We start from the raw sequence: 50,745 nt of genomic DNA, 5'->3' as shown, positions 1-50,745 counted from the left end.
CTCAATTTATACCGTGACCAGATGTTTGAAAACATGGCACAAGCTCAACGGCTCTGTTCTTTTGGGTTATACACACTTAAGCAACTTTTTAGAATGAAATAGCCCTGCTTGACATACTCTAGTTTTTCAAATCTTCTACAACTCTAGAGATCATTATTTTTAACTGGGGAACATCTTCCTCAACTGCTTTCCAAATAATTTGCACATTCGTATTGAAATAATCGTGAATTAGTTTATCTCGCATTCCTGCAATATCTCTCCAGGGAATATCTGGATATTGGCTTCTTATAGAATCAGGTATGCGCTTCACAGCTTCGCCAATAATTTCAATGGCTCTGGAAACAGCGAAAATTTTCTCTAAATTTTGTGAGAATGCTTCAAACTCAATTCCTGATGTAAATTGCTCAATGGCCCTAACTGCATCTAAAATATCCTGCAAATAGTCTTCAAGTTGTCGTTTGTTCACAAATAGACAACCTCTTTCAAGATCCGCTCTCCAATACGAGGCTTTAAACCACCCTTATGCACTAAATCAACTTTTACGCCTAAGTTGTCACTGAGATAATTCTCTAAATTGACAAACTTCAACAAACTCGGTATTTCAGAAAACTCTACTAGCAAATCAATATCACTGATTTCTGTCTGTTCTTTCCTGACGTAGGAGCCAAAAATTCCTAACTCTTTTACTTTGTAACGTTCTTGTAAAACCGATTTGTGTTGTACAAGCCATTGACTAATTTCTTCAATAGTCTTCATATGATAATACATTATTGATTTGCGTAAACTTTGTTGTAACAGAGTACATCTTTAAAGATTGTATCGGAATTGCACCATTGTAAGTACGAACTTTTTAGAAGTATTTTTGATAAGTACAATTCTTTCATATAAAAGGCATAATACAGTTTTAATTAGTTTGCTACAAGTATTAAATTTAACTTTTGCTAGCAAAAGTTAAATAATCTGTCCTTGCTCTAGAGTCAACGTTATATTCTTAACCACTTTATTGTTGGCTTTTTCTAAGATAAAGCGTTTATAAGTAAGATCCCTGATGTTTAAAGTTGAATAGATATTTGAAATGATCTTGCTCAAAAACGGGAAAACTATGGTTAATCCCTAATGGGGAAATTTCCATATAAATCCTGAATAGAAAAATGTTCAAGAAATCTCTGCTTAAAGTTTTAATTTTGCCTTTTTCTCTAGTACCTTGGCTGTGTGCGGGAACGCTTTTTGATGCCAAAGTTAATGCTTTACCAGGACAAAGTACAGAAGAGGTAGGTACTTGGATTAAAGCACATCCCACACTCCGTCCCAGGAATGGGGAGCAATTGTTTGTGCAAAAAACTGACACAGCTGCTCAAAGATTCACTTTTCAAGCGTCGGTATTGCCCCCTGGTAGAGTGGAGTTTTCCAAAGACCGTGGCACAATTCGCAGTGAGCGCATTGCTATGTATGATGCCATTAACGGCATGACATTCGATCGCCTCCAAGAATCCTTGCGGGTGATTTATGGCTTGGAGATTTATCAAGACTACGATCGCGCCGAAGTTGTATATCAATATCCCAGCCAAAAGACTGTTAACTCAGCGCGTCTTGCCAAAACTCCCATTCGAGAGGCTTTAAAAGGAGAATTACGAGTAGGCTCACGCTATGTGTATTGGGTGGAAATTGCCCAACCCAAAACAGGTAAAGCTTTTACCGGCCAAATGACGATTTTGCTCAAAACAGACCTAGATAAGTTAGAAAAGGAATTGCAAATTCGGTAATGAGTATGGGGCATGGGGCATGGGGCACTTGTACTGAGCCAAGTCAAAGTATTGGGCATTGATTATTCTCCGCGTCCCCGCGTCTCCCTCATCCTCCTCATCTCCCTATTCTCTTGTTCACAGTTTCTCCAAACCCACGGAAGCTAAGGTTTGCCATGTGCCCGAAAAGATACTTTCAGCTCCTAGGGAAATTCGTAACAAATCTTCCTTGAGTAGTGGCGGCCAATCAATACCAGCTCTACGCCCTGCGGCAAATACCTGTTGCGTCTTGATGCTTAACTGATAAAGCGTCAAAGCCAGTTCTCGGTCTAGGGTGGGGGCGTCTTTGAGGGCTTCAAACACCACTTTCAATGCCAACAAAATTGAGGTGATTTGACCAGGTACTGGGGGTTTCCCATGTTTCATACGCTCTAACAGCGCATCTGGGTAATCCTTAGTTGGGATTGTCTGATCTATCAAGAGTTTCCGAGCTGTTTCGTAATTCATGTAACAAGCTTACCCTACATTTTGATTGGGCAGTAATACTTAATTAAAATGTTATAAAACTAGCTGATAGTTATTTATAGCTATCTCATTTGGTTTGTGAAAAGATGGAGGTAGGAAAAATGATAACGAATTTGCGATGCTCTGGATTAACCAGATAGACTGAGTATAATAGCTTTGAAAAATACACCTTTTTGGAAATCACAAGCAAAATGATATCACCGAATTTACTAGAAATTGAGCGCTCTATCCGTGCCTTGTCTGTGGAAGAACAACTGTGGTTACTGGAAAGTATTGCTCGCGAAATTAGAGAAAGGGAGTATACAAAAGATAAATTTGCTAATGCCAAGCCTCCGCAAGAAGAATTGATTGAAATAGCGAGTGAGCCAGTTATTCAAACAAAATTCTCTCTAATTAATGATGAATTTGCCAGTTCGGAAATACTCTAAAATATCTGGGAGTAAAAGTTATAAATCTGCCAGAATTAAAAATCTAAATATAGAAATTCTTGGTGAGCGATCGCTGATAAATTTTCAGGGCGATCGCTGTTTTTTCTGTTAGTTATGTGAGTCGGTCGCATAATTTTTTCAAAATATAGCTCATTATTGAGGATATACAGCAGATTTCGACAAACGTGAACTACGCTCTCTAGCTCTAAAAGCCATGTGTGGAGCTGATTCTAAATCTGACTTCGCCAATTCTGCTGTATTAGAGCTTCATCGTTTTATTCTCAACAAAGATGCTGTTCTCAATCGAAACTTGGCGTCGCCTAGTCTAAACGGGTAGGCGATCGTCAAACCACATCATCAATACACTTAATTAGAAAATTTTGCTCAATATTTAATATTTTGTTATGAATTCGCTTTATTTGAGATTAGTATAGTATGCAATGAATAGGTAGTATAGATAACTTTCTGATTTCATCTTTTAAATTGATTTTTTTGTAGATGACTTTACTGTCAAACCATATTATGGTATTTGAGTGGGGTAAATACGTCCTGATAATGTTGCTAATTTAGAGGTCAATAGGGGCGATCTCGCAAAAACAAATTTTCTAACGTGCTTATTAAATTGTTTGAAGTTATGTAGCCTTTTGATTACAGCCTATCAACCACTGCGGTAAACTATGCGTTGATTATGATTCTTTCGCAGAGAAGAACACTCGAAAGGAGCCGTTTTTTCAATGTCTCATACCGTAAAAATCTACGATACCTGCATTGGTTGCACTCAATGTGTCCGCGCTTGCCCCACTGACGTACTGGAGATGGTTCCTTGGGATGGCTGCAAAGCTGCTCAAATTGCCTCTTCACCCCGTACAGAAGACTGTGTAGGCTGTAAGCGTTGCGAAACTGCTTGCCCCACCGACTTTTTGAGCATTCGGGTTTACCTGGGTGCTGAAACAACTCGCAGTATGGGTCTAGCTTACTAAAAAGCTCCTACCGAGTCATCCAACTTCCGATCGCCCGTTAGCCTTTGGCGTTCCCAAAGGGTAGCTGGCGCTCGGAGTTCTGGCACAGTAGCTAGTGCTGAGAAACAAACAAGTAAATTACCAAAATAATTTCTTGATTGTTTCCTCAGGACTCTGAACTCAGCACTCAAGACCTTTTTCGTACTGAATTCTGACTCCTGAATTCTCAATTCTGAATTCTTTTTTGTTAAATCCTATAAGCCACCTTTGTAGCTTCGAGTCAAAAGCCCAGAATCCATAAAAATACATACCTAGTGGCAGAGGGAGCAAATAGCCCCCTTTTTTCTTTGCAAAACACCCAGTTTGTGGTAACAACTATACTGGATTTAATCATCCTCAAAAAAAGTGGTGTGAGCAATGTGCGGAATTGTTGGATATATAGGCACTCAAGCTGCAACAGACATTTTGCTGGCTGGGCTGGAAAAACTGGAGTACAGGGGCTATGATTCTGCTGGAATCGCCACTGTTTGGGAAGGCGAAGTTCATTGTGTGCGGGCAAAGGGCAAGCTGCATAACCTACGTTCTAAACTCGAACAAATGGAAACCCCTGCCCAAATTGGTATTGGTCACACTCGCTGGGCGACTCATGGTAAACCAGAAGAGTACAACGCCCATCCCCATCTAGATTCCACAATGCGAGTGGCGGTGGTGCAAAATGGCATTATTGAAAATTACCGCGAGTTACGGGAAGAACTCAAAGCAAAAGGACACGTTTTTCGTTCCGAAACCGATACGGAAGTTATCCCACACCTCATCGCCGAAATTTTAAAGAATTTTTCCCCCTTATCTTCTTCATCTTCTTTCCTAGAAGCAGTTCGCCAAGCTGTTACCCGCCTAGAAGGGGCATTTGCACTCGCGGTGGTTTGTGCTGACTATCCTGATGAATTGATAGTTGTTCGCCAACAAGCGCCCTTGGTGATTGGTTTTGGTCAAGGGGAGTTCTTTTGTGCTTCCGACACGCCAGCGATCGTTGCCTACACCCGTGCGGTGCTACCTTTGGAAAATGGCGAAATTGCCCGCCTGACACCATTGGGCGTTGAGATTTACAATTTTGCTGGCGATAGGCTCAAAAAACAACCCCGACTACTTAATTTGAATCCCACGATGGTGGAAAAACAGGGATTCAAACACTTCATGCTCAAGGAAATTCATGAGCAACCGGGGGTAGTGAGAGCTAGTTTAGAAGCTTATTTTAATAATGTAGAAGAAAATGTGCGATCGCCAATCAATCTAGGGTTACCTGAAGATTTATATACAGATTTAGAACAAATTCACATCGTCGCTTGTGGTACAAGTTGGCACGCAGCATTAATCGGCAAATATTTAATCGAACAATTAGCAGGAATTTCAACGCAAGTACATTACGCTTCTGAGTATCGCTATGCACCATCACCATTGACATCCAATACTTTGATTATTGGCGTTACTCAATCAGGTGAAACCGCTGATACTCTCGCAGCTTTGGCGATGGAAAAAGAACGCCGCCAGGGTAAAGAAGCTAAATATGAACCACGACTTTTAGGTATTACTAATCGCCCAGAAAGTAGCCTCGGTCATTTAGTACCAAATATTATTAGCACCTTAGCAGGAATTGAAATTGGGGTAGCAGCGACAAAAACTTTTACCGCCCAACTGATGGCGTTTTATGCATTGGCATTAGATTTAGCAGCTCATCGTCAGACAGTTTCCAAAGAAACTTTAGAGATCATTATTAATGGCTTGCGACAAATTCCTAAAGATATTGAGTCAACATTAGAAAACCAGGAACGTTTAAGCGAACAGCTAGCACACGAATTTGCCGAAACCCAAGATTTCATTTTTGTTGGTAGAGGAATTAACTTTCCAATTGCTTTAGAAGGTGCGTTGAAATTAAAAGAAATCAGCTACATTCACGCGGAAGGATATCCAGCTGGCGAGATGAAACACGGCCCCATCGCTTTGTTAGATGCGAAAGTTCCAGTTGTGGCGATCGCTGTTCCTGGTAGTGTGTATGAAAAGGTTATTTCTAACGCTCAAGAAGCCAAAGCCCGTGATTCTCGCTTAATTGGCGTCACTCCTATTAAAGATGGCGAAGCAGGGGAAATTTTTAACGATTTACTCCCTGTACCTTATGTAGATGAATTACTTTCTCCCCTGCTTACAGTTGTACCTTTGCAACTATTGGCTTATCATATTGCTGCCCGTCGCGGTTTAGATGTTGACCAGCCTCGTAACCTTGCTAAAAGCGTTACAGTTGAATAGTATAAACTGATACTTAAATATTGTTGTAGAGGAATAATTCGGTTCAACAAGTCATAAAACGATTTAACAATAACCTCGCTTGGAAGTACGATTGTACCAAGTAAAAGTGCGATCGCTTCCAGAGGTTATTTTTATGGTTAAGGGCAGAAAGTAATAGACCTCAGCTAAATTTATGCCTAAACTAGGCTATAAAAACCATATTTCATAAAGCAGCAAAATCAGATGAATGATAATTCACGTACAGGAATAACAGTAAAAGATGCAGGAGAGTACGCTTTCAAATATAGCAAAGATAGTGCTGAATACGAAATTTTAGGTGGTATTCGGTATAGCGATCGCATTAGCGAAATGAGAGCAACTCGCTTAAAGAAAGTTGCAGAAAAAGCATCAAAAATTAATGATAAAACTGCATAAAAGACAATTAATTTTTGGCTTTTAGAGTTTGCATTCAACAATTTAAAATTTTAAAAATTCTCGTACATTTTGCCAAAGCAAGCTATCTAGGAACTGTAATTTACGGTAATTAGTTTAGGTAGGCGATCGCAACTCAAAATTGGTGTGCGGATTTTAGTAAAATATAGATACATAATATAGATTCGCCCAAGGATAGCACAACTGTGCTACCCTATCAACATATTTTGTATCAAAGTTTTAACAATCTAAAATCCAAAATTGGTTCTTCAATGCCGGAAAATAATACAATTGCTGTCGAATTCCGCGATGTTACCTTTAGCCGCAATCATCGCCCTTTGGTGTCACATCTCAATTTCAACATCAGGCAAGGAGAAGCACTAGTATTACTTGGTCGCAGTGGTAGCGGCAAAACTACAACAATGAAATTAATTAATCGCCTATTAACACCTACACAAGGCGAAGTTTTATTTGATGGTATTGCTACAACTCAATGGGATGAAATTAAACTGCGGCGAAAAATTGGTTATGTAATTCAAGAAATTGGTTTATTTCCTCATTTTACTGTAGAAAGGAATGTGGGTTTAGTTCCTTCTTTAGAAGGTTGGCAACCAAAAAAAATTAAAACGCGGGTTTATGAATTATTGCAATTAGTAGGTTTAGAACCTGCACAATTCGCAGGGCGTTATCCACACGAACTTTCGGGAGGGCAACGGCAAAGAGTCGGTGTAGCTAGGGCTTTAGCAGCAGATCCACCAGTGTTGTTGATGGATGAACCTTTTGGCGCACTCGATCCAATTACGCGGCTAGAAATTCAACAAGAGTTTCGGCATTTGCAGCAAGAATTAGGCAAAACAGTTGTTTTTGTCACCCACGATATTCAAGAAGCTTTTATTTTGGCATCTAGAATTGGTTTAATGTATGGCGGAGAATTGGTAGTATTAGGAACAATAGATGAATTTATGCAATCCCAACATCCAGAAAGTCTCGCTTTTCTTGCTTGTTTACCTTCTTTGAAAAATGGGTAAAAGGGACTGGGAACTGGGGAATGGGGACTGAGTAGAAAATTGAAAAGTTTGTGGACGAAAAAATTTAAAATTTGTTTTTTATTAAGAGAATTCTGAATTCTGACTCCTTTATTCTGATTCCTATTTATGAAAGATTTTTTCCTCGTTAAGTATGCACCAGAAATTCTTCAACATACTGTAGAACACTTTTTTTTAGTAGGCATTGCTATTGGAATTGCCATATTGGTAGGGATTCCATTAGGCATTTTAATTACACGTAAAACTTCTCTGCGTCAACCAATTCTCGGTATAGCAAATATCTTTCAAACTATTCCTAGCTTGGCACTGTTTGGTTTACTCATTCCCATTGCTGGAATAGGTATATTACCTGCGATTGTGGCATTAACTTTATATTCTTTTTTACCAATAATTCGCAACACTTACACAGGTATCACTGGCGTAGATTCAGCAATTCGGGAAGCTGGCATAGGTATGGGAATGACAGATAGACAATTATTATTACAAGTTGAAATTCCCTTAGCAATGGGAGTAATTCTGGCGGGAATACGAATAGCAACTGTGATTGCTGTTGGTATTGCTACCATCGCAGCCGCAATTGGGGCTGGTGGGTTGGGAGTATTTATTTTTCGTGGGATATCACTAGTTAATAGTGAGTTAATTTTAGCTGGGGCTGTTCCCGCAGCGGTAATTGCATTGCTGGCTGATTTTGCAATTGGGTGGATGGAGAATAAATTAAAAATAGGGAGTGGGGAATAGGGCATTGGGCATTGGGAAAAAAGAAGGCAGGAGGCAGGAGGCAGAAGGCAGAAGGCAGAAGTTCTTGAATTTTGAATTGGTATTACTCCCTATTCTCCACTCTGTTTTACAAGAATAGCGATCGCTTCGCAACTAAACAAGTAGTGTATAAAATGCACGGTTAGGCGGTAGCCTAATAGATATTGAACAAAATGGCATAAAAATGCTTACTTTTGCCAAACCCAAGCGAGTTGCAATCGCCATCTTTTCTTTTAGTGTCCTACTTTACAGTCAAGTAGCATCGGCGGCCTTTACACCCTTACGCAGCAAAAAGGGAATGGTGGTTTCAGCACATCCTCTGGCTAGTGAAGCGGGAATTTCTATGTTACGCAAGGGTGGTAATGCGGTGGATGCAGCCGTAGCTACAACCTTTGCAATTTCTGTAGTTGAGCCTTTTTCGGCAGGAATTGGTGGCGGCGGATTTTTGCTTATGCATTCTGAGAAAACTGGCGAGATGAAAGCGTTAGATTTCCGCGAACGCGCACCGCTGAAGGCTACAAGAAATATGTATTTAGACGCGCAAGGTAAGGTGCGTCCATTTGCAAGTATTGATGGTTATTTAGCGGTGGCGACACCAGGAACCGTGGCCGGACTTTATGAAGTGCATCGGCGCTATGGTAAGCTTTCTTGGCAAGAAGTAGTGAAACCTGCGATCGCACTTGCTAAAGATGGCTTTACTATTGGCGATGCGGCAACTTGGGGTTCTCTGCAAACTAACCAACTTTATCAGCAACGAATTCTCAAAAATCCAGCGCTGCGGCAAATTTTCACACACAACGGCGAATTTTACAAATCAGGAGAGAAGCTGGTACAGCGCGATTTAGGTCGCACTTTAACGGCTATTGCCAAAAATCCCCAAGATTTTTACACTGGGAAGATTGCCAAAGCGATCGCTGCTGATATGGCAAAAAATGGTGGTTTAATTACTCTAGAAGACTTAAAAGCTTATAAACCAATTTGGCGCAATCCAGTTTGTGGAAATTTCCGCAAAGCTAAAATTTGCTCAATGCCACCACCATCATCAGGAGGCGTGCACCTATTAGAGATTTTAAATATTATTGGTGACACCGATTTGAAATCTCTAGGATGGCATCATCCAGACGCCATACATTTAATTGTAGAAGCAATGAAGATTGCTTACAGCGATCGCTCACAATATTTAGGCGACCCAGATTTTGTTAAAGTCCCCGTACAACAACTCATCAGTCCAGCTTACGCCAAAAAACGCCGCCAAGAAATCAACATGGACAAGGCTAGACCTTCCACCGAAGTCAAGCCAGGAAACCTCAAATGTCTCCCCATCCCCCCATACCCTTGTCCTCGCAACGAATCTCCCGAAACCAGTCATCTAAACGTAGTCGATGAACAACGCAACGCTGTTAGTCTGACTTTCACAATTAACCTTGGTTTTGGTGCTGGGGTGGTGACGCCAGGAACTGGAATTATCCTCAATAACGAGATGGATGATTTTGCTGCTGCACCAGGAGTGCCTAATGCCTTTGGTTTAGTTGGTAACGACGCCAACAGCATTGCACCACGTAAAACTCCCTTATCTAGCATGACTCCCGCAATTGTCACGGAAAATAATCGTTTCCGTATGGCCGCAGGTGCCCCTGGTGGTAGCACCATCATCACCCAAGTGTTGCAAGTAATTCTGAATGTGCTGGAATACAACATGAATGTTGGTGCGGCTGTTTCCGTTCCACGCATACATCATCAATGGCTTCCCGATGAATTGCGCGTCGAATCTTGGGGTTTAGATGCTTTGACTTTGGAGAATTTACGCCGTCGAGGACACAATATTAAAGAAACTGCACCTTGGGGTAATGGTAACGCGATCGCAGTTACAGCCGATGGAACTCTAGAAGGGGCTGCCGATCCCCGTAGCGAAGGTTCTCCCAGAGGTTGGTGAGGGACTGGGGAGATGGGGAAGTGTGGGGAGTGTGGGGAGTGTGGGGAGTGTGGGGAGTGTGGGGAGAGAGGGGAGAGAGGGGAGTGTGGGGAGTGTGGGGAGTGTGGGGGGAAAGAGAATTAATGCTTCCCCATCCTCCCACACCTCCCACACCTCCCACACCTCCCACACCTCCCACACCTCCCACACCTCCTGCTTGCCCAATGCCCAAATTTAAAAATTCTTTGATTCTACGTAGCTACTGGTGCCAAACTCGTTTGCCCGTGCGCTAGGTACTAGTGTCCAACCTGCTTTGAGAAGTTTTTGATAAGTTGCCCAACCTTTAGAACCACCTGGTATTGGATAATCTGGGACTGCAAAATGGCCAAAAGCTGTGTAAGGACGCCAAGGTTGACCAGGTTCTGTCTGCAAAAACAAGATCTTCTCTCCGTCGCCACCAGACTTAGATAACCAGCACATTTGTCGGTGCATTGCAAACTCCTTTACTTGTAGCTAAAAGGCATAATGGCAAACTTTTGTCAAGTCCTACCTCAACCCTGTGGTATAGTTTTTTGCCTAATACTTTAGACAAAATGTAATTAATTTCTATGCATTTCAGGACAATTACTTAGAAATTCATACCCATGAGGATGGCTGCTTAGAAAATACAAATATAAGCAGCTTTCCGTCATTTTCTTCGTAGGATGAGGTTTTTCTAATGCTATCCGCGTTCTTGATGATTGTATGTAACAAGAACTACTATTCTATTTGGGGTGCGTTGTCATGCATATAAAAAACCAAAAACCTGGTCGAGGTTGACCAGGTTTTATCGCGTTTACAGGTTTCAAATTGCTAAACTAATTAACTAACAGAAGGTTAATAACTAAGGTGGACTCAATAACTAGCAAACTTCGCATTTCTACGTTTTTCCGTTTTAGGATTTGGCATTGTCTTTTACAATTAGACTTTTCGCCACTTGTATATTGATATGCGAAAATTTACTTGGGTTGATGACAGGGGACACTAAGTCATTACCCTTTTTGTTTGGTTTTGTTTTGTTTGGTGTCCTACTATTTAAGTTATCACTAAGTTCCTAAGTTGCAACCCTGAGTTTACTAAAGTTGACGTTTTGTTAGATTTTGCAATCTGGTGCAAAGGCTTGATCCCTAACCCTGTTTTTCAGAGAGTTCAAGGGATCTTCCAGTGTATGACTTGCTAAATCAATGCGTATTGTCAAAAGTCCCACATAACTGGATTGTTATCTAAGCGATCGCTAACAATACGTCCAATAGCATCAATTTCTGCTAATTCGGCAGCAGAAAGTTGAAATTGGGCAGCTAAGGCGTTATCTTGTGCTTGTTCGGGATAACGCGCCCCAACTATGGCATTTGTTTGAGGTTGAGCAATTAACCAAGCCAAAGCTAACTGAGCAAGGCTACAATTATGAAGGAGGGCTATGGGACGCAGTTTTTCCAGCGCTTGTTGGGCACGTTCAAAGTTTTCGCCTTGAAACAGTTTATTCGCAGCCCGGTTATCTGCTGGGTCAAATTTATGACCGGCCGCAAATTTCCCTGTCAGCAATCCCTGTGCTAGAGGCGAATAAGCAAGGATAGAAATATTGTGTTCAATACAATAAGGCTGTGCATCTTTTTCTACCTGTCTCCAAAATAGAGAATAAGGTGGTTGTAAGCTATCAATACGTCCATAATTTGCGGCTTCTGCTAACTGGGCGCGAGAAAAATTAGAAACGCCGATCGCTCGAATTTTACCTTGCTTTTTGAGGAAGTTGAGAGCGCTCATAGTTTCTTCGATAGGTACTATTTCACTATTGAAAGCGCCGGAGGGCCAATGAATTTGGTAAAGGTCAATGTAATCAGTTTTTAGGTTTGTCAGGGAACGTTCACAAGCCTCAATTACTTGTTCATACTTGAGATGGTTAGCAAAAACTTTGGTGGCATACACCACCTGATGGCGGACATCAGATAAAGCCTCAGCTACAATCTTTTCAGAATGTCCTTGACCATAAACTTCAGCAGTATCAATTGTTGTAATACCAGCTTCAAATGCTGCTCGAATTGTTTTAATCGAGTCAGCATCTTCAATTCCCACCCACATTCTTTTACCTGCTTGCCAAGTTCCCATAAGAATGGGTGTGATTTGCACTTGGGAAGTACCTAGCACTCGCTTTTGCATAACTGCTTCCTAACCTAATTCATTTCTCTGGACAGTTTCATACTTTATCGGTCTTAGCTTGAAATTAAATCAGAATTACAGTAGATGTGATGGAATTGACTAGAACTTTTCACGCTCTCAAAGAATGGGCAACCGCTGTAAATGCCTTGGAGGCGGGCAAAACAATTATGTTGCTCCGCAAAGGCGGTATCCACGAACGCAACGGACATTTCCAAGTTGCCCACAAACAGATTTTGCTTTACCCTACTTACGAACATCAACAATCTTTCATGCTCAAAGCTGAGTATGCCAATGATGTTTATCCAGTAACGTCAGGCTGGCATCCAGAAACAATTCGCATCGGTAGTTGGGCTGAAATTACAGATATTTTGCCAGTTAGTGACGAGTCTATTGTCAACGCCTTACTTCCCTTCCACATTTGGAACGAGCATTTTATTAGCGATCGCCTCAAATGGAAACCACGTCAACCCCTATATATTCTGCTCTTACGAACTTATAAATTACACCAAGAGCAACAAATTGCCTATTATGCTAAATACGGCGGTTGTAAATCATGGATTGATTTAGACCAAGCAATTGATTTACAAGGAGCAGAGCCAGTTTTATCTGACTTTGCATACACTCAATTAGTAGAGACAATTCGGGGAATTGTTGGCGATAAATTGTATGCCCCATCGTTGTAATTAACCAAATTGTAGATAATTGAGTATCAATTTTTTCTAGAATGCGATCGAGTGCGATTGATAGCAGCATAAGAATGGATTTAGGAATCAAACCCGATCCATTCGATTATTTTCTAATACGCTGCCTTTGATAAAACCCATATTCCGCACATTGACTGTAACATGGGAAAAGGATGGTAATAAGGCACTTACATCCTATGAACATGTCTCAGAAATTTTGCTTTTGTACCTTGGCTGTGGGTGAGAGATATCGTACTCACGCAAGGATGCTAGCTAAAGATATTCAACAACACACACAAAATACACCTCTATGCGTTCTGACTGATAAGCCAGAGTATTTTAAGGAATTTCCTCACGTTTTGGCATTTAAGCACCGCCTTCAAAGCGTGAAAGGCTATCATGATAAACGCTTCGTCCTTGAAAAGGCTCTCTCACTATTTGAGAGTTGTATGTTTTTAGACTCTGATGTCCGAATTCTTGGCGCTGTAGTCAAAGAAATGAATTGGCCTGCTGGAATCACAGCCAGAACCGGTTGTAATTTGCTGCAACACATGGCAAATATCAAGAACCCGAAAGAAATTCAAGTTATAGAAGAAGTAGCTCAAAAACTAAATATCGACCTTCAGAAAGTGCAGTGGTTCCATGAATTCATGTTTGCTATGCGCGGACAGGATGGATTGGAAAGAAACTTTTTTCAGCTTTGGCAAACAATTTCTTACTTATTTGAAATCCGAGGGATTTATCATGGCGAAGGTTATGCTATGGGGCTAGCTGCCGCTAAAGTAGGAATGGCGATCGCATTCGATCGCGAAGATAAATTTCCGTTTTTTAAGGACAATATAGAGCGAATAAGAATCAAAAAAGGACAATCGAATCCTCAGGAAAAACAAATCTATTTCGAGATTCACGAAAATATTGAATATCGAAATCGTTCAATATTGCGAAAAGTAACTGAGAAATTGATGAAGAAATCTGTGTTTGTTTATAGGTTATTGCGCCTGAGAAAGGTTGCCAAAAATGATTCTCATTTTCACAAGCTGTTTGAGGTAAATATATAGGTTGTGAAATGGCGATATTGTAGAGACGTAGCAGTGCTACGTCTCTACTCGGTAATGCAGAATTAATTTATGGAGATGTCTATTTAACTAGACTTGTAAATTAGTTTAATCAATTAACCAGCAGGAGTTACAAAAATATTGGTTGCACTCAAAGCTAAACCTGAAGAAAGCTGTGCAAATTGGAATTGAGCCATTCCACCAGCTCCATCGTAATCAAAGGAGAGAATTCCTGTACTACTGTTGTAGATAAATCGGTCATCATAATCCATCGCTTCTGAACCGATAACAAAGCGATCGCTACTTAGAGTACCCCAAGCTAATCCAGAACCAAATGGAGAGCTAAAGAATATTGTGTCTTCTAAAACATTGAAATCTTGAATAGTATCAATACCAGCATCCGATCTATAGTAAAACTTAAAATAGTCCTGTCCACTTCCACCATTTAGAGTATCATTGCCACCTTGACCTTCAAGGTAATCATTCCCTGTTCCGCCAAAAAGTTGGTCATTACCAATTTGACCATAAAGATCGCCATAAAGATTATCGTTGCCATCTCCTCCATCGAGATAGTCATTACCTAAATCTCCAGATAAGTTATCGTTGTCTGCTTCAGCGTAAATAACATCGTCTCCATCGCCTCCATTGAGGGAATCATTACCAAAGTATCCCCACAAAACATCGTTACCTGCATCTCCAGAAAGTTGATCGTTGCCATACCAACCATCTAAATTATCGTTACCAGATTCACCGCGAAGCGTGTCATCACCGTAATCTCCAAATAAGATATTATTTGCTTCGTTACCAGTAATTAAGTTATTGAGTTGATTACCAGTTCCTCTGACAGTTAATCCTACCAATTTTAAATTTTCTACATTTGCTCCTAAGGTGTAATCAACATTTGCACGAACAGTATCAATTCCCTCGTTAGCATTTTCTATTACATTGTCGTAACTAGTGCTAGAAACAATATAAGTATCATTTCCCGAACCTCCATACATATAATCGATGCCATCACCTCCATCAAGGTAATCATCGCCAAAACCGCCATAGAGAAAATCGTTGCCTGCTTCACCATAAAGGTTGTCATTATGGTCGCCTCCATTGAGGGTATCGTTTCCGTACCAGCCAAATAAGGTGTCATTACCTAACCCACCAACTAGCGAATCGTTTCCATCACCTCCATCAAGGGAATCATTACCACTACCGCCATTCAAGGTATCATTGCCGCTATAGCCATACATTTGATCGCTATCTGTTGTTCCTTGGAGGTTATCATCACCAAATCTCCAACCTCCAAATATAAACAGCTCAGAACCTTTAATAATTGCCATATTTAGAACTCTTGAACAACTTCACCTGTGAATATAGAAATTAATCGGGTAAAACTAGGGGAAGTCAAATAAAATAAGAGATAATCAATCAATAACGATGGTTTTTGCTGCTAAACCATATCGAATTGTGGTGTTGTATAATTTCAGGATGATTTTAAAATTTCCATCAACCATAATCCCCGCGTTTGGTGTGTCTTTGAGTCCCTGCTTCAGCCTCAATCATCCCTTTATTCAGCAACACTCTAATTGCCATAGCAGATGAGCAACCACACTGGTTGGCTTGTGATAAAGCCAGTTTGAGTTACATTTGTAGTTAATTTTGTCTATGTGGGGCTAAATATTGCCGTAATGCACCGAAAGATATAGTGCTTTCAGACCTGCTAGAACGCACCCTACAATTTAAGACTTACTTTATAAATTATCTTTTAAAAAAAAAGAAAAGGTTTGAAATTACCTTTTCCCCTTTAACCAAATTGTCTTGGGTTTGTTCCCCTCTCGCGGAGTCAGTCCTAACAATCTAGACAATTTTAGTATTATTATCTGATGCTTGTTGTGCAACATTTTTCAAGCGGCTCGATCGCATTTTACGGAGGCGATCGCTATCTCGAATACCACCTGCTGTTTCATATTCAGCACTATCTTTGCCGTACTTAATAGCAATTAGCATTAACATTTTTTGAGAAAGATTACTCAATTTTTTTTCCATGTGTTCAATTTCAGTTAGAGAAGAATCAGCTAAAGACAGAGCGTTATTATGAACATCAATTTTATTACGTAACTGTTCAATTGATTCCAGCAGTGTTTCCAAACTATAATCATCATCAAATTTGATATTTGGATCGATCATTTTTATCCCGGCTGCTCTTGACTCAACTTTTTCTAAAACGCTGGATTTACGTTTTTTGAGAGCCATAATTTTACCCTTTTAAAAGACTTCTAAAACTAGCTTGCCTCAATTAAACTGGATTTTGGTTCAGCAGAAATCGCAAATTGCGATCGTACAATTTTCAGCTAATATCAGTAATATTTCGGTATATAATTACTCATGTCATCTGGCAAGAGCCAAAAACAAGAGGTAGGAAAGATTAGAGAAGCCGCTATTGCTTTGAGGATAGCCGCTATTGCTTTGAGGATAGCCGCTATTGGCTTAAGGATAGCTGCTATTGGTTTTGAGGATAGGCGCTATTGTCTTGAGGATAGTCGCTATTGGCATAAGGGTAGCGGCTATTGGCTTGAGGATAGCTGCTATTGGTTTTGAGGATAGGCGCTATTGTCTTGAGGATAGCCGCTATTGTCTTGAGGATAGCGGCTTGTGTTGTTTGTTGGCGAGTTTGCGATCGCAGGTGAATATCTTACTACCTGGTCATTTCAGAGATAATGTTATGGGAAAAGTTAGTTTAGATATGTTTAATGTAAATGCGATCGCTTAGTGTTTTGTAGAGTGGAAGAGTGATGGCTGCACCAGGTAAAAGGGACTGGCGATCGGGGAGTAACCAAAAATTCATAACCAATGCCCCATGCCCCATACTTCGGCTCAGTACAAGTGCCCAATGCCATAATGGTGTTAAAGTGCAAAAAACACACCTAATAGGAGAAAAATGCCAGCCATTGTTAAACTACAACTCTCCTTAGAAGTTTTAGCAGAAGCAATATCTTCCCTTGATTTAACAGAAAAACGTCAACTTCAAGAGTTAATTGAGCAACAAATTTTTGAAGCTGAAGAAGCATTGTATGAAGACAATGCAGAAACACTCTCAGAAATTCAAGCAGTTCGCGCTGAGTATAGAGATGGTGAGTCAATGACTATTGATGAATATCTTGCTAAGCGATCGCATGAGAGATAATGAGTTATACAGTCGTTATCTCAAAGTCAGTACAAAAGCAAATTGACAACTTACCTAATGATATTATCGAGCGTGTGATTGAGAAAATTCAAAATCTTGCTGTCGAACCGCGTCCCGATGGAATTGTCAAGTTAAAAGGTTTTGATAACGAGTATCGTATCCGGATTGGTGATTATAGAGTTCGTTATGAGATTGATGATGAAAATCAACTCGTACAAATTTTGCAGTGCAAACATCGGAAAGATGTTTATAGAAACAGCTAGTTGAGATATGCTCAAAGGAAATGCGATCGCCTAGCGTTTTTACTAGTTGCTATCTTGAGCAATTATACAGATAAACTAATAAAAGTAGGTTGGATTTCACTTCGTTAAACCCAACCTACATCTACAAATTTTTTTGCAACTAAGACTCCATTTCTGCTAATTCTAACCACCGTTCAGTCGCTACATCGATCGCCTGTTTCAAAGATTCCACTTCTTCATACAATTTCTGCACTTGGCTATAATTTCCCGGTGAAACATTGGCCAGTTTTTTCTCAACTTCTGCCTTTTCACCTTCTAAGTCGGCAATTTTACCTTCTAACTGGTCAAATTCTTTTTTCTCCCAATTGGATAATCTGCGCCGCTTTTGATTTTCGGTATTCTTGGATGAAGATGCACCATTTTGGGGTTCGGCATTTTTTGGTTTTTCTTTAGTACTAGCAGCTTGTTGCTGTGCTGCTTCTTCAGCTTTTTTGTAGTCCAGATAAACAGAGTAATTGCCTGGATATTGCCGCAGGTTCCCGCCTTCTTCAAAGGAAAAAATTGTGTCGATGGTGCGGTCAAGAAAGTAGCGATCGTGAGAAACTACAATTACACACCCGACAAAATCTTCTAAATAATCTTCTAGTACTGCCAATGTCTGGACATCTAAATCATTTGTCGGTTCATCTAATATTAAGACATTGGGCGCACTCATGAGAACGCGCAACAGAAATAAACGACGTTTTTCGCCACCAGAAAGTTTATGAATTGGGGCATATTGTTGATTACCAGGAAACAGAAATCGCTCCAACATTTGGGAAGCAGTAATTTGAGTGCCATCGGTAATTTTGACAAATTCTCCTTCTTCTTTGATGTAATCAATCACGCGCTGATTTTCATTTAATGCTGTGAGCAATTCTTCAGAATGCTGGTCAAAATAACCGATGTGAATTGTACTACCAATTTCTGCAATGCCAGAATCAGGCTGAATTCGTCCAGTAATAATATCCATTAAAGTGGATTTACCCGCACCGTTAGCGCCGATAATACCAATGCGGTCTTCTGGACTAAATTCGTAGCTAAAATTATTAATCAGGGTGCGATCGTTATAAGCTTTGGAAACATTATTTAATTCAATAACTTTTTTGCCAATGCGACGACCAACTGTAGAAATATCAACTTTACCCTGAACTTGTTTAAACTCAGTATCTCGCAGAGCGTGGGCGCGGTCAATTCTCGCTTTTTGTTTTGTACTTCTGGCTTTCGGGCCTTTTTTGAGCCATTCCAACTCGCGCCGCAACAGACCTTGATGTTTGCGTTGAGTGCTAATGGCAGATTCTTCAGCTAAAGCTTTCTTTTCCAGGTAGTATGAATAGTTACCTGTATAAGTGTAAATGTCGCCTCGGTCTATTTCGATGATACGATTGGTAACGCGATCCAAAAAATAGCGATCGTGGGTGATGAGAAAAAGTGCACCGCGATAGCGATTTAAATAACTTTGTAACCATTCTACAGAAAGAGCATCGAGGTGGTTTGTTGGCTCATCCATGAGCAAAACATCTGGTTCTGCTAGCAAAGCTGTTGCTAAGGCAATGCGCTTGCGATAGCCTCCAGACAAAGTGCCGATTTTGGCCTCAAAGTCAGAAATTCCTAATTTAGTGAGGATGATTTTAGCGTTGGTTTCTAATTCCCAAGCATTACTTGTATCCATCCGTTGCATCACCACAGAAAGGCGAGACATCAGTTGATTATCATCTGGATAGTGAGCCAATTTATCAGAAAGTTCTTCATACTCACGCACTAAACTCATGTGTTCGCCGCTATCAGCAAAAATTTGCTCTAAAACTGTGCGATTTTCATCTAAATCTGGCTGTTGAGGTAAGTAGATGATTTTAGAACCAGAGTTGATTAAAATTTGGCCGCTATCGATGGGTTCTAAGCCGGCAATCATTTTTAGCAGGGTTGATTTGCCGGAACCATTAGTACCAATTAAGCCAACTTTATCGGTGGCATCGAGGCTAAAGCTGGCATCTTTTAAAATTTCTTTGATGCCAAAGTCTTTTTTGACTGATTGGAGGGTGATGATACTCATAGGATTTAGAATATAGGGTTTTTTTATTTCACGCAGAGGCGCAGAGGACAGAAAGAGGAGCAAGAAAGAAGGTTAGGACATAAGCTAATCTTAAAACCTGGATACAAAGGGACTCTTAAGGCTGTTCCCTGTTCTCTGTTCCCCGCTTACCTAATTGATGAGTTTTAAACGAATAAATCCAAGGGTAGATGTCCATACATTTCGTTGATTCCGCCTTCGTTGAAAGATTGGCAAGATACTAGTACACCACGGTGATGTCCAGCATAGGAATCGACATAACACAAGCCATTTTTGCCATTTAATTTGATGTAAACCGGCCCTTCAGGTGTAGGTAAATTGCTTGGTGGTTCATAGCCAAAGGCCAGAGAATAGGTTTTCATGGCTAATATTCCTTCTTCTGCTGTATCAGCACAAATTCCTAAAATTTCATAGTCAGCAAGGTTAGCCATCAAAATTAAGGCATTACGAATTACATCTTTTTCTGTCGGTTTGAGGACAGGTGCTATATCTAGACAATTGAATTTATTCAGAATTTTTCTTGCTTCTTCGGGAGTAAGATGATGATTAGAATTTGGCATAAATTTGCTTTATTATCCTGTGTTTGTTCTTTACTATTTGATTCTTGACTGTTGACTTATTCTACTTGTCTCCCTTGTCTTCCCAGTTACCTTCACGGTTTATTTTCTACATTCCCAAGATTAAAAATGAAGGGTACATTGCTTTTTGAATCACCACTCATAACAAGAACTTTCGGCATTTGAGCGCCGCCAGTTTTCCAAGCTTCAATTGCTTCTTTTTGCAGAACTAATTGCCCTCCTTGGGCTTTGAGTGTCTCTGCTAAAAGTCTTTGAGCTTCTGCTTTTCCTTTTGCTCGATTAACTTCTGCTTGTGCTTCTTGTTCGGCTTCTCGTGCTACATAAACTGCTCTTTGCGCTCGTTGTTCGGCAATTTGTTTTTCTTCGACTGCTTTAGCGAATTCTGGAGAGAATGTCAAGTCAACTACGCTAGTATCTAAAACAATTATTCCATATTTGTCTAGGCGATCGCCTAAAGCATTATCAAAGTCTTCTTTCAATTCACTTCTTTTGGTAATTGCTTCTTCTACTGTTCTTCTCGCTGCCGCAATTTTAAATGCTTCTTGGGTTTGAGGAGCAATTATTTTTGATACTATATTCTCTAAGGTTCCTTGTTTTCTTCTCACCTCAACTACCTGTATCGGATCGAGACGAAAGTTAATCGCAAATCTCGCTGATAAGTTTTGCAAATCTTTGGTAGAACTTTCCGCTGGCACTTCAAATTTTTGCACTGTCAAATCATACACATCGATCGCAGAAATAAAAGGTGGTTTCAAGTGGATACCTTCTAATAAAGCGCCATCTCTAGCTTTACCCAAAATGCTAATCACTCCTGCTTGCCCTGGGTTAATAATAATAAAAGAATTTAGCCCAACGAGCGCTAATATTGCTAACACAATTGCCAAAACTGTAGTTTGCCAATTGCCAAATTGTTGATTTTTCAAGTTCTTCTCTCCATGTGAGTGATGAGTATTGAGTACTAAGTCTTAAGTTAGGAGAGACGCGATTAATCGGCGTCTGTACAAGAGTTCAAGTTATGAGTTAAGAATAAACAATTATCTCCTCATCTCCCCATTTCTACATCTTTCCATCTCGCAATGTCGTCATTCTTCAGATTCAGGATTCAAAACTTCATTCCGTGGTAATATCAATTGCACGCAAATGCAAAAAGCCGTGGCTACCGTACTAAAATCTCATCAAGTCTCAAGAAGGCGTAAACATTCGACGCATCCTCTCCAGCGTTTGTTTGACTATGCACATCAGTATCGTAAACAAATTTGGCTAGCGACTACTTATTCTATCCTCAATAAATTTTTTGACTTGGCGCCACCTGGCTTAATTGGTGTGGCAGTAGATGTGGTAGTCAAACAGCAGGATTCCATAATTGCACAGTTAGGGGTACGCGATGTCTTTGGACAATTTTTGATTATTTCTTTCCTCACTGTCATCATTTGGATTCTAGAATCTGTTTTTGAGTATGCCTACGATCGACTTTGGCGTAATTTGGCACAGAATATTCAGCATAACTTACGTTTGGATGCATATAAACATCTGCAAGAGCTAGAGTTAGCTTATTTTGAAGAACGCAGCACTGGCGGTTTAATGTCCGTCCTCAGTGACGATATTAACCAATTAGAGCGATTTTTGGATGTGGGAGCAAATGATATCATCCAAGTTGCCACAACTGTGTTAATTATTGGCGGTGCTTTCTTTATATTGGCTCCTAGTGTAGCGTGGATGGCTCTATCGCCGATGCCATTCATTCTCTGGGGTTCCTTTGCTTATCAACGTCTACTCGCACCCCGCTATGCTGATGTGCGGGAAAAGGTAGGTTTTCTAAACTCGCGTTTGGCAAATAATATTAGCGGCATTACTACTATTAAAAGTTTTACTGCTGAAGTTTATGAAGCCTACCGTTTGGAAATAGATAGTGAAGCTTATCGTCGCAGCAATGCCAAAGCAATTGCCCTTTCTGCGGCTTTTGTACCGTTAATTCGGATGTTAATTTTGGTAGGTTTCACAGCCTTACTTTTATATGGCGGAATGGCAGCAGTTTCTGGGAAAATGTCTGTCGGCACTTACAGCGTCTTGGTGTTTTTAATCCAGCGGTTGCTGTGGCCTTTAACACGATTAGGTCAAACTTTTGACCAATATCAACGGGCAATGGCTTCTACTAATAGAGTGATGAATTTGTTAGATACTCCCATTAATATTCATACAGGAAATACACCGTTACCTGTGGATGAAGTGCGGGGTGAAGTACAATTTAAAAATGTTTATTTTGCCTATAAAGATAGATTTCCAGTAATTAAAAATCTGTCTTTGGATGTTCCAGCCGGAAAAACTATTGCAATTGTAGGTTCTACTGGTTCTGGGAAAAGCACTTTAGTTAAACTACTGCTGCGGCTATACGAAGTACAAGCCGGAAGTATTACCGTTGATGGGATTGATTTGCAAAGTCTGAATTTGAAAGATTTACGCCGTTGCATTGGTTTAGTGAGTCAAGATGTCTTTTTATTTCATGGCACCGTGGCGGAGAATATTGCTTACGGTAGCTTTAATGCCAACGAACAGGAAATTATCACGGCGGCGAAGATAGCCGAGGCCCACGAATTTATTATTAACTTGCCCGAAGGTTATGAGACAATTGTGGGGGAAAGAGGACAAAAACTGTCTGGTGGACAAAGACAACGGATTGCCATCGCCCGTGCAGTCTTGAAGAATCCGCCCATTTTGATTTTAGATGAGGCCACCTCAGCGGTGGATAATGAAACAGAAGCGGCTATTCAGCGATCGCTAGAACGGATTACAGTAGATAGAACTACAATTGCGATCGCTCATCGTCTTTCCACCATTCGCAATGCCGATTGCATTTATGTCATGGAACATGGGAAATTAGTAGAATCAGGAACCCATGAAGAATTGCTAGAGCAAAACGGAATTTATTCTAGCCTCTGGCGCGTACAAAGTGGCTTGAGATAAATATTACCCATTCTTTGCCTTTAATTACGAATTACGAATTACGAATTATTTATGATGTTTGGTAGTACCCAGCCGGAAACAGGAGATAACAAGTGGCGTCGCCAGTTGGATAAGTTTGTTAAAGCAAATCAAAAAGAATTGGCGGCGGTGTTTTGGGGGTTATGGTTAGCAAATGGTGACAGCCAGGGTACTATCGGCATTGATTTGCAACCAACGCCGCATTTTGTTTATTGTCCGAAAGAACAGATTGAAAATTTAAATAATAGAGTTGAAAATCGATTGCAAGAAATTTTGGGAATTATCGAGAATCATAAGCCAGAAGTGGAAGTTGTGATGATTGGTATTGGCAAGGGTGAAATTAAGTTAGTTCAGTTTGCACCGGAACCTGCGCCACCAATTTGTTTTGAGGAAGTTGGGAAAGATGTGGATGGGTTGTTGGAATTGTTGGAACAGAGGATGAGTGAGGAGATTGTTTTTTAACGCAAAGGGGAGGCAGCGCGTTGCGGGGGTTCCCCCCGTTGTAGCGACTGCCGTCACGCAAAGGTAAGCGCAGAGTATCGCAGAGGAAGATGGAGGACTCTGCGCTTATTTTTTAGTTTGTTAATTGTGCAAAGCTTTGTAGAAATCTGGGTAGGTTATATTCTCAGCGCAATTTTGGCAAATTCTTAATTGTTTTAATCCTTAGTAGGCATTTTGGCTAATTGGCATATAAATTGGGTGTACTCAATTATTGGCGTCATTTTCCTTTCCTGGGTTAAAACTAAAGCTTTGCTAAACTTCTGTGAGGTTTTATGAAACAAATCAAAGATAAAATTCTAAATAAATTAGAGCAAATATTTGAACAATGGCTAGTACCTCGTCTCGTAGACTGGGAAGAATACGTAGGAACTAAAATCAGGCGATATAAACATCAACAACTGAAAAGTCAGTTAAAATTTGGTGGTTCAGGTTTACGATTTAAGCGAGACTTAAGAATTGAACACCCGCAAAATGTATCTTTGGGAAATCAAGTCTACATTGGCCAAGATGTCATATTAGACGGACGTGGCGGCATTACAATTGGCGATAACACAACAATTGGATTTAATGTTGTGATTCTCTCTGCAAATCACGACTACCAAAGTAATGATTTGCCTTATGAACATAACGTTTATATTCATAAACCTGTTGTTATCGGTCGCAATGTTTGGATTGGTGGAAATGTCCTCATTATTCCTGGAGTTTCTATTGGAGATGGTGCAATTGTGGCGGCTGGTACAGTTGTCACTGCTAATGTTGAACCTTTAGCAATTGTGGGAAATCAGCCGATGAGAACAATTAAATACCGTGACAAAAAACATTATGACAAACTCGCTTGTCAGCAAGAAAATAATTCTTAGCTTGCTTTACACTTGAAGCATAAGACTAATAGCTAAAGTCCACTTCACTGGAGTGAAAATTTTTCTTAATAACTTACAAAACGCTTTAATTTCCAAAGCGATAGCTTATTTTTATAAACTAGATTAATATCTAAATTTTGCTCTTTTTTCAGATGATTTTGTAATTTCTCAGAAGCATTGAGAAAAAACACATCGCTAAATTTATTAAAATTTGGGGAGATATTGATTTCTGGAAACATTTGAATTTTTACTGTAGGCTTCAAATAATAACTCATAGATAATATACTTCCCCAACATTTATCTCCAGTACATTCTGGGCAAATTAATATTGGATATTGACTTTGATTAATAATATTAACAATAGGAATATTATCAGAGCTAAAGCCTTTATTTGCCCAAGTAGTTTTGGGAAAAATTACATAACACGAAATTAATTCTAGTACGAGAAATAAAATTATTATCAATCTCCAAATTTTACGCTGTAGTAAACTATTACTTTTTAAAAAAGCTTTTTCGGCAAATAGATAAGCAATGGCTAGATGATAGCCTATAAATATAGGAATTGAATATCGAGGTATAACTGAGCGTAATCCACCAAAAAGAACATCTGGTAGTGCTTGAGATGCTGAAGTAATTCCAATTAATAGGAAAATCAATAACCAAACTTTTTTTGATGTTTGGCGATAAACAAAATAAATTCCATATAAGAACACTATACAAATAAATCTTATAAGTAAAAACCAAAGATCGTTTTGTAATTTGTCTGGAAAACTATAATTAGGCGTGATATCAAATACAATACGGCTTAAGTTAATTTGCCAAGCATCTGTTAAATCAGATAATGGGATAATTTTCTTTGACCACCCTATTGTTTTCTCCAGCTTTTCTAACTGTGTGACAATAAAAAATCCCCAAGGTAAAAAAGTTAAAATTCCTACTAAGGTGGCAGTTATATAATGAACCAGTATTTTATTTAATCTAAGGCTTTGAATTATAAATACATAAATGCCTTGTCCAATTGCAACTAAGTTGAACAATGAATGTGTATAAAATCCTAATGATAAACTTACTGCATAAATACTCCAGCTAAACTTGCTATTAACTCTGATTGCTCTAAGTAATGTTGCACTCGATAGCAGAATCATCAATGTTAATAAACTATACATCCGCGCTTCTTGTGCATACAAAATATGAAATGGAGATACAGTTAATATCGCAATTGCTACTAATCCTACGCTTGATGATTGAAATAATTCTAAGCACAACCAATAAAGACAAGGAAATACCAACAAAGCGATCGCAGCAGATAAACTTCTTGTAGCGGCTACTGTGTTTCCAAAAATGTCTACCCAAAATCGTGCCATTATAAAATACAATGGTGTATGTTTAGGGTCTTCTAGCGCCAAACCTTGAATGATATTTAGATAGTTTTTATCTGGGGCTGGGAGTTGATATTTATTTAATAAATCTTTGGGAGATAATATTTGACTTTTAGAGACTTCCTCCTTTAATTCCGATTTAGTATGTCCATAAATTCTTAAATGAGTAAATGTTTCATCTGCCCAAAAATTTTTTCGCTCAATATTTGCAAATCTTAAAAAAATCCCTAATATTAATAAGATAATAGTAATGATTTTAAAAATTTCGATAAAACTCTTTTTTTTTCTGAATGAAAACATCATATAGGACTACTATTTGATTTTTGAAAAGATACGTAGCGTGCGTTAGCGGCGAGAGTACGGCACCAGATCCTTACGAATGGTGCGTTAGGATGAAATCCGTAACGCACACTACAATACCTAATTTTGCTTAAAAATCAAATAGTAGTTTTATATACGCAAAAATGAGATAAAAATCTTACAAAAACTCAAGCTTTATTTAGCAGCCCCAGACAACGGCCTGGTAACTAAGATGAAGTAAACGGGTAGGGACACAAAATGTTGCGCCCCTACAATTATCTCTACCTCACCAAATTTCAATTTCCGATATCTGTTAAACCAACGCTGGGGTATTCGCCAGTTCTAGTTGAGGACTTGCAATCATCCGCATTCCAGCAGGTGCGGCGATGGTTAAACCACGGCGCACGGGACGCACGGGACGTTTGTTAACTAAAGATACTTGAAATTCTGACAAAATAGTTGCCAAGACAATTTTCATTTCATACTGAGCAAATGCCATACCAATACAGCGACGATTACCGCCACCAAATGGTAAATATTCATAAGGTGAATATTGTCTTTGTAAAAATCGTTCTGGTTTGAACTCCTTGGATTGCGGGTAAACTTCTTCACGATGATGTGCTAAATAAATACTCGGAATAATTCCCGTTCCTTTTGGCAGTTTGTAACCCTCAATTTCAATTGGATTTTTGACAATTCGCAAGAAAGCAGTCATAGCAATTGGGTAAATTCGCAATGTTTCTTGGCAAACTGCTGTCAAATAAGGCAATTTGGCAATGGTACTCAAATCTGGGTTAATACCAACAGTGTCAAGTTCCCGTAGTAATTTTTCACGCACCTCTGGTAAATAATCAATCCAGTAAAATGCCCATGTCAACGCCGAAGCTGTAGTTTCATGTCCCGCAACTAGGAGTGTCATTAATTCGTCGTGCAATTCTTCATCTGACATCCCTTGACCATCGTCATAACGAGCTGCCATCATCAAACTGAGGATATCTTGGCGATTTTGATGAGATTCGGCGCGGCGTTCCCGAAGCAGAGTATAAATAAGTCGATCGATTTTTTGCCGTTGTTCGAGAATCCAACCCCACGGACTCCATGTGCCAAAATCTTTTTGCATGAAGTTGAAAAAGAAGGCGCTAGACATTAAAGGCGAAGTCATGAAGTCTAGTAAATCGCTTAGCGATCGCCTTAATTCTTCAAATCGCTCTCCTTCTTCTAAACCAAACACAACCCGCAGGATAACACGCAAAGTGATTTCTTGCATGGAGTCACGAATTTTAAAGGGCTTACCAATTTGCCATTCATGACTGACCTGTTGTGTTATTTTACGGATATCCTCGCCGTAAGCCCGCATTCTTTCGCCATGAAACGGAGGAGCTAATAATTGCCTTTGACGCTGGTGGCGATCGCCATCGGTTAACATAAAAGAGCGATCGCCAAGTAAAAATCTTAGCCCGATATTCCCCCTACCAACCTCGTAATAACTAGGATCGGCTGTAAAAATCTGCTCAAGCGCTTGGGGTTTGCTAAAGTACACAAGAGCATTATCTGAACGACTACTTTTAATGGTGAAAGTGTCACCATAGATTTTGGCAAAATCATCTACATATTTTACAGGCTGACTAATAAACTTAATCATCCGCAGCCAGCGCGGTATTTGAGGCCCATCAGGTAAGTTGTAAGTTGTTGTCATAGGAATTTGTGGAATTGATAGCTTCTGAATTTTATTGTTACGAGTTTTTATGCGATCGGGGGTCACACAAAGCGGTATATTCATCATTGGGACATTGGGCACGGGGCATTGGGCATTGGTTATTCTCTCCCTGCTCCCCCTGCCTTTGCATCTCCCCATCTCCCCATCTCCCCATGCCCTATGCCCTATGCCCTATTACCTAATTCCTTTTTCTACCTAAAGCAGTGTCAAAAATCATCGCTATTCTCAACGGTAAAGGAGGAGTCGGTAAAACGACTACCGCAATCAATCTAGCTGCAAACTTTGCGAAGAAAAAAAAGGTGTTGCTGATTGACGCAGATATTCAAGGTTCTGCCAGTTGGTGGTTCGGGCGTAGTCAGCAAGGAATGGGATTTGATTTATCTCAAGAAACAGATCCGACACTTTTAGGTGATTTAGGAAAAATAAAAGGTTACGATTTAGTAGTGGTGGATACGCCTCCCGCGCTGCGCTCTGAAGCATTAGTGGCGGTAGTTGCGATCGCAGATTATCTAGTTTTGCCTACACCCCCGTCTGCAATGGATTTAGCTGTCCTCGTGGAAACAGTCAAGGAAGCCGTTATCCCTTTGGGAACTCCCCATCGGGTATTGCTCACCAAAGTCGATACGCGCAGTCTAGGGGAAGCATTAGAAGCAAAAAAAACTCTGACTCGGCTAGGTATTCCTGCTTTTGATACCCTCATCCGCGCCTACAAAGCTCATGAACGAGCCGCGCTTGAAGGTGTCGCAATTACTCAATGGCGAGGAGGAAATGCACGGGAAGCGGAGATAGATTATCGCCGCGCAGCTGATGAATTACAGCGTGATTGGAGGAAATAATGGCTAAGAAACAAAGTCTGTCGGATTTATTACAACAAGAGGCACAAAAATTTACATCACCAGAGGATGAATCTGCGATCGAAGTTTCCGCAGAAGAAATTGTCCAAGAACAGGCTAAAACTGAAGAAGAATCTTCACCACCAACCCCCGAACCAACTACTACTAGACGCACAAATCCTACTAAAGCTGATTTAGAAGCAACTGTTAAAGAGTTGACAAACAATTTAGAAATAAGTCATCAAAAGCAAGCTGCTCTAGAACAGGAAATTGTTGATTTAAAATCAAAACTCTCACAACAAAAAACATTAGTCTCTGAACAGAAAACTCTAGCTGAGCAGCTAACACAAGAACTCGACGAAACCAAAAAAACAGCATTACAACTTGCAGAAGCAAATTCTCAACTCATAGAAGAAATTAATACCTTAAAACAAGCAGCAGAAACTAAATCTCAAGTTGCTGCCAAACAAACTAGTGCTATAAAACCAGTAAAAGAAACCTACAATCCACTAAGTTATAGAAAATCACATCGTTCATCTGAAAAACTAGCAGAAAAACAAACAGCAACAAATGACGATTTTGCAGAAAACACTTGGTTGTATGATTAGCACTACTACAGCCAGTTCAAAAATCAACAAGCTTGTACACTAAGCTCAAAAAAACAACAAAAAATACATCAATCATCACAATTTCAACTCAAAGGTTTGACCATTTATACAGAGGTTGAGTAGGGTAGCACAACTGTGCATCCCTACAGATAGTTGTAGTTAAAATAAAATAGCTCAACGATTCACTACGGTTCTTTAATTACAAGCTTTCATCCAAGCTTGGTATTGTTAATATCAATTTTTTAGCTAACAAATTGTTTTAAAAAAGTTAGCTTTAACAAATAAACACTTGCAAACGTAAAACATATCACGAAAAATCCTTCAATTATAAATATTGAACTTAAAGGAGTTCCAAAGACTCGTCCATCTATGCCAATTCTATAATGATTAATTAGCAAAAAAAATAAATATTGCCAGTATTTATGTAATGAAAATAAACCAAGAGAATATTTAGATAGTTGCTGTATTATGAAATTCTGTTTGATATCTTTTTGATTGTAAACATAACAGAAAATAGTCACGGCTCCACAAACAATGGCAATTCTTCCATAAATATTTAAATAATAGCCGTAATTACGCAAATACATATCATGGAAGGAAAACAATATATATGCAATTAGATAATAAAATTTAAAACTTAATATCTTATTATTAAAATTAGCTAAATAGAAAGCGATAGGAACATAAATAACAAAATTAATTAGCCAATGGTAAGGAATACTAAAATTGACTAAAAAACAAGTTTCAAAATAAAATAAACAAAATATTATTATTGTAAAAGATAAAATTTTTCTTAAATAACCAGACTTAATAAGTTGATATAAAAAGGCAAAACTTATCAAACAAGTTAAATTAAATAGAAAATAAAAAACTGAATCACCTACAAATGGTAAACTTGGCTCTAAACCTATAAACATTTGCCAGGAAAAATTAGGAGATTCTCGCGTAAAAATAACAAAAAATATATTCTGAACAATCATCCAAAATAAATAAATTTTAATTAATTTAGTCAGCCTTTTTCGTAAATATTTTATATCGCTAGATTTTTTAAAAAATAAGTAAAGAGAAACAATATAAAAAATTGGAACCGCTGTTAAAGATAATTGTAGTTCTAAATCTCTGATAATTTTAGCAATCATCAATACAGGAATTTGGTTAGAATCATCGATAATAAATTGAAATGGTCGTAAATGCCAGATAAAAACAAAAGTAATACTTAAAGCTTTTAATGTATCCAGGCTATTATTTCTTTCTACTCGCATACCTATTTTTTCTCTTAATTAACTTTATCTGAACCGTATTGAGATATATACTTCCCTAAAATTCTGCGAAATTAACACTTACAGTACATTGTAGCTTGGTGAAGTACAGATAATCGTAGGGGCGCTAAGCTTGGCTTGGCACCCCCTACCCGTGTACTTCATTTACCTGAAATATGCTGTTGGAATCTGCTGTGTTAAGTCGTGAAGATTAATTGATTCTGCTGAGTGGGAAATATAACTATGTAAATGTTGCCTGCATCTGGGAAATTTATAATATGGGACTCAGATATAATCCAATATTTGTTTGGCTAACTTTACCTTTAGCCATTTGCACGCTATTAATAGCATTAATGATAGGTAAAGGATTGTTAGTTTTATGTGCTATTGTACAAATAGTATGGTCTGTTTTAGTACTACAAAATCCGGTATGTTTTGTTTATAGTACAGAGATTGTTGAAAAGAATTTAGCAGGGATGAGTTTTGTAAAATATCGCTTTGACGGCTATAGAGACTTATTAATAGAAAATGATAGTCTTTATTTATTTCAAAACGGTAAAAAAATTAAAGTTATAAGTAAATTCCTTTATCATCCACAAGATTGGAAAGCAATGGTTGAAGATATTACGAGTAATCAATAGACCTCTTGCAAAAATGGTTTTGCAAGAGGTGAAAAGGAAAGAAGAAGGAAAAAGCCGCGGTTGTTATTCGCTTTAACTAAATTGCTCGCCTGCGTCTAAATTAAACAGCATTTGTAGAGTTTGCATACAACGCCGTCTGGCTTCCACATCTTGCTGCGATCGCAGTTGCACCATCGGATCGTGTAAAATTTTATTAACAATGCCTCGTGTTAAGGCTTCGATCACCTCTTGATGTTTTTCTGCGAATTCCGAACCTAATCTAGACAAAGCTTTTTCTAATTCTTGTTCCCGAATAGTTTCCACTTTATTTCGCAGACAGCTAATAGTAGTCACAGTTTCTAAACTACGCCACCAAACATCAAAAGCTTCCACTTCTTCTTCTAAAAGTCGCTCTGCTTCCTGTGCAATTTTCCGACGGCTTTCGTAGTTTTGTGCCACCACAGCCTTCAAATCATCCACGTTAAACGCCTGGACATTTGCCAATTCATTTACGTCTGTATGAACGTTGCGCGGCACAGAAATATCAAATAACATCAAAGAGCGCTGAGTTTCTAAAACCATTTCCAATTTGGCACGGTCAAGAATTGGCTCCGTAGCAGAAGTACTTGTAAACACCAAATCGCTATCGGCAATTACTGTCATCATTTCCGAGAGCGTGTGAATTTGAATAGGTTGTCCGGGGAACTGTTTGGCTAATTCTTGGGCGCGTTCGCGAGAACGATTGACAATGCTAATCTCTACTGCACCTTTAGAAAGCAGGTGTTGTACTAGCAACCGTGACATTTTCCCGGCACCCAAAATTACCACTCGGCAAGCAGCTAAATTTGCTACTTTCATTTGTGCTAATTCCACAGCTGCCGAACTGATAGAGACAGCGCCAGTACCAATACTAGTTTCAGTGCGAACTCGCTTGCCAGCTGTTAGCGCTTGTTTAAATAATCGATTCAAAATGGTTTTTATACCGTTATATTGCTGTCCCAATTTGTGAGTAGTCTTCACCTGAGCCAGAATTTGACCTTCTCCGAGTACCAGACTATCTAAACCGCCTGCTACCCTCATCACATGCATGACTGCATCATCATGCAACAACATAAACAGGTGTTGTCGCAGAGAAGTTACAGGCAATTTGCTATATTCTGCAAGAAATTGAGTTACTTCCCGAATACCTTGGTCTGTTTCGCTGGTAACAATGTAGATTTCCAGGCGGTTACAAGTGCTAAGAATTGCAACTTCGTCAATATGGGGAAAACTGCTAAGATGAGCGATCGCACTTTCAATTTGTGGTTCTGGAATGCTCAATTTTTCCCGGACTTCTACTGGGGCTGTTTTATGGCTTAACCCCACCACTGCTATATTCATTTGCTAAATCGTAATTACTAATTGGTAGTTGGCAATAAGGCATTGAGAATAGGGAATGGGGAATTGGAGGTTGTTGCTTGGAAAAACTTCCAAGCAACAAACAAAAATCCATCGCTAACTACTAACTACTAACTACTTTAGGGATGAAGCATTTGAGTGAATATGTTTCACTTTTAATGTTTTGCCCTTAGTATTTACATTCCCCATTCGCCAAAAATTAGTGCAGTTGGAGGGTCTTCGGTTCGCCAAACATGTGGATTGTATCAACAAACCGAGCTGTTTTCGACTGGTTAGAAATTACCAAGCTTTGAGTTCTTGCTCCGCCGCTGAAAAAGCGTACACCTTGCATGAGGTTACCAGAGGTGATGCCGCAAGCAGCAAACAAAACAGTTTCACCAGATGCGAGCTCGTGAGCATCATAGACTTTATCGGGGTCATTGATACCCATAGACTTCAAGCGATCGAGGTTGGCTTGTTTGCTTTCTCCAATCAGACCTGTTTTCACTATTTCTGGATCGTAGATCAGTTGACCTTGGAAGTGTCCGCCCAAAGCACGCATAGCAGCTGCCGAGATTACACCTTCAGGAGCCGCACCGATACCCATCAGAGCGTGGATATTAGTTCCGGCAAATCCACAAGATATGGCTGCACCAACATCACCATCAGAAATCAGTTGTACTCTTGCTCCAGCCTGACGGATTTCTTTAATTAAATCATTGTGGCGATCGCGCTTCATAACCACGATTACAAGTTCTTCAATAGAGCGCTCTAAACACTCAGCGAGAATCTTGAGGTTTTCCGTTGCTGACTTGTTGATGTCTACCTTTCCCTTAGCTGCGGGAGGTGCTGCTAATTTCTTCATGTAAAAGTCAGGAGCAGCAAATAATCCGCCCTTTTCAGAAATTGCCAATACAGCCATTGAACCAGGTTGTCCGTAGGCTACCAAGTTCGTACCTTCACAAGGGTCAACCGCGATGTCAATTTCAATTAGTTCATCTGGGTTACAGAAATCTTTAGCATCTGGTTGGGTACAGATACCTACTTCTTCTCCGATGTAAAGCATGGGAGCGTCATCGCGTTCGCCTTCCCCGATAACGATGCGACCGCGCATGTAGATTTTATTCATCCGTTCCCGCATCGCTTCCACAGCTACCTGGTCAGCAATGTTTTTTTCACCTTTGCCCATCCACTTGGCGGATGCGATCGCTGCTTGCTCTACTACCTCAATAATCTCTAACCCAAGTGTATTTTCCACAGAGTCTGCCCTCTCAACTGCTTGAATTTGCGTTACTTTATCTGGCTATTTCAGTCTTTAAGTCTACCAAAGGGCGGTTACCAAATTTCCATTACAAATGTTAACGAAGTGTCAACTCCCAATTTATTGAGAATAATGTCAATAAACTTTAGACACCCTCACCTTCATTTTAACCATGTACTTGTGAGGATTAATACCTCAAATTTGTAAGGTAAATGTTAATCTGTCTTTATCTGTGATTTTAAATATTTAAAAATATAACGGTTTAACTTGGGATAATTCATATCAACCCAGAAAAGCATTAAGAGGTGAATTGTGTTTATCGACTACATCACACTCATGTTAATCAACATGGTAGCTGGCTTATTTATACTAGCTGACTATGTATACCGTGGGTTAGATAGCTCACACCAAAAACAGTGGATTCCCGGTTTTGGAATCGTAGGTGCGATCGCCTTAACAACTGGTTTACACATGAATTTCACCTGGCCGGTTCCTGGTAGCTTTAACATTGCCTTCGGTGAAACAAGTGTTTTATTTGGCATTTTGTTTGTTGCTGCGGCAATTGCTTTGTCTGTTGGTTGGGATTTATTCACAATCGCAGTTTACGGTTTTTTTGCTGGATTAGTGGCGATCGTCATTGGTATCCGAATTATCAACTTAAATATGACAAAACAACCGTTACTCTCAGGAATCGGTTTTATCTTAACAGGATTAGGTGGTATATTTGCCGCGCCTACTCTCTATTGGAAAACTAACCGAACTTGGCGGCTAATTGGCGTTGCCGTATTAATAGTAGCCGCTTTAATTTGGGCACTTACTGGATATTTAGCTTACTGGAGTCATTTAGAAAGTTTCCAAAAGTGGGTTCCAATACCAATGCGGTAAGTAATGCTAGGAATGATCTAGGCTAGAAACATAGTTAAAATCTTGCTTTAGAAATATGCTGGACTTTCTAAATCCCCTTTTGAATCGCCATCCAGAGCGAGTTAAAGCCAACGTGGAAATTTACACATGGCAAACTTGTCCTTACTGCATTCGTGCCAAGATGCTGCTGTGGTGGAAAGGTGTAAACTTTACCGAGTATAAAATCGACGGCGATGAAGCAGCTAGAGCGAAAATGGCAGAACGCGCTAACGGACGCCGCACTGTACCACAAATTTTTATCAATAACCAACACATTGGTGGTTGCGACGATCTTTATCAGCTAGATACACAAAGCCAACTCGATCCTTTGTTAGCTCAATAGTAATTGGGCATGGGGCATTGGGCATTGGGCATTGGGCATCGGGAATTGAGAGTCCTGACTGTTGACTGTTGACTGACCACTTAGGGGTTATTTATCGCAGAAAGCAGGAAGCTCCAGAGGGAGCAAGGGTTTAAGACCCCACCGTTTATACGGCGCTTACAATTGGGAGCCAGTCCGCCCTTGGTGGTTCCCCCCGTTGTAGGAACTGGCGTGAGGCGTCTGAATCCTCTCCCAATTGTTCCTTCTGCCTCCTGCCCCCTGCCTCTTGCCTCCTTCAATCTCGTTGTCCCCGTTGCCTCCCCATCTCCCCATGCCCAATGCCCAAATTTGTTAAATTGTAAAAATTTGATGAAATTTTTATACTACTTAGAGGATGCTGAATAAATATGGTGATTATCTTATACATCAACAATGGATGAGTCGTGCCCTAGAATTAGCACAAGCAGCAGGTGAGGCAGGTGAAGTCCCCGTAGGTGCTGTTATCATCGATTCAACTGGGAACTTACTTGCGGAGGGAGAGAACAGAAAAGAACGCGACAAAGACCCCACGGCTCATGCGGAAATTCTTGCTCTCAAGAAAGCCGCCACAACTTTACAAAATTGGCATCTGAATGAATGTACCCTGTACGTAACTTTGGAACCTTGTCCAATGTGTGCAGGTGCCATTGTCCAAGCGCGTCTAGGACTACTCATATATGGGGTGGACGATACAAAAACTGGCGCAATACGTACAGTTATTAACATACCCGATAGTGGTGCTTCTAATCACCGCTTGCAGGTAATGGGAGGCATTCTAGAATCAGCTTGTCGTCAACAATTACAGTCTTGGTTTGTAACTAAGCGACCTAAGAGGAAGTAACAGACAGAGGTAAAACTGTCCATCCAGTACGGCACAAGTCATGCAAGAGAATCTACGGTGTAACTAGTCAGGCTTTTCGTTAAATTTTATCCGTCAATCAGCTGTCTCCATCATGATGGAATTTTACTCTTTATTCGATACTTGCCAGCACGCACCAGCAAATACTCAAGTAGATGATAGTACCTCAAGGGTTTCTCCTTGGTTAAGCCCTCTAGCGCATCTAATTGGTCGTCACTGCCTATTACCATTATTCTTTGGGCGAATTAGAATAACCGGACAAAAAAATATCCCTACAACTGGGCCTGTTATCTTCGCTCCTACCCATAGGGCGCGTTGGGATGGATTGCTAATACCCTACGCCGTTGCTGATTGTATGACAGCGAAAGACCTGCGGTTCATGGTCACTATTGATGAATGTCAAGGGTTGCAAGGCTGGTTTGTGCGACGTTTGGGGGGTTTTCCCGTAAATACTCGACAGCCGTCAATTCGCAGCCTACGGCATGGAGTTGAGCTGCTCAAACAGCGAAAAGCCCTGGTGATTTTTCCAGAAGGTAACATTTACCGTCATGCTCAAGCCCCTTTAAAGCCGGGAATTGCACGTCTGGCTTTGAGTGCTGAATCTTGTGATTCCGCACTGGGAGTAAAAATTATACCTATAAGTATTAATTACAGTCAACCATACCCTAATTGGGGTACAGATGTGAGCATTCACATTGGCTGTCCAATGAGAGTTAAGGATTACATACGTGGCTCAATAAAACAAGATGCTAAAAATCTGACAAGTGATTTAGCAAAGGCACTCCAACAATTAAGTCATCAAGAAACAGAAATTACTAATCACACATTTGCAGAAATTACTAATTCTTGAGCTTGTCAAGGGTCTCAAGACAGCTAATCACCGAAAAAATGCCATAACTGAGCAATTAGCCCTTTTAAGATTTAGCGCTAATTACTAAATGCTACATTTACCGTGCATCAACCACAAAAAAATTAGTAGTATTCTGCAACCTTTTGAGGAGCTATATGTATAGATTAGCCTTCATTCATGCAAGATTCAGCCAAATTGGCAGTTTTTGAGCAAATAACTAATTATTGACTGCCAAATAAGTCAGTGATGGAGATTATACAGGGGTAATGGGAACTATATTCAAGGAATTTTTAGTCTAAATCTGAGAAACTTAGTTATGTGGCTTTGGTTTGCCCAAGACCAAAACAGAGTTAAGATACCCGAAGTATCCATAACTTTTCTATATAGTTGTTGCACTAATTGACCCCATGAACACTGCTGCCGCTGTTACTTTGATGCACCGTGGTTTTTTATCAGTCTTAGCAGTCCTCAGCTTGCTATCACCTGTGAATGCTCAGGTATCACAGTTACCAGGCACTAATAGCCAACCACAACCCATCGATCCCAATGCTCCCAATAACCTCCGTCCGGTAACTCAAAATAACAGCCTTTTGAGCATTGAAGGGGGCGATCGCTTAATGAAAGATGCAGAACAAGCCGTTTCTGCTCAAAACTACACTTTAGCTGCAAAAAAACTCCAAGAAGCACGTCAGGTTTACAATCAACTATCTAATTTTTATCAAGACTTAAACTCTAGTTTTTCAGGAATTGACAATAGAGTTTCCGATTCTCAACGTCAAAAGGCTTTATTAACAGCTCAAAAACGAGATGAGGCCACCTTTCAACTAGCATTGGTACATCGCGCACAAAATCAGCCAGAATTAGCAGTGCCATTGTTGATTCAAATAATTAAAAGTCAAAACCCAACACGGGATTTAGGTAAGAAAGCCTATAAACAGTTGTTTGAATTGGGTTTTGTTGATTCTCCCTACCCAAGAGAAAGTAGTGGTTCATCTTCCTCATCTCAAAAATAACTAAAAATGGGGCATTGAGAGTGTTGACTGTTGGTTGTTCAGTGTTGACTGTTTAGTGTTGAGTGAGGAATTATTATTCTTTCCTTTGCCCCTCTGTACTTTATCCCTATGTCAGAGCATTTCCACTCGGCTAGTCTAAAATTAGGCTTGTGAGAATTTAACTGTCAGCTTCAACAGTCAACATAAATTATCTGTATACTGCATTAATCACAATATCTTTAATAGTAAGGTAAATAATTAATAGCAATAATAAAAATTGTTCAAATTGAATCAGTGGATCTAAACGCCAACCTTGATAAAATAATATTCCTCCGCATAATAACAAGACAATTGGCGTAAATATCGCTTGGATAATGTAAAGACCTAAAGCCCAGCCTCTAAGTCTGGTAATACGTTGAGCTAGCCAAGCCAATGTTAAAATAAAGTAGACAATTGCCAAAAGCAAATAAATAATTCCTATTAAACCAGCTAGATTTAATCCAAAGTTAACTTGAGCCAAAGTAAGCATTTATTAATAATCCTAGCTTAATTCAAAGTCAAAATATTAAACCTAATTACTAGTTAAATAAAGCAAAATTTAAAGGTTTAAATTTAGAATAAATCTTATTTTGTAGGCTATTTGCCTATTTTAAATATTAAGTTGATTTAGCCTTTATTTTATTAGAGATTAGAGAAATATAAAGACTTTTTTGATAAGAATTGTTGGGTTAAGCGCTAGCAAAACCCAACTGACAATTCTTGCCCATTTTCTCAGAACCTTTATCTCTTATAGCCAGGAGGTGAATTGCGCTGCGTGAGGTTATCAACTTGGAGTTGTTGTCGTCCGTTGGTGATAATTCGCAACATTTCTTTGAGATCCTGCTCAATATTTTCTAGGACACCATCGGCATATGCATCAGCGCCGTCTTCAATTTCTTGAGCGTGAGCGATCGCTGTTTGTCGCATTTGCTCTAACTCTTGCTGACAAGCATACCGCTTGCGCTCAATTTCAGCCAGGGTTTCCTGCATGATTGCATCGCACTCTTGTTGCGCTTGCCGCCGAATTTGTTCAGCTTCTTGTTTTGCCTGTTGAATAATATCGCTTTCAGCTAAAATTTGCGCTTTTTTTGCTTGGGCGGCTTCAACAATTTGCTGTCCGTATTCTTCTGCCTCTAGGAGAATTTCCTCCTTTTGTTCCAGGATTACTGCTGCTTCCTGAAAAAGCGCTGGCAAAGCAAGCCGGATGTAGTCAAGCTGATCTAGCAGTTTTTCTTCATCGATGAGTGTGCGTCCCGTCAGAGGAATCCGGAGACTAGAGAGAACCATTTCCTCTAGGCGATTGAGTTCCTCCTGAATATCTATGCTTCCCTCTCCGCCGACATGCTCTTGAGGGGGGGGGTTGCTTCCGTTGAGATTGGGTTCAACATTGGAGAGTTGTGATTGTAGCATTGGTATATATCTAGGGCAATGTGTGGGGGAACGAGATGATCGATAGAGCCACCAAACCTTGCAATCTCTTTTACCACACTACTACTTAAAAAACTATACTCATTTGAGGTTGCCAGAAAAACTGTTTCTATTTGGGTAGAAAGAGTTTTATTTGTGTGAGCCATTTGCAGTTCCACTTCAAAATCTGACACAGCCCGTAAGCCTCGTAGCAAAACTTGTGCATGTCGCATTTGGGCATAATTGACGGTCAGACCGTCAAAGCTGTCTACTTCTACATTAGGTAGATGTTGTGTAGAAAGACGGATCTGATCTAGCCGTTGCTGAACACTAAAAAGTGGCATTTTATTGGGGTTCCGCAGTACAGCGACAATTACGCGCTCAAACAGCCGACTGCCCCGCTGGATGAGATCAAGATGTCCCAAGGTAATGGGGTCAAAGCTGCCAGGATAAATCGCAATCACAATGATATATCAAACTTAATTTAGGTGATTATATTGAAACTGTATTGCGTAACTTACTCAAATGTATCATCTTGCACTCTCAGCAAGAATGCTAAAGTCAATTGTTCTGGTGGCACAAGTTATGCTCAACTAGCCGTTAGGAATTAGACTCCTAAATATGGATGCTGGATTTCTACCTGTGTCTTCACAATAATGTTGTAGAGGATTTAAGGTTAGTCTGGTATTCCAGACCTAAGAAACTCCGTACTTATTAACAAAGTGCGCGGTTAGTTAACGAACTCTTCTAGGTAATTTTGCATGGCACTGGATTTTTCCACCTTGCCCTTGGCGTTTCAATTTACTTCTCCAGGACCGATTCTGGTGAGAATAGGGCCATTGACTATCCGCTGGTATGGCTTGTTGATTGCCACAGCAGTGTTAATTGGCGTCATGCTTTCCCAATATTTGGCAAAGCGCCGTCATGTTAATCCGGAGTTGCTGAGTGATTTGTTCTTTTGGTTGTTAATTGGTGCAATTCCGGGGGCACGGCTATATTACGTTTTCTTTGAATGGCCAAAATATGCCTCAACTCCAGAAAAAATCTTTGCTATCTGGGAAGGAGGTATTGCTATTCACGGCGCAATTATCGGTGGAGTTTTGGCAGCATTAATTTTTGCCAAACTCAAGCAGGTTTCTTTCTGGCAACTGGCAGATTTAGTCGCGCCTTCGCTGATTTTAGGGCAAGCGATCGGACGTTGGGGCAATTTCTTCAACTCGGAAGCTTTCGGCGATCCTACTGATTTACCTTGGAAGCTATATATTCCGCCAGAACGCCGTCCCCTAGAATATGTTAATTTTGATTACTTTCATCCCACCTTTCTCTACGAATCTCTGTGGGATTTAATGGTGTTTGCGCTGCTAATAACGTTGTTTTTCCGGTCTTTATCTGGCAAGCCACGCCTGAAAGTAGGCACGCTGTTTCTAGTTTACTGGCCTGCCTACAGCTTAGGACGCCTGTGGATTGAAGGATTTCGTACTGATAGCTTGATGCTTGGTCCTCTGCGGATGGCACAAGTAGTGAGTTGTCTAGGAATTCTATTGGGATTATTTGGATTAGCTTGGCTTTACTTACTCAAACGCCCTTTGCCTGATGTAATTCCTAGTTCTAAGGGAGATGGGGAGATGAGGCAATGAGGGACTGGGGACTGGGGATTTGGGAAGAGTTTTCCTAACCCAATGCCCTATGCCCAAAAATAAAAAATGCCCCAGAGTTTTCTCTAGGGCTTAACCAGGGTGCATCTACCATTACTCTCTACTAATGAAAGAGGGTAAATCCGGAAAGATACTGAAGAAAATAACAAAAAAAATTTTTGAGGATTTGCTGTGTGTGCTTCTCAAGGTAAATATACAGAAAATTTGAGTGATAAAAAAACACTATACGCAGTAGAACCTTCTGTGTACATTGTGGGAGCAGGCCCCGGAGATCCCGATCTATTAACGGTGAAGGCGCAGAAATTATTGGCTGTTGCTGATGTAATTTTATTTGCTGATTCTTTAGTTCCAGAACAGATTTTAGAAATTTGCCGCAAAGATGCTGAAATCGTGAGAACTGCAAATCAAACTTTAGAAGAGATTGTGGCAATTATGGTGGAAAAGGTGCGATCGCAACACAAATCTCTAGTCCGTCTCCATTCCGGCGATCCCAGTCTCTACAGTGCTATCCACGAGCAAATGCAACTCCTAGCACAAGCAAATATTCCTTTTGAAGTCATACCCGGTATCAGCGCTTTTCAAGCTGCTGCTGCCAAACTCAAAACAGAACTGACTGTACCTGGTTTAGTCCAAACCATCATTTTGACGCGCATCAGCGGACGTACAGAAGTCCCCGCCCCCGAAGAATTAACTTCCCTCGCAGCACATCAGGCTAGCCTCTGCTTATATTTGAGTGCGCGTCATGTCGAAAATGCCCAAGCCAAACTACTCGAACACTACTCACCCGAAACCCCAGTGGCAATCTGCTTTCGCGTGGGATGGCCGGATGAAAAAATTAAGGTTGTCCCTCTCAATCAAATGGCAGATTCTACTCATAAAGAAAATCTGATTCGCACCACACTTTATATAATCAGCCCAGCACTGTCGCCAGCCACAGGGCGATCGCGTTTATATCATCCCGAACATAGTCATTTATTTCGTTCGTCTCATTGAAGATTGGGGATTGCGAAAGTGTTCTAAAATTTGGGAGGAGTTAAAGTAAATTCCATAATTTTGCAGCTTCTGACCTAATCCCCAGTCACTAATCCCCAATCCCCAGTCCCTTTTCCTATGCCATTAATTAAAGTCCAAACTTCTGCATCTGCTCCTCAAAAAGCTGAAATTGAGTCAATGCTTTTGAGTCTATCAGCTAAGTTAGCAAAACATTTAGGAAAACCAGAATCCTATGTGATGACTGCTTTTGAACCAGAAATTCCTATGACATTTGCAGGTAATACAGACCCAGTTTGTTACATCGAAATTAAGAGCATTGGCACGATGAAGCCAGACCAAACTAAAGCAATGAGTGAAGATTTTTGCCAGCAGATTAACCAAACTTTGGGTGTGCCGAAAAATCGAATTTACATAGAATTTGCAGATGCTAAAGGTGCAATGTGGGGCTGGAATGGCAGTACCTTTGGTTAATTTCTCGTGTTCTTTGATGAAGACGAACTCAATCTGGCAGGTGTAGGATAGAGATCCAGCATCAACTCGTGATTTTTTATGTCTGCTACACCTCTTGTATCTCAGGTTGACTCACAGAACCCAGTCAAATCAGCATTACTTCCTCCCCTACTTGGTGCAAGCGTCGCCGAATTAACTGCTTGGGTGCAAGAACAGGGACAGCCTGCTTACAGAGGAAAGCAATTACATGACTGGATATATCAAAAAGGTGTGCGATCGCTCTTGGATATTTCTGTGTTCCCGAAGCAATGGCGAAAAGAAGTCGCAGAAATTCCAATTGGGCGCTCAACTTTACACTACCGCTCTGTAGCACCTGATGGCACGGTGAAATATCTTTTACGATTAGCAGACGGGCAAATTATTGAAACTGTTGGTATCCCCACCTTCGGAGAAAGAGGAGATGGTCCAAAATCTCGTCTGACAGTTTGTGTTTCTACTCAGGTAGGTTGTCCGATGGCGTGTGATTTCTGCGCTACTGGTAAAGGAGGCTACAAGCGCAACTTAGCACGCCATGAAATTGTCGATCAGGTGTTGACTGTACAAGAAGATTTTCAACAACGGGTTAGCAATGTGGTATTCATGGGTATGGGCGAACCGTTGTTAAACACTGAAAATGTGCTAGCAGCACTGAAATCTCTCAATCAAGATGTTGGTATAGGAGCGCGATCGCTGACTGTTTCTACAGTTGGTATTCGCGATCGCATCCGTCAGTTCGCCCAACACCATTTGCAAATCACCCTTGCGGTTAGTCTCCATGCCCCCAACCAAGCACTTAGGGAACAACTGATCCCCAGCGCCCGTGCTTACCCTCTAGAAGATTTGCTGGCTGAATGTCGGGAATATGTGGAAATCACTGGACGCCGTGTGACTTTTGAATATATCCTCCTGGCTGGTGTGAATGATTTGCCAGAACATGCATTAGAACTCTCGAAATGTCTGCGGGGATTTCAAAGTCATGTGAATTTGATTCCTTACAACCCCATCCAAGAAGTAGATTACAAACGCCCCAACCGCGATCGTATTCAAGCATTTCTCAATGTCCTCAAGCAACAACAAATTGCTGTTAGCGTTCGTTACTCCCGTGGTTTAGAAGCTGATGCTGCTTGTGGACAACTCAGAGCAAGTAAATAGACCAGAATTCAGAATTCAATAGTAAACAGCCTTCATAATCTTCTAAAAATTACGCCAAATTAAAAAATGATTGCGATAGATATAGTGCAATACAGTTCAGTTAAGCATTTCTTTCTTCTCTTTGCGTCCTTGGCGTCCTTGGCGGTTCGTTAAAAAAAAAGAGTTTTGACCTTAACTGAACCGTATTGAGATATAACGCTTGGCAATCAAATGAGGTACAGAAATTTGTAGGGGCGCAAAGCTTTGCGCCCCTACCTTGTAATAAAACCAAATTCGCCAAAGCTATTTCTAATCTAAAATCCAAAATGGTATCAAGAGTTATTAATTAACTTTTAGATAAATCATTTATAAGTATCTAACTATACAAAATATAGCAGGCTTGAATAAGTGTGAATTACACTATCTAGCTCTCAAAACTACACTAAAAGTCTATTCTAATTCTGAATTCTGACTCCTGAATTCTACTGTATTAACTATTTGGAGATGTCCCTTGTTGGTATTGCATAGCTTTGGCATAATCGCCCAAGGCATAGCAAGCGACTCTTAAACTGGCAAGGGCTTGTTCTTCACTGCGCCGATCCTTGAGTGTCCTAGCTAAAAGTAAACGTTCTTCGTAATATGTAATTGCTTTGTGATGATCCCCCAAAGCTTCACAAGCAACTCCTAAACTACCTAGAGACTGTTCCTCGCTACGCTTGTCTTGAATTTCTCTGGCTAATTGCAAGCGTTCTTCATAATACTTAATGGCTTTGATATAATCACCCAAAGCATAACAAGCATTACCTAAGTTTTTTAGTACCTGAGAAGCACTGCGAACATTTTTTAAGGAGCGTGCTAGTATTACACATTGCTCATAGTAGGCGATCGCTTTTGGATAATTGTCCAAAGCGTACCAAGCATTACCCAAATTCTTGAGTACTTGTTCCTCACCCCAATTATCTTTGAGTTCGCGCACAATTTCTAGGCTTTGCTGCTGATACTCAATGGCTTGTGTAAAGTTGCCTAAAGCTTTATATACTAATCCCAAATTATTTAGTGCTGCTACTTGACTGCGTTTGTCTTGTAGCTGCTGGGTTATTTTCAAACACTTTTCTAGAAATTCAATTGCCTTGTTATGGTCGTTGAGGTGACGGTACGCATTGCCTAAATGGGAAAGTGCTTGCATCTGCAATGGTAAATCTGAAGCCTCCTGACTTAAAGACATACACTGTTGAGAATAGGAGATAGCATTTTTATAGTCTCCTGCGCTGTAACTTACCAATCCTAAAAAAGAAAGTACTTGCGCCTGTTTTTGTAAATCCTTAACTCCTTGAAATAGTACCAAGGATTGTTGTAAAGATTTCATCGCTGCAATTAATTCACCAGCTTGCTGCTGTTGAATACCTTGCCGTAATAGTTGAGATGCTTCCGATAAATGTTCGTCGCTTTCCTGTAATGGTGGTATTTGTGCTTGTGAACCAGAGTCAAATTCATGGGTAATTGTATTGCGCTTCACTGATTTTAGGTGTGTTATGGGTAATTTCAGGGGGACTGTATTTTTCGCTCTATGATTCCATACGTCTCTAGACATCAACCCCCCTCCTGTTTAGTCTGGTGGTAAGTCTAGTGTTCCCAAAACCACAATTTATCTTTCATGAAGCTGGTTTACTACAGCCTGGATACAAAATACTTGTATTGGAAACATGCCAGTTTGATGTGGCTAGCATTGAATACCTTCATTGACGATACCAACGGTCAGAGTTAATCGATGAAGCGATCGCTACTTGATTTTCCATTACTCAACAAGCATAACTATACTTGTCACTCACTTAGTCTACAAGCAATCAAAATTAAGTAGCTTAAACTAACAGACTGAAGTTGGCCAACACACTTTTAATTAATAACCTTTATCTATTTATTGGTATTTTTGTATTCCAAACTTGTTCAAATTCTCCCTTTGTAATTTCAAAGTCGCGTATATCATCTTCAGCTATTGGCTGATCGCATAACATTCCATAATCATCAGCAATATGGCTATTATCATAAAATAATACATTGCCATTTTCATAAACTTCTATTTGTCTGACTACATGGCAATTCTCATCAATTTCCATAAAGTAGGTGCTAGTACCCCAAGCATCAAACTCACCTCCAAGGGACTCATCCCAGAACCATTTGCAATATTTCTTAGTTTTTACTAAACGAGACATAATTACTTTATTCCTTAGAATAATTGCTGGTTTTCAGCTACTTTAGGAAAATAGAGGGTTTGCCAGGTTTAGGCAATTATATTTTTCAAACTCAAAAATAAAAACTTTTTGTTAGATAATCTACAAACTAGAAGTTTTGCTCAATAAATTTGACTGTTTGGCTTTTAGTAACTTATCCTTCAATTTCTATTTTAATAAACTGTTCTTCAGGCAAGCATTCGTAACAACAAGATTATTTTACTGTACCATTATCAGCATCAGTGCTGTGGGTATAGCGGAGCATATCCCGGACTTCCATCAAAATTTTTCCTAGCATGTTTTTACCACTACCGTCAGCCCCGCAACCCCAGTAAAAATCGATGGGAGAGTTTTCAACAATTTCTTCATCGCCTGTGGAAAGTAAGATATCTCTAATATCTGTATGAGTTTGAAATTTACGTACTACGGCATGGCGCATAATGTTATCTTTAACTTGTTCCCAGTCTTGACGTAAAGGACGGGTTCTTTCACGGCCCATTCTTGCAGCATCTTTAGGTGTTTTAACCAAGCGGATTTGTTCTGCATGAGGTGTACCGACGAATTTTTGTGCTTGAAAGTAGTGTTCGCTAGTCGGCCAATACAATCCATCTAACTCGAACCCGTGGGATGAGAAATTAGAGAAGCAGCCATATTGTTCGCGAGTGCTGTAAAAGTAGATAGTCATAGAATTTAGTAACACTGGAGTATAAATAAATAGTAATAGCGATCGCTATTCCATTAACTAAATTTTTTAATAGCAATATACTATTATATAGCTTGCCGTTAATAGTCTTGATTCACAAAAACTAGCGCTTTTAAATTAAATTATTTCTTAACTATTTTATAAAACAGAAGACTGATTTTCCGGTGCTTCAATAAATGCCTCAAACTCGCGATCTGGCGACCATTGAATAGCACCATCTCGTCCTGTAAAAAATAATTTAGTTTGACTCTGATTAAGTTCAGATAAAGTTTTTTCATCCAAGTTTGCAGCAGAAGCGATCGCCACTTGTGGTTGCAGAGCAACAACTAAATTTTTTAAAGACTGAGGGGCGCACCAAAGCACTTGTGGACGAGGTAAACTTCCGTTTTTAACTAATTCTTGTACCTCTTGAGACTTGATATTACCTACTAATAACCAGTTCCGATCTAAAATTTGTAATTGTAGAATAGGTAATTCATTATTGATTAATTGTGCCACTATAGAACCAGCTTGCACAGCTTGACCAACTGCTAAAGGTTGGTAAGAGCCTTGATGCTTTTGTAGTTCCTCTTGGATTGCCTGAATAGCAATAGAATTTTCTGGTTTTGGGGAATATTCATAAAAGTTTTTGATTGGTAAACGTTGGGCTAATTCAAACCAAGCATTACTTTCATTGCCTTGAAAATCAGTAGCGATCGCCCAATTAATTTGATTGACACCCTGCTGTTGTAAAAACGGTAAAATTGTGAAACGTCCTGTACCTTCATCACCACTATTAATCAGAGTTACTGTTCCTTTGTCTTGAATGACTATAATCGGTTCCGTAGCAGACTCTAATATCGTTATCCTAAATAATGTATTGGCAGAATGCCAAAGGGGGACGATCACTAAACCAATCGCAATTATACTAGCAAACCACCATCGTTTCTGCCACCAACCTACTAGCCAAACTAAGATAATTAATCCATAAATTGCCAGCAATTGCCAAGAAGATATGCTACCTACGGCAACCGAATTTCCTGGTAAATTGCTAAAAAACTCTACTAGCTTAATTAACCAATCAGTGGGGTAATGCAACAAGCCAGCGAAAAAGCTTCCTGCTTCAGTCCAAATTAATGCTGCTAGGGCACTAATGATGCCGCCTATACTAATAATAGAAATGAATGGAGTACTAAGTACATTCAGTAATAAACTATAAGTTGGTACAACTCCAAAGACAAAAAGTTGCACAGGTAAAGTCCAAATAGTAGCAGCTAAGGGAACAGCAATTAAAGAAGCGATCGCAGGTGGTAACCAATTTAACCGTTCAATAATTGGCGTTACTGTTACAACTAATCCCAATGTTGCCAAAAAACTCAATTGAAAACCTAAATCCCAAATCCATAGTGGATTAAATAGTAATAAGAGCGTTGCTGCTAATAACAGCGAACCTAACTGTTTTACTTTCCTTTTTAATAACAGACCAATTAATGCTGCAAAACCCATAATTACGGCTCTCAGAACCGCAGGTTGAAAACCTGTTAAACTCAGAAAAATAATTAAACCCAAAAACCCAAGCGTAAATTGCATTCCTTTTTTTGTACGCTTTGTTAGCTGTAATATCACACCTAAAATCAACGAAGTTTGAAATCCAGAAGCGGCTAAAGCATGAGCTAATCCTGCTTGTACGAATAAATCGCGGATATCGTAGGGTAAATCCACAGCTTTGCTACCTAAAACCATTGCACTAACAAGAGAACCTTCTGGAATACCTAAATTCCGAACTTGCGATCGCACAATTCGCTGCCGAATTTGCCACCAGCCCCATGTACGTTCTTGTTCCAAAACATTGATTTGCCGCCCAATCAAACCAGCAAATGTTCCCTCTTGCTTGAGAAACTTTTGAAAATCAAAACCACCAGGATTCAAAGCCGCCTTTGGTTTATATAAAATCCCAGTTACCTGGATTTGTTGACCAGGGTATAAACCAGTAGCTTGAAGAATCGGTACTGTTACATATAATTTGCCTGTCACTCCTTTTGGTACACCTGCTGAGCCTTTTTCGTTTTTTACCTCATCTAACTGAGTCGCTTCCAGCCAAAATTGTCCTCGCTGACTGCGAGTTAAGCGGGGATTACTGGCCACTTCCCCACGAACAATCACAAGCTGTTCTTGATTACTACTATTTCCAGGCGGAACGAACTGACTAATATCTTTTGTACCTGGTTGTGGTACTCGCCATTGAAAATAAAGAGTTGCCAACAATCCTACTAACCCAGCAGCTACCCATATTCTTGGATGAGGAATACTTTGCCAAGTGTTAAGCACTGTCTTGGCTTTGCCTCCAGCATTCTCTGGCTTCTGAGCAAGTTTCCGTGAGATGATGTAAGATTTTCTAAAAAAAATCGCTCCTATTATTCCCAAAATTAAAATCCACGCGCCACCCCAAGGAATTGCCGTAAACAGCAACCCGATAACGTAGCCAAGACAAATAATTGCACCACTAGTTTGAATCATAATATTTTTTGTAAAAGCACCTAATACAAAGAATCGGTAGCTGACTGAAAAATAATAAGGGCAACACTAATGAAAAATTGGCATTGCTAAATTTGAATAAGAATCATCATAAAAGTGTCAATATGTTCCAATAAACTTCACCTCAGCGGTTCTTTCTCTCTTTTCTCCAGAAGTTATGAGCAAAAGTCGGCGCTCAGACTTCTGCGCGTGTACTCTGTGTCTCTGTAGTTCGTTAAAAAAAATCACTTTGACAAAGACTGCTAGGCTTAACCCAAACGTATTAGAATATCCTATTTCTATCTGCGTCTCTGCGCCTCTGCGTGAACTTTTCATTTTTTTGATCGGCAACATCAGAAAATTCTTATGCTTGTGATGAAGTATAGTCCATTAAGTTTATACAAACAAAGCCCGCACAAGCGGGCTTTATTGTTGTAGCCTTGATGCTCTAAAGTCCAGATTTAAAGGTATTTCTAACCTTTAGCAATAGCCGCATCATCAAGATATGCCTAACTTAGAGAATGCAAAATTAAGGGTTTGCTAGCCTGCTTTTGCAGCTTTTCTCTCTGTCGCGACGATTTCTAGTCGTTGAGGCGAGTCTTTTCTACCAAAACATGAAAACATTACCCAAACAACATAAGAGGCAATTGGAATCAAAAACAGCCAATCAATAATATAGCGGTAACCAGATTTAACTGTAGAATCTGAAACAGGTTGTAGATAAGACGGGCTGTGAAACAAGTTGCTGCACAACTGGCTGTAAAACAGGTAGCTGTATGACTGGTTTTAAATTTTGAGCAACGGAAAACCTAACTTCTCCCTTTGCTCCACATATAAATGAGCCACTTTCCTTGCCAAATGCCGAATCCTGGCAATGTAGCGAGTTCTCTCAGTCACCGAAATCACACCTCTGGCATCCAGTAAATTGAAAGTGTGAGAACACTTCATTACATAATCTAAGCTAGGTAAGACCAATCCTCGCTCCGTCAATTGGTTAGCTTCCTGCTCATACAAATTAAATAGTGTCAGCAGTAACTCAGGATTAGACGCTTCAAAATTATAAGTACTTTGCTCAATCTCATTTTGCAGAAAAACGTCTCCATAAGTGATGTTATCCGTCCACTGGATTTTTGTAATTGCTTCGACTTGCTGGAGATACATAGTCAAACGCTCTAACCCGTATGTAATCTCAATTGACACAGGACGGCAATCGATTCCACCGCACTGTTGGAAGTAGGTAAATTGAGTAATCTCCATCCCATCTAACCAGACTTCCCACCCAGTGCCCCAAGCTCCCACCGTTGCATCTTCCCAGTTATCTTCCACAAACCGAACATCATGTTCTTCTGGACGAATACCCAAAGCCCTTAAAGAATCAAGATAAATCTCCTGAATATTATCTGGCGATGGCTTAATCAGCACTTGGTACTGATAATAGTGTTGAAAGCGGTTGGGGTTTTCACCATAGCGTCCATCAGTCGGACGACGACATGGTTCAACATAAGCAACAGCCCACGGTTCCGGCCCCAATGCTCTTAAAAATGTCTGGGGATTTTTAGTACCTGCCCCTTTTTCAATGTCGTAAGGCTGAGCGATCAAACAACCGCGATCGGCCCAGAAGTGATGCAACAAGGTTATTACCGACTGAAAATTCACGCTCTATCCTTCCTTAGTCAGCACATTGCATAAACCATTGTTGCTTACAACCCTACACTGTGGCGACTTACAGCGGCGTCAAAAAAAAAGGGCAAAAAAAGTTGTAAAAGTGGTTGACACTCTTAGAGAGGTTCGTTATATTGAATAAGTGCCTGACAGAGCGAAGCGAAGCG

56 protein-coding genes are annotated in these 50,745 nt (G+C 40.0%); 29 read left to right on the top strand and 27 right to left on the bottom strand.

Features of this window, described 5'->3' with window-relative positions:
- Positions 1-118: 118 nt before the first annotated feature.
- Both H6H03_RS31305 and H6H03_RS31300 read right to left on the bottom strand, forming a co-directional pair.
- Positions 119-466 carry a HepT-like ribonuclease domain-containing protein gene (locus H6H03_RS31305; protein WP_190958936.1) on the bottom strand — a complete coding sequence of 116 codons (348 nt, stop codon included), beginning with the start codon at positions 464-466 and terminating at the stop codon, positions 119-121.
- A complete protein-coding gene (locus H6H03_RS31300; RefSeq protein ID WP_190958935.1) occupies positions 463-756 on the bottom strand; it encodes a nucleotidyltransferase family protein in 294 nt (97 codons plus the stop codon). Before H6H03_RS31300 ends, H6H03_RS31305 begins: the two co-directional genes overlap by 4 nt.
- Before the next feature lie 395 nt (positions 757-1,151).
- Here H6H03_RS31300 and H6H03_RS31295 point away from each other — a divergent pair, with 395 nt between their 5' ends.
- Positions 1,152-1,763, top strand: a complete 612-nt coding sequence (locus tag H6H03_RS31295) for a hypothetical protein (protein ID WP_190958934.1) — start codon at positions 1,152-1,154, stop codon at positions 1,761-1,763.
- A gap of 12 nt (positions 1,764-1,775) precedes the next feature.
- On the top strand, positions 1,776-1,910 hold the full coding sequence (locus H6H03_RS41550; protein WP_277927403.1) for a hypothetical protein: 135 nt from the start codon (positions 1,776-1,778) through the stop codon (positions 1,908-1,910).
- On the opposite strand, the gene H6H03_RS31290 is transcribed toward H6H03_RS41550, so the two are convergent.
- The gene (locus tag H6H03_RS31290; protein ID WP_190958933.1) at positions 1,881-2,249 is read right to left on the bottom strand and encodes a Dethiobiotin synthetase; all 369 of its coding nucleotides are present in this window, start codon (positions 2,247-2,249) and stop codon (positions 1,881-1,883) included. The two genes, H6H03_RS41550 and H6H03_RS31290, sit on opposite strands and share 30 nt — an antisense overlap.
- A 209-nt stretch (positions 2,250-2,458) precedes the next feature.
- Between H6H03_RS31290 and H6H03_RS31285 the strand changes: the two genes are divergently transcribed.
- The 7 genes from H6H03_RS31285 (at position 2,459) to ggt (ending at position 10,101) form a co-directional block, all read left to right on the top strand.
- The gene (locus H6H03_RS31285; RefSeq protein WP_190958932.1) at positions 2,459-2,695 is read left to right on the top strand and encodes a hypothetical protein; all 237 of its coding nucleotides are present in this window, start codon (positions 2,459-2,461) and stop codon (positions 2,693-2,695) included.
- A gap of 734 nt (positions 2,696-3,429) precedes the next feature.
- Positions 3,430-3,675 carry a photosystem I iron-sulfur center protein PsaC gene (gene psaC / locus H6H03_RS31280; RefSeq protein WP_012411495.1) on the top strand — a complete coding sequence of 82 codons (246 nt, stop codon included), beginning with the start codon at positions 3,430-3,432 and terminating at the stop codon, positions 3,673-3,675.
- Between the two features lie 396 nt (positions 3,676-4,071).
- Entirely contained in the window at positions 4,072-5,955 is a 1,884-nt protein-coding gene (gene glmS, locus H6H03_RS31275) for a glutamine--fructose-6-phosphate transaminase (isomerizing) (RefSeq protein WP_190958931.1), read from the top strand.
- A 222-nt stretch (positions 5,956-6,177) separates the two neighbouring features.
- Positions 6,178-6,369 carry a hypothetical protein gene (locus tag H6H03_RS31270; protein ID WP_190958930.1) on the top strand — a complete coding sequence of 64 codons (192 nt, stop codon included), beginning with the start codon at positions 6,178-6,180 and terminating at the stop codon, positions 6,367-6,369.
- 269 nt (positions 6,370-6,638) lie between these two features.
- Positions 6,639-7,394 (top strand): ATP-binding cassette domain-containing protein, encoded by a 756-nt coding sequence (locus H6H03_RS31265; RefSeq protein WP_190958929.1) that lies wholly within the window; start codon positions 6,639-6,641, stop codon positions 7,392-7,394.
- A 126-nt stretch (positions 7,395-7,520) separates the two neighbouring features.
- A complete protein-coding gene (locus H6H03_RS31260) occupies positions 7,521-8,150 on the top strand; it encodes an ABC transporter permease (protein WP_190958928.1) in 630 nt (209 codons plus the stop codon).
- Positions 8,151-8,352: 202 nt separating this feature from the next.
- Positions 8,353-10,101: a gamma-glutamyltransferase gene (gene ggt / locus H6H03_RS31255; protein ID WP_190958927.1), complete on the top strand. Its 1,749-nt coding sequence runs from the start codon at positions 8,353-8,355 to the stop codon at positions 10,099-10,101.
- On the opposite strand, the gene H6H03_RS31250 is transcribed toward ggt, so the two are convergent.
- The 3 genes from H6H03_RS31250 to H6H03_RS31240 all read right to left on the bottom strand — a co-directional run bounded on the left by H6H03_RS31250 (position 10,034) and on the right by H6H03_RS31240 (position 12,273).
- Positions 10,034-10,312: a hypothetical protein gene (locus H6H03_RS31250; protein WP_190958939.1), complete on the bottom strand. Its 279-nt coding sequence runs from the start codon at positions 10,310-10,312 to the stop codon at positions 10,034-10,036. The two genes, ggt and H6H03_RS31250, sit on opposite strands and share 68 nt — an antisense overlap.
- Before the next feature lie 2 nt (positions 10,313-10,314).
- Positions 10,315-10,572, bottom strand: coding sequence for a hypothetical protein (locus tag H6H03_RS31245; protein WP_190958926.1), 258 nt, complete (start codon positions 10,570-10,572; stop codon positions 10,315-10,317).
- A 741-nt stretch (positions 10,573-11,313) separates the two neighbouring features.
- Positions 11,314-12,273 carry an aldo/keto reductase gene (locus H6H03_RS31240; RefSeq protein WP_190958925.1) on the bottom strand — a complete coding sequence of 320 codons (960 nt, stop codon included), beginning with the start codon at positions 12,271-12,273 and terminating at the stop codon, positions 11,314-11,316.
- An 89-nt stretch (positions 12,274-12,362) separates the two neighbouring features.
- On the opposite strand from H6H03_RS31240, the gene H6H03_RS31235 reads away from it, so the two are divergent.
- Positions 12,363-12,956 (top strand): DUF1802 family protein, encoded by a 594-nt coding sequence (locus tag H6H03_RS31235; protein ID WP_190958924.1) that lies wholly within the window; start codon positions 12,363-12,365, stop codon positions 12,954-12,956.
- 197 nt (positions 12,957-13,153) lie between these two features.
- On the top strand, positions 13,154-14,014 hold the full coding sequence (locus tag H6H03_RS31230) for a hypothetical protein (RefSeq protein ID WP_190958923.1): 861 nt from the start codon (positions 13,154-13,156) through the stop codon (positions 14,012-14,014).
- 113 nt (positions 14,015-14,127) lie between these two features.
- Here the strand turns inward: H6H03_RS31230 and H6H03_RS31225 are convergent, their stop codons facing one another.
- From H6H03_RS31225 to H6H03_RS31220, 3 genes are all read right to left on the bottom strand, one after another.
- Positions 14,128-15,345 carry a calcium-binding protein gene (locus tag H6H03_RS31225; RefSeq protein ID WP_190958922.1) on the bottom strand — a complete coding sequence of 406 codons (1,218 nt, stop codon included), beginning with the start codon at positions 15,343-15,345 and terminating at the stop codon, positions 14,128-14,130.
- A gap of 84 nt (positions 15,346-15,429) precedes the next feature.
- Positions 15,430-15,564, bottom strand: a complete 135-nt coding sequence (locus H6H03_RS41545; RefSeq protein WP_277926207.1) for a hypothetical protein — start codon at positions 15,562-15,564, stop codon at positions 15,430-15,432.
- A gap of 298 nt (positions 15,565-15,862) precedes the next feature.
- Entirely contained in the window at positions 15,863-16,258 is a 396-nt protein-coding gene (locus tag H6H03_RS31220; protein WP_190958921.1) for a hypothetical protein, read from the bottom strand.
- 132 nt (positions 16,259-16,390) lie between these two features.
- On the opposite strand from H6H03_RS31220, the gene H6H03_RS31215 reads away from it, so the two are divergent.
- Positions 16,391-16,603, top strand: a complete 213-nt coding sequence (locus H6H03_RS31215; protein WP_190958920.1) for a hypothetical protein — start codon at positions 16,391-16,393, stop codon at positions 16,601-16,603.
- A 139-nt stretch (positions 16,604-16,742) separates the two neighbouring features.
- On the opposite strand, the gene H6H03_RS41540 is transcribed toward H6H03_RS31215, so the two are convergent.
- The gene (locus H6H03_RS41540) at positions 16,743-16,871 is read right to left on the bottom strand and encodes a hypothetical protein (RefSeq protein ID WP_277926206.1); all 129 of its coding nucleotides are present in this window, start codon (positions 16,869-16,871) and stop codon (positions 16,743-16,745) included.
- Between the two features lie 72 nt (positions 16,872-16,943).
- Between H6H03_RS41540 and H6H03_RS31210 the strand changes: the two genes are divergently transcribed.
- Both H6H03_RS31210 and H6H03_RS31205 read left to right on the top strand, forming a co-directional pair.
- On the top strand, positions 16,944-17,189 hold the full coding sequence (locus H6H03_RS31210; RefSeq protein WP_190958919.1) for a hypothetical protein: 246 nt from the start codon (positions 16,944-16,946) through the stop codon (positions 17,187-17,189).
- Complete coding sequence (locus H6H03_RS31205; RefSeq protein WP_190958918.1) at positions 17,189-17,452, top strand: type II toxin-antitoxin system RelE family toxin; 264 nt, start codon at positions 17,189-17,191, stop codon at positions 17,450-17,452. Before H6H03_RS31210 ends, H6H03_RS31205 begins: the two co-directional genes overlap by 1 nt.
- Before the next feature lie 139 nt (positions 17,453-17,591).
- Here H6H03_RS31205 and H6H03_RS31200 read toward each other — a convergent pair whose 3' ends face one another.
- The 3 genes from H6H03_RS31200 to H6H03_RS31190 form a co-directional block, all read right to left on the bottom strand.
- Positions 17,592-19,523 (bottom strand): ABC-F family ATP-binding cassette domain-containing protein, encoded by a 1,932-nt coding sequence (locus H6H03_RS31200; RefSeq protein WP_190958917.1) that lies wholly within the window; start codon positions 19,521-19,523, stop codon positions 17,592-17,594.
- Positions 19,524-19,687: 164 nt separating this feature from the next.
- Positions 19,688-20,101, bottom strand: a complete 414-nt coding sequence (locus H6H03_RS31195) for a DUF1824 family protein (protein WP_190958916.1) — start codon at positions 20,099-20,101, stop codon at positions 19,688-19,690.
- A gap of 92 nt (positions 20,102-20,193) precedes the next feature.
- The gene (locus tag H6H03_RS31190; RefSeq protein WP_190958915.1) at positions 20,194-21,042 is read right to left on the bottom strand and encodes a prohibitin family protein; all 849 of its coding nucleotides are present in this window, start codon (positions 21,040-21,042) and stop codon (positions 20,194-20,196) included.
- 217 nt (positions 21,043-21,259) lie between these two features.
- Between H6H03_RS31190 and H6H03_RS31185 the strand changes: the two genes are divergently transcribed.
- Positions 21,260-23,080 (top strand): ABC transporter ATP-binding protein, encoded by a 1,821-nt coding sequence (locus tag H6H03_RS31185; protein ID WP_199339149.1) that lies wholly within the window; start codon positions 21,260-21,262, stop codon positions 23,078-23,080.
- A gap of 51 nt (positions 23,081-23,131) precedes the next feature.
- Positions 23,132-23,560: a beta-carboxysome assembly chaperone CcmS gene (gene ccmS, locus H6H03_RS31180; protein WP_190958914.1), complete on the top strand. Its 429-nt coding sequence runs from the start codon at positions 23,132-23,134 to the stop codon at positions 23,558-23,560.
- 120 nt (positions 23,561-23,680) lie between these two features.
- Here ccmS and H6H03_RS42125 read toward each other — a convergent pair whose 3' ends face one another.
- Entirely contained in the window at positions 23,681-23,743 is a 63-nt protein-coding gene (locus H6H03_RS42125; protein WP_390842910.1) for a hypothetical protein, read from the bottom strand.
- 128 nt (positions 23,744-23,871) lie between these two features.
- Between H6H03_RS42125 and H6H03_RS31175 the strand changes: the two genes are divergently transcribed.
- Positions 23,872-24,459, top strand: a complete 588-nt coding sequence (locus tag H6H03_RS31175; protein ID WP_190958913.1) for an acyltransferase — start codon at positions 23,872-23,874, stop codon at positions 24,457-24,459.
- 65 nt (positions 24,460-24,524) lie between these two features.
- On the opposite strand, the gene H6H03_RS31170 is transcribed toward H6H03_RS31175, so the two are convergent.
- Both H6H03_RS31170 and H6H03_RS31165 read right to left on the bottom strand, forming a co-directional pair.
- Positions 24,525-26,141 (bottom strand): glycosyltransferase family 39 protein, encoded by a 1,617-nt coding sequence (locus H6H03_RS31170; RefSeq protein WP_190958912.1) that lies wholly within the window; start codon positions 26,139-26,141, stop codon positions 24,525-24,527.
- A gap of 310 nt (positions 26,142-26,451) precedes the next feature.
- Positions 26,452-27,834, bottom strand: coding sequence for a cytochrome P450 (locus H6H03_RS31165; protein WP_190958937.1), 1,383 nt, complete (start codon positions 27,832-27,834; stop codon positions 26,452-26,454).
- Positions 27,835-28,058: 224 nt separating this feature from the next.
- On the opposite strand from H6H03_RS31165, the gene H6H03_RS31160 reads away from it, so the two are divergent.
- The gene (locus H6H03_RS31160; protein ID WP_190958911.1) at positions 28,059-28,691 is read left to right on the top strand and encodes an AAA family ATPase; all 633 of its coding nucleotides are present in this window, start codon (positions 28,059-28,061) and stop codon (positions 28,689-28,691) included.
- Positions 28,691-29,296 (top strand): hypothetical protein, encoded by a 606-nt coding sequence (locus H6H03_RS31155; protein WP_190958910.1) that lies wholly within the window; start codon positions 28,691-28,693, stop codon positions 29,294-29,296. Before H6H03_RS31160 ends, H6H03_RS31155 begins: the two co-directional genes overlap by 1 nt.
- Before the next feature lie 242 nt (positions 29,297-29,538).
- Here H6H03_RS31155 and H6H03_RS31150 read toward each other — a convergent pair whose 3' ends face one another.
- Positions 29,539-30,558 (bottom strand): acyltransferase family protein, encoded by a 1,020-nt coding sequence (locus H6H03_RS31150; RefSeq protein ID WP_190958909.1) that lies wholly within the window; start codon positions 30,556-30,558, stop codon positions 29,539-29,541.
- Between the two features lie 275 nt (positions 30,559-30,833).
- Here H6H03_RS31150 and H6H03_RS31145 point away from each other — a divergent pair, with 275 nt between their 5' ends.
- On the top strand, positions 30,834-31,196 hold the full coding sequence (locus H6H03_RS31145; RefSeq protein ID WP_190958908.1) for a hypothetical protein: 363 nt from the start codon (positions 30,834-30,836) through the stop codon (positions 31,194-31,196).
- A gap of 72 nt (positions 31,197-31,268) precedes the next feature.
- Here the strand turns inward: H6H03_RS31145 and H6H03_RS31140 are convergent, their stop codons facing one another.
- Positions 31,269-32,555, bottom strand: coding sequence for a glutamyl-tRNA reductase (locus H6H03_RS31140; RefSeq protein WP_190958907.1), 1,287 nt, complete (start codon positions 32,553-32,555; stop codon positions 31,269-31,271).
- A gap of 217 nt (positions 32,556-32,772) precedes the next feature.
- Entirely contained in the window at positions 32,773-33,810 is a 1,038-nt protein-coding gene (gene glpX, locus H6H03_RS31135; RefSeq protein ID WP_190958906.1) for a class II fructose-bisphosphatase, read from the bottom strand.
- A 315-nt stretch (positions 33,811-34,125) separates the two neighbouring features.
- Between glpX and H6H03_RS31130 the strand changes: the two genes are divergently transcribed.
- The 5 genes from H6H03_RS31130 to H6H03_RS31110 all read left to right on the top strand — a co-directional run bounded on the left by H6H03_RS31130 (position 34,126) and on the right by H6H03_RS31110 (position 37,799).
- On the top strand, positions 34,126-34,698 hold the full coding sequence (locus tag H6H03_RS31130; RefSeq protein WP_190958905.1) for a DUF981 family protein: 573 nt from the start codon (positions 34,126-34,128) through the stop codon (positions 34,696-34,698).
- Positions 34,699-34,753: 55 nt separating this feature from the next.
- Complete coding sequence (grxC, locus tag H6H03_RS31125) at positions 34,754-35,059, top strand: glutaredoxin 3 (protein WP_096537198.1); 306 nt, start codon at positions 34,754-34,756, stop codon at positions 35,057-35,059.
- A 373-nt stretch (positions 35,060-35,432) separates the two neighbouring features.
- Positions 35,433-35,918, top strand: coding sequence for a tRNA adenosine(34) deaminase TadA (gene tadA, locus H6H03_RS31120; protein WP_190958904.1), 486 nt, complete (start codon positions 35,433-35,435; stop codon positions 35,916-35,918).
- Positions 35,919-36,030: 112 nt separating this feature from the next.
- Complete coding sequence (locus tag H6H03_RS31115; RefSeq protein WP_190958903.1) at positions 36,031-36,786, top strand: lysophospholipid acyltransferase family protein; 756 nt, start codon at positions 36,031-36,033, stop codon at positions 36,784-36,786.
- Positions 36,787-37,193: 407 nt separating this feature from the next.
- A complete protein-coding gene (locus H6H03_RS31110; protein WP_190958902.1) occupies positions 37,194-37,799 on the top strand; it encodes a hypothetical protein in 606 nt (201 codons plus the stop codon).
- Positions 37,800-37,986: 187 nt separating this feature from the next.
- Here H6H03_RS31110 and H6H03_RS31105 read toward each other — a convergent pair whose 3' ends face one another.
- From H6H03_RS31105 to coaD, 3 genes are all read right to left on the bottom strand, one after another.
- The gene (locus tag H6H03_RS31105) at positions 37,987-38,307 is read right to left on the bottom strand and encodes a Ycf66 family protein (RefSeq protein ID WP_190958901.1); all 321 of its coding nucleotides are present in this window, start codon (positions 38,305-38,307) and stop codon (positions 37,987-37,989) included.
- A gap of 251 nt (positions 38,308-38,558) precedes the next feature.
- A complete protein-coding gene (locus H6H03_RS31100) occupies positions 38,559-39,227 on the bottom strand; it encodes a DivIVA domain-containing protein (RefSeq protein ID WP_190958900.1) in 669 nt (222 codons plus the stop codon).
- Positions 39,137-39,688, bottom strand: a complete 552-nt coding sequence (gene coaD, locus H6H03_RS31095) for a pantetheine-phosphate adenylyltransferase (protein ID WP_221708624.1) — start codon at positions 39,686-39,688, stop codon at positions 39,137-39,139. The genes H6H03_RS31100 and coaD overlap by 91 nt, the downstream gene beginning before the upstream one ends.
- A gap of 297 nt (positions 39,689-39,985) precedes the next feature.
- On the opposite strand from coaD, the gene lgt reads away from it, so the two are divergent.
- The 4 genes from lgt (at position 39,986) to rlmN (ending at position 43,513) form a co-directional block, all read left to right on the top strand.
- Positions 39,986-40,861 (top strand): prolipoprotein diacylglyceryl transferase, encoded by an 876-nt coding sequence (gene lgt / locus H6H03_RS31090; protein WP_190958899.1) that lies wholly within the window; start codon positions 39,986-39,988, stop codon positions 40,859-40,861.
- Between the two features lie 222 nt (positions 40,862-41,083).
- Complete coding sequence (gene cobM, locus H6H03_RS31085; RefSeq protein ID WP_199339151.1) at positions 41,084-41,872, top strand: precorrin-4 C(11)-methyltransferase; 789 nt, start codon at positions 41,084-41,086, stop codon at positions 41,870-41,872.
- Positions 41,873-41,989: 117 nt separating this feature from the next.
- Positions 41,990-42,343 carry a phenylpyruvate tautomerase MIF-related protein gene (locus H6H03_RS31080; protein WP_190958897.1) on the top strand — a complete coding sequence of 118 codons (354 nt, stop codon included), beginning with the start codon at positions 41,990-41,992 and terminating at the stop codon, positions 42,341-42,343.
- Positions 42,344-42,421: 78 nt separating this feature from the next.
- The gene (gene rlmN, locus H6H03_RS31075; RefSeq protein WP_190958896.1) at positions 42,422-43,513 is read left to right on the top strand and encodes a 23S rRNA (adenine(2503)-C(2))-methyltransferase RlmN; all 1,092 of its coding nucleotides are present in this window, start codon (positions 42,422-42,424) and stop codon (positions 43,511-43,513) included.
- A gap of 469 nt (positions 43,514-43,982) precedes the next feature.
- Here the strand turns inward: rlmN and H6H03_RS31070 are convergent, their stop codons facing one another.
- The 5 genes from H6H03_RS31070 to glyQ all read right to left on the bottom strand — a co-directional run bounded on the left by H6H03_RS31070 (position 43,983) and on the right by glyQ (position 50,572).
- Positions 43,983-45,083, bottom strand: coding sequence for a tetratricopeptide repeat protein (locus H6H03_RS31070; protein ID WP_190958895.1), 1,101 nt, complete (start codon positions 45,081-45,083; stop codon positions 43,983-43,985).
- A gap of 316 nt (positions 45,084-45,399) precedes the next feature.
- Positions 45,400-45,702: a hypothetical protein gene (locus tag H6H03_RS31065; protein WP_190958894.1), complete on the bottom strand. Its 303-nt coding sequence runs from the start codon at positions 45,700-45,702 to the stop codon at positions 45,400-45,402.
- A gap of 232 nt (positions 45,703-45,934) precedes the next feature.
- A complete protein-coding gene (locus tag H6H03_RS31060) occupies positions 45,935-46,405 on the bottom strand; it encodes an NADAR family protein (protein ID WP_190958893.1) in 471 nt (156 codons plus the stop codon).
- 156 nt (positions 46,406-46,561) lie between these two features.
- On the bottom strand, positions 46,562-48,919 hold the full coding sequence (locus tag H6H03_RS31055) for a ComEC/Rec2 family competence protein (protein ID WP_190958892.1): 2,358 nt from the start codon (positions 48,917-48,919) through the stop codon (positions 46,562-46,564).
- A 783-nt stretch (positions 48,920-49,702) separates the two neighbouring features.
- Positions 49,703-50,572 (bottom strand): glycine--tRNA ligase subunit alpha, encoded by an 870-nt coding sequence (glyQ, locus tag H6H03_RS31050; protein WP_190958891.1) that lies wholly within the window; start codon positions 50,570-50,572, stop codon positions 49,703-49,705.
- Between the last annotated feature and the right edge of the window lie 173 nt (positions 50,573-50,745).

This window comes from Nostoc paludosum FACHB-159, assembly GCF_014698835.1.
Classification (GTDB): Bacteria; Cyanobacteriota; Cyanobacteriia; order Cyanobacteriales; family Nostocaceae; genus Nostoc; species Nostoc paludosum.
This window is presented reverse-complemented; position numbering and strand designations above follow the sequence as displayed.

What these genes read in the sequence shown, in the direction of transcription:
- ggt (WP_190958927.1), top strand. Translation starts at nt 8,353, where the DNA reads ATGCTTACTTTTGCCAAACCCAAGCGAGTTGCAATCGCCATCTTTTCT.
- H6H03_RS31240 (WP_190958925.1), bottom strand. Translation starts at nt 12,273, where the DNA reads ATGCAAAAGCGAGTGCTAGGTACTTCCCAAGTGCAAATCACACCCATT.
- H6H03_RS31285 (WP_190958932.1), top strand. Translation starts at nt 2,459, where the DNA reads ATGATATCACCGAATTTACTAGAAATTGAGCGCTCTATCCGTGCCTTG.
- H6H03_RS31260 (WP_190958928.1), top strand. Translation starts at nt 7,521, where the DNA reads ATGAAAGATTTTTTCCTCGTTAAGTATGCACCAGAAATTCTTCAACAT.
- H6H03_RS31245 (WP_190958926.1), bottom strand. Translation starts at nt 10,572, where the DNA reads ATGCACCGACAAATGTGCTGGTTATCTAAGTCTGGTGGCGACGGAGAG.
- psaC (WP_012411495.1), top strand. Translation starts at nt 3,430, where the DNA reads ATGTCTCATACCGTAAAAATCTACGATACCTGCATTGGTTGCACTCAA.
- H6H03_RS31220 (WP_190958921.1), bottom strand. Translation starts at nt 16,258, where the DNA reads ATGGCTCTCAAAAAACGTAAATCCAGCGTTTTAGAAAAAGTTGAGTCA.
- H6H03_RS31235 (WP_190958924.1), top strand. Translation starts at nt 12,363, where the DNA reads ATGGAATTGACTAGAACTTTTCACGCTCTCAAAGAATGGGCAACCGCT.
- H6H03_RS31080 (WP_190958897.1), top strand. Translation starts at nt 41,990, where the DNA reads ATGCCATTAATTAAAGTCCAAACTTCTGCATCTGCTCCTCAAAAAGCT.
- H6H03_RS31225 (WP_190958922.1), bottom strand. Translation starts at nt 15,345, where the DNA reads ATGGCAATTATTAAAGGTTCTGAGCTGTTTATATTTGGAGGTTGGAGA.
- H6H03_RS31110 (WP_190958902.1), top strand. Translation starts at nt 37,194, where the DNA reads ATGAACACTGCTGCCGCTGTTACTTTGATGCACCGTGGTTTTTTATCA.
- H6H03_RS31115 (WP_190958903.1), top strand. Translation starts at nt 36,031, where the DNA reads ATGATGGAATTTTACTCTTTATTCGATACTTGCCAGCACGCACCAGCA.
- H6H03_RS31060 (WP_190958893.1), bottom strand. Translation starts at nt 46,405, where the DNA reads ATGACTATCTACTTTTACAGCACTCGCGAACAATATGGCTGCTTCTCT.
- H6H03_RS31265 (WP_190958929.1), top strand. Translation starts at nt 6,639, where the DNA reads ATGCCGGAAAATAATACAATTGCTGTCGAATTCCGCGATGTTACCTTT.
- H6H03_RS31165 (WP_190958937.1), bottom strand. Translation starts at nt 27,834, where the DNA reads ATGACAACAACTTACAACTTACCTGATGGGCCTCAAATACCGCGCTGG.
- H6H03_RS31200 (WP_190958917.1), bottom strand. Translation starts at nt 19,523, where the DNA reads ATGAGTATCATCACCCTCCAATCAGTCAAAAAAGACTTTGGCATCAAA.
- H6H03_RS31300 (WP_190958935.1), bottom strand. Translation starts at nt 756, where the DNA reads ATGAAGACTATTGAAGAAATTAGTCAATGGCTTGTACAACACAAATCG.
- glmS (WP_190958931.1), top strand. Translation starts at nt 4,072, where the DNA reads ATGTGCGGAATTGTTGGATATATAGGCACTCAAGCTGCAACAGACATT.
- H6H03_RS31145 (WP_190958908.1), top strand. Translation starts at nt 30,834, where the DNA reads ATGGGACTCAGATATAATCCAATATTTGTTTGGCTAACTTTACCTTTA.
- H6H03_RS31195 (WP_190958916.1), bottom strand. Translation starts at nt 20,101, where the DNA reads ATGCCAAATTCTAATCATCATCTTACTCCCGAAGAAGCAAGAAAAATT.
- H6H03_RS31065 (WP_190958894.1), bottom strand. Translation starts at nt 45,702, where the DNA reads ATGTCTCGTTTAGTAAAAACTAAGAAATATTGCAAATGGTTCTGGGAT.
- H6H03_RS31210 (WP_190958919.1), top strand. Translation starts at nt 16,944, where the DNA reads ATGCCAGCCATTGTTAAACTACAACTCTCCTTAGAAGTTTTAGCAGAA.
- H6H03_RS31215 (WP_190958920.1), top strand. Translation starts at nt 16,391, where the DNA reads ATGTCATCTGGCAAGAGCCAAAAACAAGAGGTAGGAAAGATTAGAGAA.
- H6H03_RS31205 (WP_190958918.1), top strand. Translation starts at nt 17,189, where the DNA reads ATGAGTTATACAGTCGTTATCTCAAAGTCAGTACAAAAGCAAATTGAC.
- H6H03_RS31105 (WP_190958901.1), bottom strand. Translation starts at nt 38,307, where the DNA reads ATGCTTACTTTGGCTCAAGTTAACTTTGGATTAAATCTAGCTGGTTTA.
- grxC (WP_096537198.1), top strand. Translation starts at nt 34,754, where the DNA reads ATGCTGGACTTTCTAAATCCCCTTTTGAATCGCCATCCAGAGCGAGTT.
- H6H03_RS31155 (WP_190958910.1), top strand. Translation starts at nt 28,691, where the DNA reads ATGGCTAAGAAACAAAGTCTGTCGGATTTATTACAACAAGAGGCACAA.
- H6H03_RS31175 (WP_190958913.1), top strand. Translation starts at nt 23,872, where the DNA reads ATGAAACAAATCAAAGATAAAATTCTAAATAAATTAGAGCAAATATTT.
- H6H03_RS31070 (WP_190958895.1), bottom strand. Translation starts at nt 45,083, where the DNA reads ATGTCTAGAGACGTATGGAATCATAGAGCGAAAAATACAGTCCCCCTG.
- H6H03_RS41540 (WP_277926206.1), bottom strand. Translation starts at nt 16,871, where the DNA reads ATGGGGCATGGGGCATTGGTTATGAATTTTTGGTTACTCCCCGATCGC.
- rlmN (WP_190958896.1), top strand. Translation starts at nt 42,422, where the DNA reads ATGTCTGCTACACCTCTTGTATCTCAGGTTGACTCACAGAACCCAGTC.
- H6H03_RS31270 (WP_190958930.1), top strand. Translation starts at nt 6,178, where the DNA reads ATGAATGATAATTCACGTACAGGAATAACAGTAAAAGATGCAGGAGAG.
- H6H03_RS31295 (WP_190958934.1), top strand. Translation starts at nt 1,152, where the DNA reads ATGTTCAAGAAATCTCTGCTTAAAGTTTTAATTTTGCCTTTTTCTCTA.
- H6H03_RS41550 (WP_277927403.1), top strand. Translation starts at nt 1,776, where the DNA reads ATGGGGCATGGGGCACTTGTACTGAGCCAAGTCAAAGTATTGGGCATT.
- H6H03_RS31055 (WP_190958892.1), bottom strand. Translation starts at nt 48,919, where the DNA reads ATGATTCAAACTAGTGGTGCAATTATTTGTCTTGGCTACGTTATCGGG.
- H6H03_RS31170 (WP_190958912.1), bottom strand. Translation starts at nt 26,141, where the DNA reads ATGATGTTTTCATTCAGAAAAAAAAAGAGTTTTATCGAAATTTTTAAA.
- H6H03_RS31150 (WP_190958909.1), bottom strand. Translation starts at nt 30,558, where the DNA reads ATGCGAGTAGAAAGAAATAATAGCCTGGATACATTAAAAGCTTTAAGT.
- ccmS (WP_190958914.1), top strand. Translation starts at nt 23,132, where the DNA reads ATGATGTTTGGTAGTACCCAGCCGGAAACAGGAGATAACAAGTGGCGT.
- H6H03_RS31290 (WP_190958933.1), bottom strand. Translation starts at nt 2,249, where the DNA reads ATGAATTACGAAACAGCTCGGAAACTCTTGATAGATCAGACAATCCCA.
- H6H03_RS31185 (WP_199339149.1), top strand. Translation starts at nt 21,260, where the DNA reads ATGCAAAAAGCCGTGGCTACCGTACTAAAATCTCATCAAGTCTCAAGA.
- tadA (WP_190958904.1), top strand. Translation starts at nt 35,433, where the DNA reads ATGCTGAATAAATATGGTGATTATCTTATACATCAACAATGGATGAGT.
- lgt (WP_190958899.1), top strand. Translation starts at nt 39,986, where the DNA reads ATGGCACTGGATTTTTCCACCTTGCCCTTGGCGTTTCAATTTACTTCT.
- H6H03_RS31100 (WP_190958900.1), bottom strand. Translation starts at nt 39,227, where the DNA reads ATGCTACAATCACAACTCTCCAATGTTGAACCCAATCTCAACGGAAGC.
- H6H03_RS31230 (WP_190958923.1), top strand. Translation starts at nt 13,154, where the DNA reads ATGAACATGTCTCAGAAATTTTGCTTTTGTACCTTGGCTGTGGGTGAG.
- H6H03_RS31140 (WP_190958907.1), bottom strand. Translation starts at nt 32,555, where the DNA reads ATGAATATAGCAGTGGTGGGGTTAAGCCATAAAACAGCCCCAGTAGAA.